This is a genomic window from Pseudomonas sp. TWI929, assembly GCF_039673335.1.
GTDB lineage: Bacteria > Pseudomonadota > Gammaproteobacteria > Pseudomonadales > Pseudomonadaceae > Aquipseudomonas.
Genome location: NZ_JBDJLK010000004.1, coordinates 114,833 through 167,564, shown reverse-complemented (window position 1 = coordinate 167,564; position 52,732 = coordinate 114,833). Strand labels below are relative to the sequence as shown.

Sequence of the window (52,732 nt, the reverse complement as noted above, 5' to 3'; positions counted from 1 at the left end):
GGCAGCTTGGACCTTGTATTCTCTTGAGTAAGATTTACGCACTAATTTTGCCTCCAATTGGGCGCCATCATAGCGCCCGATGAAGGTGTCCAAAATCATTAGGCCAGTTCAAGGCCGCTCCTACAGGGACCGAGTCAGCTTTGCCGTCAGGCATCGCGCAACAGGTCATGGGTATCGAGTAACCGGAAGGCCACCTGCGGATTACGCTCCAGCCCCCGCCGGATCGCCGCCGGGATCGACTGCCGGGTCTTGCGGCACAGCCCGGGCTGGTCGTCCAGCTCGATGACGATGCCGCGCATGGTCCGGACTTCGCTGAAACCGGGGACGATGTGCACGCGGATGCTCTTGATCGGCCAGGTGTACGCGACCGCAACCCCTGGCACTTGAGCTAGCGCCTCAATACCGTGTGGGAACAGGTTTGCCGCGAAGAAGGCAACTCGTTGCCACTTAAATGAAAAAACCATGCCGAGTACGTCCGCTACAAATCCGCGTACGGCGACGCGAATGTAATGCCATTCTCGAGCAACCTGACACCCCCAGTTCCGCCCTTATAACTTGAGCTTTGGCTTGATGAGATTAGATTTCATCCGAGATATAAAAACTGGAACAAAACAAATCAAGCAGAGCGATAGAACTGCAACAACTGAAAGCGCTAAAGAGACAACGGGCAGCCCATAAACATCTGCAGCAAACGCTATTGACAAACCTACAACTGTCAAGCCACCAAAAGACACCCCATAAAACAACCCCATCACTGAAGCCACTCTGTTTTCGGGGCAGACAGACAGCAAGCCGTTCATTGAGACCATCAGGCCAACCTCAAACAAAACCATATACATAAAATAAAAAGAAAGAGACATTAATGAATTTTTCGTTACGAATGGAGCACCTACAAACATCGCCGCGAGCAATATAGCTATAATAACCTGAAGTTTAGCCACCCTGGTTGAAGACAAGAAGTAATTAACAATCAGAACCCCTACAACGATTCCAAGACAACCAATCATCTCTCCAACGATTCCCTTCCCTAGCCCCATATTCAGCCATGCTAGGGGAATCCATGTGCGAGCGACCTGATTGTAAGACTGAAAAATAATGACGACTAAAGAAAAACACATAAAATACAGCCGAAGAATTTCATTTTCTCTGATTTCTGCGAGACCCGCCCTGGTAGAACTGAGAACAGGAGAGCTTAGTTTTTTATTGCCACCGACCGAGCGCATCCTCATGCAACACATGGCAGACGCAACATAAGTTAACCCATCAATTACCGCTATAGACAAGAGCGAAATTTTTGAAACCAGAATGAAACCCGCAAGCGCTCCAAAGGCTTGCCCGAAAAAGCCACCACCCATAACAAAATTGTTAGCCTTATCGAGACTCATTGGATCCGCAAGACTTTTAACGCCTACACTTCTATATGTCTTAGTCGTCAGTTCAAGAAAGCCCCGAACCGCTAGAATTAAGTACACCGCCAATAGCCAGTCAGACTGAACGCATAAACCCATAATAACAGTGACGATAGCGGAAACAATCTCAATTTTAACCAGACCTTCGCGCACAGCATAGCTGTCACATATCCTTACCGCCAATGGCAATAGGAATATTGCTGGCAGGAACTGTGCAATATAAACGCCTGAGGCTTTCACTGCCAATGAGTCCACACTAAATATACTTAATGCCAAAGCGGACACGAACAGAGTTGTCCCAGCAGAACTAATCAAGGCGGATAAAGAAAGAAAAATTATAGACGCATTCATGACATATACCGCCGTCCTCCCTTTAAAACACGAGAGGACGGCAAAGGTTAATTGATATAGGACAGAAGACCACCTTTTCTACGCACATCACACGTAACACAATGAAATGCCCCACCAAACCTCATCACATTTCGAAACGGAACTGCGACAACTTCGAAACCCCATGCCACCAACATATCTATAAGCGGACCCTCCTGCTTCTCGACCACAACAGTATGGGGATCGAGCATCAAAACATTCATGTTTATCCAAGTACTTGACATATACATAGTATGATTGTCAGGTATGGTAGATCTAGGTGCAAACCTGACGTCCCAGTCTTTAAGAATCTCAGGCACTTCAGACATACGCTCTGGATTCAACAAGATCTTTCCCGGAGCCAGAGGCATAAAAGTTGCGTCAATATGCATTGGCGCCGAGTCCGTTGGACTTATCACGTGAATCGTGTATTTGCTATCAATATGGCGCCTTACCCATTCAATACCTATGGAATTGGTCACGTGACTTAGTTGAGCAAAAATATCATGGCCGCACTTAATGAAATCTGCCGCATCAAACACAGGCTCAAATTCATTAACGACAAACTTATTGGCACCCAAAGGATCTGTCTTATCATAGTCCGCTTGATACAGTTCATCTAGAAGCTGAGGCTTTGGTGCGCTAATCCACTTGGCGCCGTCTTTGAAATACTCCTTAAGCAAGGGGCGATAAGCATCTATTTCAAAGTACCGTGACCGCCAAGACATAGGCGATTCAATTATAGTGTCGCCTATAACTAGAAGAATGTCTCTAGGCATAGCCGCGTAAAGCCCGCTTGGAGCATTCCAGTTGGGTGTGCTAAATGGCTTTGCTTGATCAAGCCTTTCAGGACGCGTGACCTTAATCCCTCGACCTGATATGACCTCTGCTAACCCATCCAACTCTGCACATGCGGCAAGATAGTGGGATTTTGGTAATCTGTTCCCAACCTCGCGGATGAAGTACTCTTTGCTTTCTTCTGGCATGGTGGCTTCTAGCATTATATCCCATTCTGGGACTGCTGCGCCTTGCATAACGCCAACGATCACTTCTTCTAAAGCATCCCACTCATTGTGAGAGTTAACTCGAGCCTTAACAATTCCGTTCATTGACAACCCCCTGATTACACCACCATTAAGAATTTACTGGATTATTCTCATTTGAAAAATCACCAGTTACAAAATAGTTAAACAAACGCTCACCCGTAGACTGCGGCGTAAAGAAAAATTCCTTTCTATATTTTTTTCCAAAAATAGAATAAACGAACATATCTCTAAATGTTCTTACTATATATCTCGGACCCAGGCGCACAAGCATCTTGCAGTACTCGCGCCCATCGACTGGCTCTCCAAACCAATGATTCACTGATATAGAGGGTGTAGTAGACTTCACATAGTGCCACCACCCCCTGGGGATAAATAACATATCCCCAGCAGCCATCGTAACCTTGTAAACCGTCGCCCTCATAAATTTTGGAAAGTCTGCCATGTCGAAACTTTCGCAATCAATACGACTGTTCACAATATTATCTACGTAAGGATATACGTAAGGTGTGTCCTCAAAAGGAACCAAATAGACAACCTTACTACCATTAACCTGCAAGAAGATATTGTCTTTCAGATCCGAATGCAGACCTGAGCACGTACCTTTTGAGCCAATCCAAAGCCTCGTATCTGAGCCCCCAGGATACTGTTCGGTTATTTTGGAAAATAAAAAGTGCCGCTCAATATCATCAATGAATTCACGAGAGCGAACATACCCTAAGTAGCACGGTTTTGCGTGATCATCATGTGCTAGATCGACAAATTTCTCGAAGGACATTAATTGCTCATAACGCTCATGCCCGCCATCCAATTCTCCGCCGGTCGCTGGCAAATCAACCAGAGCTTTTACTTCTTTATTGCCAATACGCTCCCTCAACGTATCAAAATTCCACTTACTACCCATCCAGCTTTCAGCCAAACCCCTAACAACAATTGGAGCAGCCGACTCTATTGACTTAGTCAAAATGGATTCATCTGACGCATGCATAATTTCTAGATCTGTTACATTCATACGCTCGCTAAACCTCCAACTGTCTCCCCTCCATCGATCACGAAATTATGACCGGTGGCAAATTTAGCATTAGAAGACGACAGGAATAGCGCGAGATCGGCAACCTCTTGTGGGTCACCCAACCGCCTAAGTGGAATTTTTTCCGCGCACTCTTTAATTTTCGCGTCAGAATACTCCGCTCTTTGCATCGGCGTTAATATGTATCCAGGACTAATGGCATTAACCCTGATTTTCGGCGCCAGCTCCAAAGCAAGGCATTTCGTCATCTCAATAATACCGGCCTTGCTTATGTTGTAACTTATGTAGTTCGGCATCGCGACCATCCCACTGACCGAAGCTGTATTTATTATTACCGAGTCAGTGCTTTGTCGCTGCATAACTACCGCTACCTCCTGCGCCATGAAAAACGCAGCCTTTAGGTTGATATCCATCACCTTATCCCAACTACCAGGGGTAACCGCTAAGGTAGGTTCGCGAATGCTGACACCTGCATTATTTAATAAAATGTCTACTCCTCTAAATTCTTCAACGATCGAAGATAGCGCCAATTTTCTATCCGCGTCACGAGTAATATCTGTCGACACAAAAATCTCAACATCGCGAAACTCACCATTTCTCATACCTTCAGTTATCGCAGCTTGGTCAATGATTGCCACCCGACATCCTGCTTTTGCAAATGTTTTTGACATTGCAAGGCCGATGCCTGAGGCGCCCCCCGTCACAATCACTCTCTTGTCTGAAGCTGGCCTTTCCATAATTGTGCCTTTTTTCTAATTAGTACATCCCTTCATGAAGGACCACCAAGTTTCTTGAAAATGCTTAACTCCTGACTCATGCTCACCCGCGAGAGCATTTATGGAGAAGTGGGTCGATCGAGTATTGGCCTGCAGGTTTCTACAAACCACGAAATCCTCTTCCATGTCATTAAAGATGTCAGCCCTGAGAATCTCTTTATCTATAGGGAAATTTTGTTGCTGTACGTCAGTCTGAAATACAGAAATCTCGATTACAGTACGACTAGAGGAGATTGGCTTAAAAACAAATAGCGACAGATGATTTCTTGCTGGCTGAACCGTCAGGAGCGGAAAGACGAAGCCTTGCCTCGAAACGCCGCCAGGTTCCCACAAGTACTTTGAGTGCTCGTTGGGTGGAATGTCTTTATACGGCATGGGAATTTGGATATGAGGCCCACAGGGGATTGTCCTGACGCCGTTAAAATTAAATGCGCCTAAGGTCTTAGGATGGACATACGCAAAATGATAATCTTCAACATAGTTCTCCACGAGCAACTTCCAATTCACATTCTCATCAAATCTGAATCTGGCGATCTCTGTCATTTCCTCGTACGGAAATTCATAGTCATCAAGATATTCTGTATAGCCTTCGAGCCAACCCTCAAGAGATTCGGCACCTTCAACGGGACTGGCGAACACAAACCCCCTCCATACATCTACGGAAGCAGCTTTCAGGTGAAGGCTTTCAACTTGCAAGTCATCAAACCAATGTTCTTTAGGTATATGCTTTACACAGCCACTTTCAGTAAAGCTCCACGAGTGGTAAGGACAAACTATTCCCTTGCAACTTCCATTGCCGCTTAGCATTCTAGCGCCACGATGAGGGCAAACGTTATGAAAAGAACGAAGTGTTCCGTCTGAGGCCCTCAACACTATAATTGGCTCAGTACCTAACGTCGCTGTAATATAGCTGCCCACTGCGGACAAATCACTTTCTCGGCAAACATACTGCCAAGTTTTATTAAATATATTGACAGTCTCTTTTTCAAAGATATTTTGATCATTATAGTGCGACCCAACGAGCTGGCATTTAAAAAAGTCCATTTTCACCACCTATCAATACAGAACAATCAATTCCCCCAACGCTTCCCACTCTCTAATCTGCTTGTAGTCCACGTCCAACTGATTTAAGTCCTGATGCAAAAGATATATGTGACCAACCTTTGATGGTAAGTCCACAGTCCTACCCACTTCATCTCCAACGCCAGGGGTTCGAGCAATCATATAAAACGAGGGCAGTGTCGCAAGAAGCTTTACGCAATGATTTTCTTTTACTGTCCCTGCTCGTCCGATGATCAAATTGACAACGCGCGAGGTCTTGACCAGCACATAGGGATCGTGAATATGTTTTAAAAACCAAGAGGGCTCCAGATATCTTTTCAACGTCATGGTCATATGGCTGTCGCCTATAGCTTTGATGATAGGATCAGAAATAATCCCACCCTGCATGCGCGCCCCCGTTTCAACCAATACGGGGCCGCGTGCGGTGAATATGATTTCTGTATGGCTAGCGCCTTCATCAACACCTAAAGCCGTCAGGACTTTTTGGGTATAATTTATCAGCTGGACCTGAGTCTCCCCCTCATAGGGAATCATTGTCTCGTAATCGTAAATATTACCGACACCTTTGATATTTAACCTTTTCTCTTGCCACATTTCCGTAATGCGATGTTTCCCGTCAATGCTAACCGCATTGACTACATATTGATCGCCCTTCAAGAATTCTTGAACGAGCACTTCATCATTTAGATCCCCTATTACGTTTCTTTTCCCATGTATATTATGAAACGCCTCCAATGCCTCCTGCTCATCAAAGCAAACCCTGACATCCTCACTCCCCATGGCATCGACCGGTTTTACAACCACCGGGAGCGAGTTTATACTTTTAACCCCTTCTACTAACTCCTGCCCTGACCTGACCACGCATTGCTTTGCACAGTCCAGCCCATACTCAAGAATTGCTTCCGCCATTAGATACTTGTTGCGACGTTTCGAGCTTGTCTTGGGATCATTCCCTTTAAGGCCCAAACTGAATGACAACTTATCTGAAAGTTCCACCCCTGGCTCGCTTCCTGCCACTACAAAATTGGGGTGATACTTTCCTACCTCCTTGACCAGGTCTGTATAGCTTGAGTCAGTCGCACGTAACAAGATGTCAAATAAGGAAGGTGTAAAGCTCTTAACGTAGCTTTTTGAAATCTCCTCTCTAGACTGCACATGAATCAAGAACCAACCTAGCGCTTTCAGCGCTTTTGCCAACTCGGCACCCGTACTATGACCATCAACAATGCAGGCTACGCGCAGGATAGATTTACACCCCATAATGCCTCCAGAACATTCTCGGCTATCAGAATCCTCGATAAAGCCACCTAGTGATTCTTCAAATGTTTCTCATCACTGGCGAGCGATGCCCGCTCAATCATTGATGGTGTCTTTCGAAGTGACTGGATAACTTCTAGGGCGAATTAATCTTCTCGTCAACCTTCGCCTGCTCGAGTTCACGAGCATAAACAGTATGTTTAAAACATCATCCCAACTTATCAGGAAGCTTACCCTGGCACACTGCATACCCCTAAGCCATTGATGTACGAGATAAAATTGAAAAAATCCCGGGCAAGAAAAAACCACAAGCTGTGAAGTTTTTCAGCAAAAAACTGCTACTTCTAACATGCAAGGCACCCCATAATTTCAGCAAACTCCTACATCAACCATGAGTGAGGTGTCTATATATGACGGCCCGTCACGGCCTGCAGAAATTGCCTGGGCGCAGCGCCCTTTGTGGGAGCGGCCGGTGCGGGGATCCAGGATCAGGCATCCCGCAACAGGTCGTGGGTATCGAGCAACCGGAACGCCACCTGCGGATTACGCTCCAGCCCCCGCCGGATCGCCGCCGGGATCGACTGCCGGGTCTTGCGGCACAGCCCGGGCTGGTCGTCCAGCTCGATGACGATGCCGCGCATGGTCCGCACCTCATTGAAGCCCGGGGCGATGTGCACGCGGATGCCGAGGTTGTCGTAAAGGCGTTGCTGCAGGCGTTGCAGGTCTTCCAGGTCCTTGAGGTTTTCCAGGCGTTCGAGCAGGCGTTTTTCTTCCTGGCGGGTCAGCAGGAGGATGCGCTGGGCTGTCTGCGGGTGGTCGGCCAGGTGTTCGCGACCACAAATGCAGGCGCCAGGGGGGCAAGGCTGGCGCAAAGGTGGAGAGCTGGTCATGAAGCAAGCATAGCCAGTTTTTTGCTACAGCCTGTACCGGCCCTATCGTCGGCATACCAGTGCCCACAATGACAGCGACAGGCCAGAAAACTTTCCTGGCAGGATAAAAAATTTCATAAACCGCTAGACCGCCACCCCTCACTTCGCCTATAAATCGCCTAAAGGAAATTTATATTCCTACAAAGAAACAATCTTCGCCTCCCCGCGAAAACTCTTTTGCCCTTGTGCCGACCTGCCCCACTCCATCACGAGGCCTATCCGACATGCACCCCGCTCCCGATCACTTCATCCTGCGCGTCAGCTGCCCGGCCGTGTCCGGCATTGTCGCCGCGGTGACCACCTACCTGGCCGAGCACGGTTGCTACATCAGCGAGATGGCGCAGTTCGACGACGAGGACAACGGGCGCTTCTTCATGCGCGCGGTGTTCCGCTACAACACCGGCACCACGGGTGACACGCCGCAGCTGGAAGCTGGCTTCGGTGATGTTGCCCAGCGCTTCGACATGCAGTGGAGCCTGCACAGCAGCGCCCGGCCAATGCGCGTGCTGCTGATGGTGAGCAAGTTCGACCACTGCCTGTCCGACCTGCTGTACCGGCATGCCAAGGGCGAACTGGACATGCAGATCACCGCCGTGGTCTCCAACCACCTCGACCTGCGCCCGATGGCCGAGCGCCAGGGCATCCGCTTCGTCTACCTGCCAGTTACCAAGGACACCAAGGGCGAGCAGGAAGCTGCGCTGCTACGCATCGTCGAAGACACCGGCACCGAACTGGTGGTGCTGGCGCGCTACATGCAGATCCTGTCCGACGACCTGTGCCGCCAACTGTCGGGCCGGGCGATCAATATCCACCACTCCTTCCTGCCTGGCTTCAAGGGCGCCAAACCCTACCACCAGGCCTACCAGCGCGGGGTGAAGCTGATTGGCGCCACCGCTCACTACGTGACCAGCGACCTCGACGAAGGGCCGATCATCGAGCAGGAAGTGCAGCGTGTGGACCACGCCTACGCGCCGGATGACCTGGTGGCCATCGGCCGCGACACCGAGACCATCGCCCTGTCGCGCGCTGTGAAGTACCACCTTGAGCACCGGGTGTTCCTTAACCACGACCGCACGGTGATCTTCAAATGAACGCCATTCCCAGCGTCAAGCTGATCGACGGTAAGGCCACGGCAGCGCGGATGCTGGCCGAGGTGCGCGAGCAGGTGCAACAGCTGCGCGAAGGCGGCGTGCAACCGGGCCTGGCGGTGGTGCTGGTCGGTGCCGATGCCGCCAGCCAGGTGTACGTGCGCAACAAAGTGCTGCGCGCCGAAGAAGTGGGCATCCGCTCGCTGGAACATCGCCTGCCCGCTGACACCAGCCAAGCCGAATTGCTCACCCTGATCGACCGCCTCAACCGCGACGCCAAGGTCAACGGCATCCTCGTGCAACTGCCGCTGCCGCAACACATCGACCAACACCGTGTGCTGCAGGCCATCAGCCCACTCAAGGACGTAGACGGTTTCCACAGCGAGAACGTCGGCGGCCTGGCCCAGGGCCGCGATGTGCTCACCCCGTGCACGCCCAGCGGCTGCATGCGCCTGCTGCGCGATGCCTGTGGCGAGCTGCGCGGCAAGCACGCCGTGGTGGTCGGCCGCTCGAACATCGTCGGCAAGCCCATGGCGGCGCTGCTGCTGCAGGCCGACTGCACGGTGACCGTGGTGCACTCGCGCAGCAGCGACCTGCCAGCGTTGTGCCGCCAGGCCGACATCCTGGTGGCCGCCGTGGGCAAGCCTCGGCTGATCGGCGCCGACTGGCTCAAGCCGGGCGCAGTGGTGATCGACGTCGGCATCAACCGTATCGATGAGGGCGGCCACAGCCGCCTGGTCGGCGACGTCGACTTCGCCGCCGCCCTGCCCCAGGTCGCCAGCATCACCCCGGTACCTGGCGGCGTCGGCCCGATGACCATCGCCTACCTGATGAAAAACACCCTGCTCGCCCTCGACCTGCAGCAACAGGCCGCCCACCAGGAGCGCACCGCATGCCTTTCGCCCTGCTGAAATACGGCCTGAGCGCCGACTACCCGGTGGAGGTCGACCTGCCGCCACCGTGCGAACTCAAGCCACGCTATGACGTGGTGATCATCGGCGGCGGCGGCCACGGCCTGGCCATCGCCTACTACCTGGCCAAGTACCACGGCGTGACCAACGTCGCCGTGCTGGAAAAGGCCTACCTGGGTGGCGGCAACACCGCGCGCAACACTGCAGTGATCCGCTCCAACTACCTCACCTCCGAGGGCGTGCGCTTCTACGCCGAATCGGTGCGCATGTTCCAGAACCTGTCGAACGAGTTCGACTTCAACATCATGTATTCCGAGCGCGGCCAACTGACCCTGGCGCATACCGATGCCACCGTGCGCGCCTTCCGCCAGCGCGCCGAGGTCAACAAGCACTTCGGTGGCCGCACCGAAATGATCGACCGTCAGCAGATTCGCGAACTGGTGCCCAGCCTGAACCTGGACCCCGGCCACCTGCCAGTGCTGGCCGGCCTGTGGCATATCGACGGCGCCACCGCGCGCCACGACGCGGTAGCCTGGGGCTACGCCAAGCAGGCGGCCAAGCGCGGCGTGGAAATCCACCCGCTGACCGAAGTGCAGGACCTGCTGATTCGCAATGGCCGCATCGAAGCGGTGAAGACCAACCGTGGCACCGTGCAGTGCGGCTGCGTGGTGCAGGCGGTGGCCGGGGCCAGCTCGCTGCTGATGGCCAAGGCCGGTATCCGGGCGCCGATCCACACCTACCCGCTGCAGGCCATGGTCACCCAGCCGTTCAAGCCGTTCCTCGACCCGCTGGTGAGCTCGTCGGCACTGCACTGCTACGTGCAGCAGACCAGCCGTGGCGAGATCGTCTTCGGCGGCGGCTCCGACCCTTACCCGCTTTACAACACCCGCTCCACCCTCGATCTCAAGGAAAGCCTGCTGGCCCATGCCATCGAGATGTTCCCGTTCATGGCCAACGCCAAGCTGATGCGCCAGTGGGCCGGGATGACCGACATGACCCCGGACTACAGCCCGATCATGGGCCTGTCGCCAGTAGACAACTACTACCTGGACGCCGGCTGGGGCACCTGGGGCTTCAAGGCCACGCCGATCTGCGGCAAGACCATGGCCGAGCTGGTTGCCAGCGGCGGCAAGGTACCCGAGCTTATCGCACCATTCGCCCTGGAGCGCTTCAGCCGCTTCCAGCAAGTCAACGAAATGGGCGCCACCGCGGCCAGCCACTAGGAGCAATGACGATGAAGATCCTGACCTGCCCCTTGAACGGCCCGCGCAATATCAGCGAATTCACCTACGGCGGCGAGTTCAAGCACATGCCCGACCCGGCCAGCTGCAGCGACGTCGAATGGGCCGACTACGTGTTCAACAGCGACAACCTGGCAGGGGTGGTGCTGGAGTGGTGGCTGCACAACGCCTCCAGCTACTGGTTCCTGGCCGAACGCCACACCGTCAGTGACCAGGTGCTGCGCACCTTCGACCCGAAAGAGCTGTTCGACCGCCGCATTGACTTTGCCCCCACCGCCACACCGGAGATTGCCGGATGAACAGCCACACTCGCCTCCCCGCACCCATGGGCCTGCTGATCGACCGCGAGCGGCCCCTGCGTTTCCAGTTCGACGGCCAGGCCTGCGCGGGCTTTGCCGGTGACACCATCGCCAGCGCCCTGCTCGGCAACGGCCGCTGGCTGCTGTCACGCTCGTTCAAGTACCACCGCCCACGCGGCCCGCTGAGCATGGCCGGGCAGGATGCCAACACCCTGGTGCAGCTGCCAAACGAGCCCAATGTGCTGGCCGACCGGGAAGGCGCCCGCGATGGCCAGGTGGTCGAAGGGCAGAACTTCAACGGCAGCCTGGAACACGACCGCGACGCCTACCTGGGCAAGTTCTCGCGCTTCATGCCGGTGGGCTTCTACTACCGCTCGTTCTACAAGCCCAAGGGCATGTGGAAGGTGTGGGAGCCACTGATCCGCAAAAAGGCCGGCCTGGGTGTGCTCGACCTCGGTTTCCAGCCGCAGTATTACGACAAGGCTTATTTGTTTATTGATGTGGCCGTGATCGGCGCCGGCCCGGCCGGCCTGCGCGCGGCGCTGGACGCAGCCAATGCCGGGGCCAAGGTGCTGCTAGTCGAGCAACAAGCAGTGCTCGGTGGCTCGCTTACCTACGCCCGCTTCGACATTGCCGGCACCCGCGCCGCCAGCCTGCGCCAGGAACTGCTGGCCGCCGTCGAGGGCCACCCGAATATCCAGGTGCTGCTGGAAGCCACCTGCAACGGCTGGTTCACCGACAACTACTTGCCGGTAATCCAGCACAAGCGCCTGTACAAGGTGCGCGCCAACCGCTGCCTGGTGGCTGCCGGTTCGTTCGACCAGCCGGTGGTGTTCCGCAACAACGACCTGCCGGGCGTGATGCTGACCAGCGCCGCCCAGCGGCTGATGAAGCTGTACGCGGTCAAGCCGGGCCAGCGCGCGGTGATCCTCACTGGCCACGATGACGGCTACCTGGCTGCGCTCGACCTGCAGGAGCAAGGCGTAGCGGTTGCCGCAGTGGTCGACATGCGCGCCGCGCCGGCCGATGCTGCGCTGGCCGCCGAACTGAAGCGCCGCGATATCCCCGTGCACCTGGGCAGCACCGTGTACGAAGCGCTGCATGAAACAGGCATGCGCCATGTCAGTGGCGTGGACATTCGCCCGATTACCGGCCAGGGCAAGGTCGGCCCGCATGGCCTGCGCCTGGCCTGCGACCTGCTGTGCATGTCGGCGGGCTACATGCCGGTGTACCAGTTGCTGTGCCAGGCTGGCGGCAAGCTGGCCTATGACGTCAACCGCGACGAGTTCGCCATCAGCAACCTGCCCGCTGGCCTGGATATCGCCGGCTCGGTGAACGGCCGCCACGCGCTGGGCAACGTACTGGCCGACGCCACCCGCGGGGCTGCCGAAGCGGTGGCAGCGCTGGGCCTGCAAGCGCCGGCAATGTCGGTATTCAGCAGCGAAGCCAAGGTCAACTTCCCTTGGCCGATCTTCCCTCACCCCAAGGGCAAGGATTTCGTCGACTTCGACGAAGACTTGCAAGTGCGCGACATTGTCAATGCCACCCGCAGCGGCTACCGCGACGTGCAGTTGGTCAAGCGCTTCTCCACCGTCGGCATGGGCCCGTCCCAGGGCCGCCACTCGGCGCTGCCTACCGCGCGCCTGGTGGCGCAGGCCACCGGCCGCAGCATCAGTGAAACCGGGGTGACCACTGCCCGCCCGCCGTTCCAGGCAGAAAAACTGGCACACGTCGCCGGCCGTGCCTTCGACCCGTACCGGCAAACGCCGATGCACCGCCGCCACCTGCAAGCCGGGGCGAAAATGATGCCCGCCGGTATCTGGCAGCGCCCGGCCTATTACGGCAAGCCTGAAGAGCGCGAACGCTGCATGCAGGAAGAAGCCCGCCATGTGCGCGAAAAGGTCGGCCTGATTGATGTTTCCACCCTCGGCGGCCTGGACGTGCGCGGCCCGGATGCCGCCGAACTGCTGGAGCGCCTGTACACCTTCGGCTTCGCCAAGCTGGCCATCGGCCGCACCCGTTATGCACTGATGACCAACGAGCACGGTGTGGTGATCGACGATGGCGTCTGTGCCCGCTTGGGCGAGCAGCACTTCTACGTTACCGCCACCACCAGCGGCGTCGACCGCATCTACCAGCAGATGCTCAAGTGGAACGCGCAATGGCGCCTGGACGTGGACATCACCAACGTCACCGCCGCGCTGGCAGCGGTGAACCTGGCCGGGCCGCTGTCACGCCAGGTGCTGGCCAAAGTGTGCGATGACGTGGACCTGTCGGCCGAGGCCTTCCCTTACCTGGGCGTGCGCCAGGGCAAGGTGGCTGGCATTGCGGCGCGCATCCTGCGGGTCGGCTTTGTCGGTGAGCTGGGTTATGAAATACACGTACCGGCGCGGCACGCCGAGCGCCTGTGGGACACGCTGATGCGGGCCGGCGCAGGGTTGGGCATTCGCCCGTTTGGCGTCGAGACCCAGCGCCTGCTGCGCCTGGAAAAAGGCCACGTGATCATCAGCCAGGACACCGACGGCATGACTCACCCGGCAGAAATCGACATGCAGTGGGCCATTGGCCGCAAGAAACCTTTCTTCGTCGGCAAGCGCTCGATCGAAATCCTCGAAGCGCAGCCGCTCAAACGCAAGCTGGTCGGCTTTACCCTGCCCAAGGGCAGCCCGCAGCCACTGGAGGGGCACCTGGTGCTGGACGGGCCGGACATCAGCGGCAACGTCACCTCCTGCGAATTCTCGCAAACCCTCGGGCAGATCATCGGCCTGGCCTATGCCGGCGCCCACCAGGCCACGCCTGGCATGCACATCCCGATCCGCGTGGAAGGCGGCGTGATGGTCAATGCCAAGGTGGTGCCACTGCCGTTCCACGACCCCGAAAACCTGCGCCAGGAGCTCTGAACCATGACCCGTTTGCAAGCCGAAGCGTTTGTTCCACGCAGCCCGCGGGCCGAGCTGTTGCACACCTGTGCGCTGACTGACCTGACCGAGTTGGCGCGGGTTGGGTTCCGTGGCGGTGACAGCGCTGCCTACCTGCAAAAACGTGGCTACCGTTTGCCGTCGTTACCCAACCAGGCCGTGCGCCAGGAAGAGGGTGGCTGGGTGGCGCGGTTGTCGCAGAACGAGTACCTGCTGCTGGGCAGCCTGGCCGATGACGGTGCACGGGTGGCTGGCGAAGAAGCCGATTGGGCACAGGATACCCAGCGCAATTACCTGCTGCCGCGCCAGGACAGCCATGCCTGGCTGCAGTTGTCGGGTGGGCATGCCAGTGCGGTGATGGCCAAGTTGTGCGGGGTGGATTTGCGTGCCGAGGCGTTTCCGGTTGGGGCGGTGGCGCAGACCTCGGCGGCGCGGATCAATGTGATTGTGGTGAATGTGGGCAACTATGAGCAGCCGGCGCTGCAGTTGCTGTTTGATCGGGCTTCGCTGGCGTACTTCCGCGAAGCAGTGCTGGATGCCATGGATGAGTTCGATGGCGGGTGGGTTGGGGTGGATGAGTTGATGGGCTGACATCCCCGGGGCCGCTTTGCGGCCCAGCATTACAACTGCACCAACCGCTCACGCAGAAAATTCACAAATCCCTGCACCGGCCGCGCCACCTGCCGGTGCTGCGGGTACACCGCCGACAGCTGCAACGCCGGTGTCACCCACTCATCCAGCACCGTCACCAAACGCCCATCCGCCAACGCCTGCCCAACGATAAAGGTCGGCAAATAGGTCACCCCCATCCCGGCAATCGCCGCATCCCGCAGCATCTCACCGTTGTTCGCCCGCATCCGCCCGGAGACCTGGATCGACTGGGCCTTGCCACCCTGCCTGAACTGCCATTGCACCTGCCGCGAATGCCCATAAGGCAGGCAGTCATGCCCGGCCAGTTGTTCCGGCCTGGTCGGTACGCCCCGTGCCGCAAGGTACGCGGGGCTAGCGCAATACACCCGCTCGACGTCGGCAATGCGCCGCGCGATCAGGCTGGAGTCCTCCAGCGCACCAATCCGCAGCGCCAGGTCATAACCCTCGCCGATCAGGTCCACCGCGCGGTCACTCAGGTCCACCTCCACATCCACCTGCGGATGCAGCTGCAGAAACTCGGTCAGCAGGCACCCCAAGTGCGCCATGGCAAACGACAACGGCGCGCTCAGGCGCAAGGTGCCACGCAAGGCCTGGGCCTGGCCGCTGATGTCGTGCTCCACCTGCTGCACTTCGCCCAGCAGGCGCAGCGCCGACTGGTAATAGTGCTGGCCCAGCGGCGTGGCATCCAGGCGCCGGGTGGAGCGGTTGAGCAGGCGCACACCCAGGCGCTCTTCAAGCTGCATCAGGCGCCGGCTGACCGATTGCTTGGACATGCCCAGGCGGTCGGCGGCGGCGGTGAAACTGCCGGCCTCCATGACCTGGGCAAAGATCCGCATGTCTTCGTAAGGGTTCATTGTCTCGCTCTTGGTGACAGTCAAACGTTTTATAGCGGCTTTTTCCCATCACTGCATCTCCCTAATCTACACACAAGTCGCAGCGATGGCCCAGCAGGCCAGGCAAGACGCCCATTACCAACACTTGCACAGAAAAGGATTCGCTCATGAACATTGTCCACAAAACCCTCACCGCCTCCCTTCTGGCCCTGTCCGTTTCCAGCGCCTTCGCTGCGGGCAGCGCCGGTGTCGAGCAACACACCCAGGCCTTCCTCGAAGCGCTGGAACAAGGCGGCGGCAAGCCACTGGAGCAGCTCAACCCGAAAGACGCCCGTGCAGTGCTGACCGGCGCCCAGGCTTCGGTAAAGGTCGACCTCTCCGGTATCGAGGTGAAGGAACGCACCATCCAGGCCAATGGCCAGTCGATCAAGCTGCAAGTGGTACGCCCGGCCAATGCGCAGGGTGAATTGCCAGTGTTCATGTTCTTCCATGGTGGCGGCTGGGTGCTCGGCGACTTCCCGACCCACCAGCGGCTGATCCGCGACCTGGTGGTCGGCTCCGGTGCGGTGGCGGTCTATGTCGACTACACCCCGTCGCCGGAAGCGCACTACCCGACAGCGATCAACCAGGCCTACGCCGCGACCCAGTGGGTGGCCGAGCACGGCAAGGAAATCGGCGTGGACGGCAAGCGCCTGGCCGTGGCCGGCAACAGCGTCGGCGGCAACATGGCGGCGGTCGTGGCGCTGAAGGCCAAAGAGGCCGGCACCCCCGCCCTGCGCTTCCAACTGCTGCTGTGGCCGGTGACCGATGCCAGCTTCGAGACTGCGTCGTACAAGCATTTTGCCGAAGGGCACTTCCTGACTACAGGGATGATGAAGTGGTTCTGGGACAACTACACCACTGATGCCAAGGCGCGGGAGCAGATCTACGCCTCGCCGCTGCGGGCCAGCACTGAACAGTTGAAAGGCTTGCCGCCGGCGCTGGTGCAAACCGCTGAGTTCGACGTACTGCGCGATGAGGGTGAGGCGTATGCCCGCAAGTTGAATGCTGCCGGTGTGACGGTGACCTCGGTGCGCTACAACGGGATGATTCATGACTATGGCTTGCTCAACCCGCTGAGCCAGGTGCCGGCGGTCAAAGCGGCAATGCGACAGGCGGGCACCGAACTTAAAGTGCATCTGCAGTGAGTCGATGAGCAGAAGACCCGCCAAGGCGGGTCTTTTGCTTCTATTGCGGAAATGGCCCGCACGCTTCAATGAATCTGCCATCGGTGCGGCTATCTATGGCACCGTCCGCCCCTGGCCTTTGTTCCTCACGGCCCCGGCATTCAAGGAGCATCACTATGCTCACCATCCGCAACGCGCAAGACCGCGGCCTGGCCTTCCATGGCTGGCTGAAGTCTTTCCACACCTTCTCGTTTGGCCATTACCGCAACCCGGACGAGCAAGGATTCTCCGACCTGCTGGTGATCAACGACGACCGCGTCATCCCTGGCAAGGGCTTCGGCGAACACCCGCACCGCGACATGGAGATTTTCTCCTACGTGCTGGAAGGTGCGCTGGAGCACAAGGACACGCTGGGCACTGGTTCGGTGATCCGCCCGGGCGATGTGCAACTGATGAGCGCCGGCCATGGCGTGGCGCACAGCGAGTTCAACCACAGCCAGGCACAACCGGTGCACTTCCTGCAGATCTGGATCGTGCCGAACGTGCAAGGCGCCACGCCGCGTTACCAGCAACAGCATTTCAGTGCCGAAGAGAAGCGCGGCAAGCTGCGCTTGATCATCTCGCCAGATGGCGCCGAGGGCTCGTTGCAGGTGCGCCAGAATGCGCGGGTGTATGCCGGCTTGTTCGACGGTGACGAGCGTGCCACCCTGACCCTGCCGGAAAACCGCCATGCCTATGTGCATGTGGCCCGGGGCAGTGTCGAGCTCAATGGGCAGGTACTGAATGAGGGGGATGGGGTGCGGGTGAGGCAGGAACAGGTGCTGGAGCTGAGCAATGGGGCGGATGCCGAGGTGCTGGTGTTTGACCTGCGGCCGCATGAGTTGCCTGGTATGCCGTAAGGCAGGTCAGGCCCTTTCGCGGGTAAACCCGCGAAGAGGCCGGCAAATCCAGCTCAGGCCTCAAACCCTTCGACAATGATCACCTCGGCCTTCGCCACCCCCTGGCGATGGCTGCACGCCTCCTGGTACAGCTCGGACCGGTAACACGCCAGCGCCTGCTCGTACGAATCAAACTCGATCACCACGCTACGCTGAGGGGTAGGCCGCCCTTCCATCGCCTCGCTGCGCCCGCCACGGGCCAGGAAGCGGCCGCCGAACGCCTTGAAGGCAGCCGGGGCGCGCTGGGTGTACTGCTGGTATTGCTCGGGGTCGGTCACGTCCACATGGGCGATCCAATAGGCCTTCATGCGCTGCTCTCCTGTTACGGCGATATTTGTGTATGATGGTATACCATAAAAATCACCCCACCACAGTGAGCGTGCAACATGGCTTTCAACACCGTCGAGGAACTTCTCGAGGACTACCGGCAAGGCAAGATGGTCCTGCTGGTGGATGACGAGGACCGCGAAAACGAAGGCGACCTGCTGATCGCCGCCGAGCGTTGCGACGCCCAGGCCATCAACTTCATGGCCCGCGAAGCGCGTGGGCTGATCTGCCTGACCCTGACCGACGATCACTGCCAGCGCCTGGGCCTGGAGCAGATGGTACCGGCCAACGGCAGCGTGTTCAGCACCGCGTTCACCGTTTCGATCGAAGCGGCAACCGGCGTGACCACGGGTATTTCCGCCGCCGACCGGGCGCGCACCGTGGCTGCGGCCATGGCCCCGGACGCGCGCCCCGAAGACCTGGTGCAACCCGGCCACATCTTCCCCCTGCGCGCCCGCGAAGGCGGTGTGCTGACCCGTGCCGGCCACACCGAAGCCGGTTGCGACCTGGCGCGCCTGGCCGGCTTTACCCCGGCCTCGGTGATCGTCGAGGTGCTGAACGATGACGGCACCATGGCCCGTCGCCCCGACCTGGAAGTGTTCGCCGCCCAGCATGGCATCAAGATCGGCACCATCGCCGACCTGATCCATTACCGCCTGAGCACCGAGCAGACCATCAAGCGCATCGGCGAGCGTGAACTGCCGACCGTGCATGGCACCTTCCGCCTGGTCACCTATGAAGACCGCATCGAAGGGGGTGTGCACATGGCCATGGTCATGGGCGACATCCGCCGCGAGCAGCCGACCCTGGTACGGGTGCACGTGATCGACCCGCTGCGTGACCTGGTCGGCGCCGAGTACGCCGGGCCGGCCAACTGGACGCTGTGGGCGGCGCTACAGAAAGTGGCCGAGGAAGGCGCTGGCGTGGTGGTGATCCTGGCCAACCATGAGTCCTCGCAAGCCCTGCTCGAGCGCGTGCCGCAGCTGACCCAGCCGGTGCGGCCTTACCAGCGCGGGCAGTCGAAGGTGTACTCGGAAGTGGGCACCGGCGCGCAGATTCTGCAGGATCTGGGCGTGGGCAAACTGCGTCACCTGGGGCCTCCGCTGAAATATGCAGGGCTGGCCGGTTATGAGCTGGAGGTGGTGCAGAGCATTCCCTTCGAACCTGGGGTGATGGGCTGACAACACCCCTCCATTGATGACGCTGGCCCTTGCAGGAGCGGCCTTGTGTCGCGATTGGGCCGCAAAGTGGCCCCATCAATACTTGTTGCGAGGCTGAGAACCTGGGGCCGCTGCGCGCCCCAATCGCGACACAAGGCCGCTCCCACAAGAGACCGTGCAAGCCGTCATATCTGGGTAATGACTTGCTTCAAGCGCTCGCTCGCCGGCGCCGGCCGCCCGTACAGATAGCCCTGGAAGTGCGAACAGCCCTCCGCCGCCAACCGGCGCATCTGCTCTTCCGACTCCACCCCTTCGGCCGTGGTCTTGATCATCAGGCTGTTGGACAAGTCGGTAATGGCGCGGATGATCGACATCGCCTCGCGGCTGTCACACATGTCGTGCACGAACGACTTGTCGATCTTGATCCGATCGAACGGGAACGAACGCAGGTAGCCCAGCGATGAGTAACCGGTGCCGAAGTCGTCCAGCGAAATGGAGACGCCCAGGTCCTTCAGCGCACGCAAGGTACGCACGTTTTCCTCGCTGTTGCCCAGCAGCACCGATTCGGTAATCTCCAGCTCCAGCCGCCGCGCCGGCAGGCCCGAGTCGGCCAACGCCAGAGCGACGATGTGCACCAGGTTGCCATTCTTGAACTGCACCGCCGACAGGTTGACCGATACCGTCTGCTCGCTGTCCCAGCTGGCCGCCTCCTGGCAAGCCAGGTTCAGCGCCCGGGTACCGAGTTCGTGGATCAGCCCGGTTTCCTCGGCAATGGGGATGAAGTCCATGGGCATGACCATGCCACGGGTCGGGTGCTCCCAACGCAGCAGCGCCTCATAACCGGTGACGCTGCTGGTCTGCTGGTCGACCACCGGCTGGTAGTGCAGCTGCAACTGGCCCAGGTGCAGCGCAGTGCGCAGGTCGGTCTCCACCAGGCGGCGCTGTCGGGCGGCAACGTCCAGCTCGACGTCAAAGCACTCGTAGCGGTTACGGCCGTTACGCTTGGCCTCGTACAGCGCCATGTCGGCATAGCCCAGCAGTTGCTCGGCCTGGTCGTTGTCATCCGGGGCAATGGCAATGCCGATGCTCACCCCTACGGTGAACTGATGCCCTTCGATCTGGAACGGCGGGCAAATGGCGTTGATCAGCCGCTGCGCGGTGTTGCACGCGGCCTCGCGGCCCTCCAACCCGGTCAATACCACGGCAAACTCGTCGCCACCCAGGCGGGCCAGGGTGTCGTGCTCGCGCAGCTCGCGGCGCAGGCGCTTGCCCAGGGCGCGCAGCAGCTTGTCGCCAAAGGCATGGCCCAGGGAGTCGTTGATGTTCTTGAAGTTGTCCAGGTCCAGGCACAGCGCGGCGGTCAGCTTGTCGTTTTCACTGCCGCGCACCAGCGCCTGGCGCAGGCGCTCATGGAACAGCGTGCGGTTGGGCAAGCCAGTGAGCGCATCGTGGTGCGCCATATGGTGGATCTGCGCATGCGCGGCCAGCTCTTCGGTGGCGTCTTCGGCAACGAACAGCACGTAGTCGGCCTGGCCCTCGCGGTTCTGGCTGAGCAAAGTGCGGCTGCGCAGGGTGCGTGGGCCACAGGCGGTGTCGACACGGGTTTCGGCGGCATGACCCTTGGCGCTGCGGGCGCCACGCGCCAGCTGCTGCTCCAGGTAGTCGGCAGCGGCGGGTGCCAGGCAGTCCCCGGGCAACTGGCCGATCATGCTGCGCTGCGGCCCGCCGAACAGGCGCTCGGCCTGCTGGTTGGCCAGCAGGATGCGCTGGCTTTCCAGGTCCTGGACGATAACGCTGGCGGGGATGTTGGCAATTACCGAATCGAGAAACTGCGACAGCTTGGCCATTTCCTGGCTGTACTGCTCGGCCAGTTCCTTGGCTTGCAACAGTTCCTGCTCCTGGTGGTGGCGCTCGGAAATGTCACGGGTAACCTTGGCGAAACCCACCAGTTGCCCGGCATCGTCGTACACGGCGTCAATCACCACATGGGCATGGAAGGCCGAGCCGTCCTTGCGCAGGCGTGAACCAATTTCCTCAAAGCGCCCGGTGTTACGCGCCTGTTCCAGGTTAAGCCCAGGCAATCCGGCCGCGCGCTCGGCATCGGTGTAGAACAACGAATAATGCTGGCCGACGATTTCCTCGGCATGGTAGCCCTTGGCGCGCTGGGCACCGGGGTTCCAGTTGGCGACGATACCTTCGGGGGTAAGCAGGTAGATGGCATAGTCCACCACGCTCTGGATCAACAGCCGGTACATGATGTCGGGGCTTGCGACTAGCGACATGAACTTTACCTGAACCTTCGAAGGGCATTGAAAAGGACCCCGGCCAGTGACGGCCGGGTCTGGGACAGCGTTGATGGCATTATGCCGCTCACGGCGATTTTGTGAAGTGGCTCACAAAAATGCCGCTAAACCTTTTCAACGACGAAAGAAGCCGGGCAACCCCTCAATGGCAGGCGCCGGTCACCAGGAAATTGAGCAAGTCCGGTTCATCATCCAGGGCAATGGCCTGTGCCGGGCGCGACAGGTTTGCCAGTACCGCGTTGCAGAACGCCACGGCGGGCGGGTCCTGTGCATAGCAGCGCAGCAGCCAGTCGCCCTCACCGCCCAGCAGTTGCAACGCCACTGCCTGGCCAATGCCCTGGCGGCGGTACTTTTTCAGGATGAACAGGTCGGCCAGCTCCAGCGCGTTGATACCCGGCAGCTCGCTGCGTTCTACCAATACGAAGCCAGCGATGAAACCGTCCGCCAGCACCAGGTAGGCGCCCCAGCCGTCGTCCTGCCAGTAGCGCTGCAGGTGCTCGTCGTGGACGTAGAAGCGGCCGTCCACTTCGACGTCTTCCTGCTCCCAGTCGGAGGAGTCGTACGAGTAGAACTGGTACAGGTTGCGGATCAACGGGGCCTGGTCGGCAGTGGTCGGCAGCAGCGCGATGGGCAGCATGATGGGACGGGGCTCGGGTAAAAGCTGAATTCTACCTTGCGCAATACCTGAAAGCTGCCGCGATCCCTGTAGGAGCTGGCTTGCCGGCGATGGGCTGCACAGCAGCCCCAATGGCTCTGACCATGGCCATTTGGCTCGATGCGTTGACGTTATTTTCACATTGCGCAGATTAGCGTCACGCCCTTTCCGGCCACGGGCACATCCACTGGCCGCCAAGGTACGACGAGGCATACGTGTCACACACTACATCCCCTGCCGCGCACAAGCGCGTGGACTGGGCCGGCCTGGGCTGGCTGTTGCTGTTCTTCTGGTACTTTTCTGGCGTGACCCAGGCGTTGCTGCTGTTCAGCGGTACCACCGGCTTCGCCGGCTTTCGCGATGCATTCTTCCTCAGCAGCCTGTGGCTGGCCCCAGTGCTGTTGCTGCCCCGCTTCACCCGCGCCACTGCGGCAGTCATCGGCCTGGTGCTGTGGGCCGCATCGCTGGTGGGCCTGAGCTACTTCGGCATCTACCGCCAGGAGTTCTCGCAAAGCGTCATCTTCGTGATGTTCGAATCCAATACCGCCGAGGCCGGTGAGTACTTCAGCCAATACTTCAGCCTCTGGCTGGGCCTGGCGCTGCTGCTGTACACGCTGGTGGCGGTGCTGCTGTGGAAACGTGTGCGCCCGGTCAGCCTACCGCTGCGCAGCCGCCTGCCAGTGGTGGCATTGCTGCTGGTGGCCAACCTGGTATACCCGTTCTACAAGCAGATGGTCACCCAGGAGCGCAGCTTCGCCGACGCGGCCGAGAAAGTGCAGCAACGCATGGAGCCCGCCGTGCCCTGGCAGTTACTGGTCGGCTACCGGCAGTACCGCCAGCAACTGGACAACATGCAGGAGCTGCTGGCCCAGAATGCCGCACTGCCGCCCCTGCAAAACCTGCGTGACAGCAGCGGTGCTGCGCCTCGCACCCTGGTTCTGGTGCTGGGCGAGTCCACCACCCGCGAGCACATGCACCTGTATGGCTACAACCGCGACACCACGCCCAACCTCGACGCGCTGGCCGCCAGCGACAAGGGCCTGACGGTGTTCCGCGACGTGGTGTCGCCACGCCCGTACACCATTGAAGTGATGCAGCAGATCCTCACCTTCGGCGACGAGCAGAACCCGGACCGCTTCCTCACCGACCCGTCGCTGATCAACCTGATGAAACAGGCCGGCTACAAGACCTTCTGGATCACCAACCAGCAGACCATGACCAAGCGCAACACCATGCTCACCACCTTCTCGCAGCAGACGGACGCGCCGGTGTACCTGAACAACCAGCGCAACCAGAATGCCAGCCAGTATGATGACGTGGTGCTGGCGCCGTTCGAGAAGGCCTTGCAAGACCCTGCGCCGAACAAGTTCATCATCGTGCACCTGCTGGGCACGCACATGGACTACCGCTTCCGCTACCCGAATGATTACGCGCACTTCACCGACAACCAGGGCGTACCAGGCAAGCTGACCCCGGACCAGGTAGAAACCTACAACTTCTACGATAACGCGGTGCGCTACAACGACTACGTGGTGTCGAGCCTGATCAAGCGCTACTCGGCCGGCAGCCCCAACGGCTTCCTGCTGTACCTGTCCGACCACGGTGAAGATGTGTACAGCTCCGGCAACCACGACCGCCTGGGGCGCAACGAAGGCGCGCCGACTCGGCCGATGTACACCATCCCGTTCCTGCTGTGGACCTCGCCAAGATGGCAAGCCGAACACCCTCGCGACTTGCAGGCGATGGCCAGCCGCCCGTACAGCAGCTCGCACCTGATCCACACCCTGTCCGACCTGGCCGGGCTGAGCTATGACCGCTTCGAACCGGCCAAAAGCCTGGTGAACCCGCAATTTGTGGCAACACCGCGCTGGATTGGCGACCCGTACCGCAAGGATGGCTTGCGTGAGTTCGACCAGCTGCCGCTGGACAAGGCCGAAAAGGTGCAGCAAACGGCCAGTAGTGGCAAAGAGCATGACGGCAAAAGCCTGAACTGAAGGTTTTTGCGGTTGAGATGGCTGGGGGCGCGTTGCGCCCCTTTCGCGACACAAGGCCGCTCCCACAGGAATGCGCTCCCCCTGACATGCGCGCTTTCCTGTGGGAGCGGCCTTGCGTCGCGATGGGCTGCAAAGCAGCCCCCAAGGCCCCATGCTTCACCACATAAATTAAATTTAAATTGATTTTAAATTAAGCCTGCGCCACGCTCTGTCCATCTCCTTGATCCGTAGAGCACCCCGCCATGTCCACAGCCCCCCGCGAACCGCGCAAGGACGGCGCCGCCACCCGCACCCGCATTCTAGAAGCCGCCGGCGAGCTGTTCGCCGCGCTCGGCTACGCCGAAACCAGCAACAAGGCCGTGGCTGCCAAGGCCGAGGTCGACCTGGCCTCGATCAACTACCACTTCGGCAGCCGCAACGGCCTGTACCTGGCCGTACTCGACGAGGCCCGCCAGCGCTTTCTCGACCTCAGCGACCTGCAACGCATCACGCAAGGCAACCAAGCGCCAGCCGAAAAGCTGCGCGTGCTGGTGGAACTGGTGGTGCACAAGGCCACTTCAGCGAGGGACAACTGGCACCTGCGGGTACTGGCCGCGGAAATCCTCGCCCCCAGCCCCCACGGCCAGGCACACCTGCAGGCCGCTGCACCGCTGCGGCTATCGCTGCTCAAAGGGCTGTTCAGCGAAATCAGCACCATCCCTGTCGACGACCCCGCCCTGACCCGCTGCATTCTCTGCGTTACGGCGCCCTGGGCGATGCTGCTGATCGGCCCGCGCGGCGGCGCCGGGGCGCTGCACGAAATTCTGCAAATGCCCGGCGAGGCGGTTGCAGCCCAGTTGTACCGCTTTGCCCTGGCAGGCCTGCAGGATGCAGGCCGCCAGCATGCCCAGGCCCACGCCACACACCGTTGAGGTCAGCCCCATGCAACCAACATCCACTGATACCTCCCCCGCCGCAGCGGGCGCACAAACCTCCATCCCGCTGCTGATGGCCGCCCTGATGCTGGTGATGTTCCTGGCCGCACTTGACCAGACTATTGTCTCGACCGCGCTGCCGACCATCGTCAGCGACCTGGGCGGGCTGCGCTGGCTGTCGTGGGTGGTCACCGCCTACCTGCTGGCTTCCACGGTGGTGGTGCCGTTGTACGGCAAATTCGGCGACCAGTTCGGCCGCAAGCGTGTGCTGCAGGTCGCCATCGTGTTGTTCCTGCTGGGCTCGGTGCTGTGTGGCGCCGCGCAGGACATGGCCCAGCTGATCGCCTTCCGCGCCCTGCAAGGGCTGGGCGGCGGCGGCCTGATGGTGGTGGCGATGGCCGCCATCGGTGATGTCATCCCACCTGCCGAACGTGGCCGCTACCAGGGCCTGTTCGGCGGCGTGTTCGGCCTGGCCACGGTGGTGGGACCACTGATTGGTGGCTTCCTGGTCGAGCACCTGTCGTGGCACTGGATCTTCTACATCAACCTGCCCCTGGGCCTGCTGGCGCTGCTGGTGATCGGTAGCGTGTTCCGCCCGCACGTGGCCTTGGTGCGGCATGCGGTGGATTACATCGGCGCGTTCTTCCTTACCGTGGCACTGGGCGCCCTGGTACTTATCACCAGCCTGGGCGGCAGCCTGCTGGCATGGCAATCGCTAGACATGCTGTGCCTGTCGCTGTTCGCCCTGATCGGCCTGGTCGGCTTTGTCCTGGAGCAGCGTCGCGCCGCCGAGCCGATCATGCCGCTGCACCTGTTCCGCCACCGTACCTTCGTACTTGCCGGGCTGATCGGCTTCATCGTCGGGGTTTCGCTGTTCGGCGCGGTCACCTTCCTGCCGCTGTACATGCAGGTGGTGAAGAACGCCACGCCCACCAGCGCCGGGCTGCAGATGCTGCCGCTGATGGGCGGCCTGCTGGTGGTATCGGCGATTACCGGGCGGCTGATCAGCCGCTGGGGCCGCTACCGGGTGTTCCCGATCCTCGGCACCCTGTTGCAGGTAATTGCCCTGGCCCTGCTCAGCCGGCTTGAACTGGACACCCCCATGGCGCTGATGAACCTGTACATGGGCCTGCTGGGTGCAGGCCTGGGCATGGTCATGCAGGTGCTGATTCTGGCGGTGCAAAACAGCGTCGACCTGCGCCACATGGGCGTAGCCACCTCCGGGGCCACGTTGTTCCGCTCGATTGGCGGTGCCATCGGCGTGTCGCTGTTCGGCGCGCTGTTCTCGCATGCCTTGCTGGGCGGCCTTGCCAGTGACTTCAGCGCCAGTGCCGGGTCGCCGGCCAGCCTCTCGCCAGCCGCCGTGCATGCCCTGCCTGCAGCGCTGCAGCACAGCTACCTGCAGGCGTTTTCCATGGCCATGCATGGCGTATTCCTGTTGGCCGGGGTGATTACCAGCGTGGCCTTCGCGCTGTCCTGGCTGCTGCGCGAAGTGCCGCTGCGCAAGGCCGCACAGGCGTGATCAATGGTTTACCCGGCACGTGTAAAACGCCATGCTTGGCAGGTCTTTGGAATGAGAGATGCCCATGCTCACGGTGCAGGACCTGATCGATATCGAACTGCTCAAGTTGCAGGCCGTGGCTGGCGCGGCCGGCACCGGCAGGCTGATCACCTGGGCCCACACCGTCGACCTGCCAGACCCATGGCGATGGGTGTCGCCGGGCGACCTGGTGATGACCACCGGCGTCGGCTTGCCCAGCGCCCCGGCAGACCAGGTGAGCTGGCTGGAGCAGTTGGTGCAGAGCAACCCCAGCGCCCTGGTGGTCGCCCCCCGCGCCGACGCCCCGGCGCTTTCCAGCGCGCTGCTGGCCGCCGCTGACCGGCTGCTGTTCCCTGTGCTGCATGGCAGTTTCGAGCTGGAGTTCGTGAAGCTGTCGCACTACGTGATCGAAAGCGTGCTGCAGGCCCAGCGCGAGCGCTTCAACGCCAGCGAGCGGCTGTTCCAGACCTACGCCGATGCCTTGCGCAAAGCCCCGGACATGGCCGGGCGCCTGACCATCCTGGCCGACACGCTCGGCCTGGACCTGGCCATCGAAGACGCGCCCAGCGGCGTTACCGTGGTCGAAACCCGCCAGGCCGCACAAGTGCCCCCTGAGCGGGTCGAACGCATCCCCATTGCTGGCCGCGCCCGCGCCAATTTACTGATGGCACGCAAAGGCACGCGCACGCAGGATGATTCCATCCTCGTTCGTTCGCTGGTCGGCTTGCTGGGGGTCGAACTGGAACGCCTGATGATCCACCGCGACCAGCAGCGCGAAGAAGGCGCGGCACTGCTGCGCAGCCTGCTCGACAGCGAGACGGAGTTCAGCCTGGCGCGGCCAATGCTGGAGCGCCGTGGCCTTGCCGGCACCCTGGTAAGCCTGGCAATCAGGCCAGGCAGCCACGGCCCGTGGAGCAGCGCCGACATCCATCAGGCCCCTGCCCTGCACCATTGCACGCCTTTGCTGCTCGATGACAAAGGCCTGCTGCTGGCGCTCAGCCGGGACGACGCGCCAAGCCTGACGGCGCTGAGCCACAACCTCGGCGAGGGCACGCTCATTGGTATCAGCGGGCCGATCGCGGCGGCCAGCGGTTTTCGCGAGAGTGTGCGCCAAGCCCGCCTGGCGCTGACCCAGGCCGAGGAAAATGGCGCGCAACAACTGCGCTATGGCGAAGCGGAAACCGGCCTGATCATGGCACCCAAGTCGCTGGCCGAGGCGCGGGCGCTGGTTGGCCGTTACCTGGGGCCGTTGATCGAGCACGACCGCAGCCAGGGCGCGGCGTTACTGCAGACGTTGGTCACCTTCCTGCACAACGACGGCAACTGGAAGGCCACGGCCTATGATTTGGGGATTCACCGGCAAACACTGGTGTACCGGCTGAAGCTGGTGGAGCAGCTTTCCGGCATCAAGCCGACCACCACCAGTGGCATTGCGCGGTTCTGGATTGCGATCCAGGCGGGGAAGAATACCGACCTGTTCGAGCATCTGGCTTAAGTTTTTAGGGGCGCGACCTTGCCGGGGCGCCGGACCGCTCGGATGGGTTACAAAGCAGCCCCAAAATCAAGAAGCAAAGCACTACCCGACCGTTCATCGGGATGGTAGATTCGCCGCCATGAAAACCACCCGGCACACTCGCACGCTGACAGCCTGGACGCTCTATGCCAGCGTCCTGTTCAGCCTGTTGCTATGCGGCCTGCACCATGGCCAGATGGGCGGCCTGCGCCTGGCCGGGCTGGAGGGCGGTTTCTGCTCGGTCAACAGCGAACACGGCGTGGCCATCGACCTCGATGGCGCTGGCGGTGACCAGCACATGGCCCAGCTCGACTGCCCGGTGTGCTCCTCGTTCGGCCTGGCCGTACCGCTCAGCAGCAGCGGTTGGTCATTCACCCCAGCGCAAGCCGTGGCCACCTCGCCCATCGTCGTGCGCAGCTGGGCGCAACCGCCGCCGCGCTATCAACGCCCTGCCCTCAACCCTCGCGCCTCCCCCGCCGTCTTCCTCGCCGCCGTACTTCATTTCGCCTGACCTCAGCCGGGTGCGCTTGCCTGCGCGCTCGCCGTCAGCCATCAGCTTTGCGTGGAAGACACACCAACATGCTTCGCAATACCTCCCTGGTGCTCCTCATGGGCACCTGCAGCTATGCCTGGGCGGACAGCGCCCCGTGGAACTCAGCGCCACTACCATCGACGGTGAACGCGACGCCGCCAGCGGCGTGCAACTGGACGAGCCGATCCGCACCGGTTCACGCCTGGGCCTCACCGCGCGGGAAACACCCGCCTCGGTCAGCGTTTCAGACCGCCGCCTGATCGAAGAACGCGGCGCCAAGGACAGCCAGGACGTGATCAACGCCATGACCGGCGTAAATGCCTCGGCCAACCCCGGTTTTGGCGGCTTCGTCTCCTACCGCGGCTTCACCCAGAACCAGGTAACCCAGTTGTACAACGGCATCAACCTGGGCTACAGCAGCGCCACCCGGCCGGTGGATGCCTGGGTACTCGACCGCGTCGAGCTTATCGGCGGGCCGTCGTCGTTCCTGCATGGCGCAGGGGCGGTAGGCGGGTCGATCAACTACATCACCAAGCTTGCCAGCCGCGACCAGCAGATCATTGATGGGCGTATCCGCTATGGCAGTTTCGACGACAGCGAGGTGGCGTTCGGCATCAACCAGGCGCTGGCCAGCAACCCCGCCGATGCCCGCCACTTCATGCGCCTGGACTTCAGCCGTGGCCACGGCAACGGTTACATCGACCGCAATGAACGGCACACCGACAGCCTGGCCTTCTCGCTGCTCAGCGACCTGGCGCCCAACCTCACCCACACCCTGGCGCTGGAGTACCAGGAAGACCGTGAAGACAGCCCCTACTGGGGTTCGCCGATCCTGCCCGGCCGCAGCACGATGAAAATCGACAACAGCCGCCGCTTCGAAAACTACAACGTCGGCGACGGCCGCTATGAACAGCGGGTGCGTTGGCTGCGCTCGATCCTCGATTACCAGCTCAGCGACAGCACCAGTGTGCAGAACACGCTGTACCACTACAACGCCCAGCGCGACTATCGCAACCTGGAGCGCTACAGCTACACCAGCGACGGCAAGGTACGACGCAGCAGCCCCTACCTGCAGCGTCACGACCAGAACCTGCTGGGCGACCGCATCGAACTGCGTCACGACAACCAATTGTTCGGCCTGGCCAGCCAGTGGTCGCTGGGGTTGGAATACTCGCGCATGCGCCAGACCCTCTATCCCACCTCAAGCAGCTGGAGCGATGTGGTCGATGCCGACCACTTCGACCCAGGCAGTTTCGATGACATCCCTGGGGTAAATGCCGGCCTGACCAAGCAGCGCCGCCACGAGGTAAGCAACCGCGCGGTGTTTGCCGAAAACCGCCTGCAACTCACCGAACGCCTGGCCCTGCTGACCGCCCTGCGCTACGACTACCTGGACATGGAGGTGACCAACTACGGCGCGGTTACCCCGACCTCTCCGGCGTTCTTCGAGCGCCGCTGGGAACCGCTCTCCGGGCGTATCGGCCTGACCTATGCACTGACGCCCTCGGCTAGCGTCTACGCGCAGTACAGCAGTTCCGCCGACTTGCCGGCCGGCTCACTGGCGGCAGCCACCTATTCCAACGTGGGGTTGTTCGACCTGTCCAAGGGCGAGCAGTGGGAAGTGGGCAGCAAGTTCGACTTTCTCGACGGGCGCGGTGCGGCCACGCTGGCGCTGTACCAGATCGTGCGCAAGGACTTTGCCGTGCGCGACGCGAACGACGCCAACCTCACGGTCCAGGCCGGGCAGCAGACCTCACGCGGTGTCGAACTGTCCGGGCGCCTGCAAGTGACGCCGAAGCTGCTGGCCGAAGCCAACTACGCCTACGTCGATGCGCAGTACGATGAATTCAACGAAGCGGTCAACGGCGTGTCGGTGTCGCGCAAGGGCAATGCGCCAGTGAACGTACCGGCCAATGTCGCCAACCTGTGGCTCACCTACAGCCTGTCGCCGGCATGGTCGGTGGGCGCCGACGGGCGCTACGTGGGCTCGGTGTATGCCGACAACGCCAACAGCCTCAAGGCCCCGGCCTACACCCTGTTCGGCGCGTTCGCCCGCTACCGGCTGGATGAACACACCACGCTGACCGGGCGGGTGCGCAACCTGACCGACGAGGTGTATGCCAAGCAGGCCTACAACAGCCAGTACTACATGGGGCCACCACGCACCTTCGAGCTGGCGTTGGACTTGCGCTTCTGAGCGCATGGCCTGCCGGCTTTCGCGGTCACCTGTAGGAGCGGCCTTGCCGGGCCGCTCCTACAAGAGATCGCGTTAACCGATCAGGTCGGTGATAAGCTGCCACACTCAGCCGGTTCACGAAGACCCGGTCACCGCTGCATCAAGGAAGTCCCCGTGTCAAAGCCGCTCTCCCCCCTATACCTGGCCACAGCCCTGCTCACCCTCGCCGGCTGCCAATCCACCCCCTCGGACAACCCCAAGGACCAGGTCGATCCGCAAGCGTTCAAGGCCTTCACCGTCGACATGCAACATGCCCTGCAACTGAGCATCGCCACCGCCGTGACCGGCGAGCAAGTGGGGGCAGTGACGCTGCAGGTCACCCTCGACCGCAACAGCGCCCCCACCGCCTGCAAAGCCCGTGTAGAGCCGTTTAAATACGGTTCAAAGCTGCCCGCCAATGTGCAGCCATCCGACCACAAAGCCTTGGCCGCACTGGTCGAGGGGCTGTGCTGGAAAACCATCTACCCAGTGGTCCCGGCCGCGTTGTTCAAAGGCGAAGCCACCGTCGACATGCGCGCACCCATCGTCGTCGAGCTGCCCGGCTCGGTCCAGGCCCCGAGCAGCGCCCGGCTCAAGGCCAACGCCCAACGCGAATTCTTCTGGCAGCAGTTGTTCCGCAATCAGCCGGTAAACAGCATCGGCCGGGCTGCGGTGTTCTACCAGGCTGACGCCAAAGGCCAGGTCGATGGCTGCCTGGTGCAGTTGTCGCCCACCCCGCTGCGCAGCGCCGACTTCCGCCTCGATGGCAACCTGCAGGCGCAGCTCAACAGCCGCTGCATGCAGCTGAACCTGCGCCAGATGCCCGGCTTCAGTACCAACGAGCAGGGCAAGGCCGAGGGTTACAGCGAAATGGATTACGCGCCGTGGAAGGTCGGCCGGCCATAAACCCCGGCAACGGTTGAATCAGGTATCCCGAGGTCGCCCTCGAAAAAGCAACTCCCAGCCCCCGGCTATCTACTGGCAAGCACAACAATGATGGCGCGGCCCGACCGCGCCACTTCAATCATGCCTGCCAATGGAACCGGAGAGCACTCGCATGTCCGCACCTCATGAGGTATCCCCCGCCACCCTGCGCCGGGTGATCGCCGCCTCGGCCATCGGCAATTTCGTCGAATGGTTCGACTTCGCCGTCTATGGCTTTCTCGCCACCCTGATCGCCAGCCAGTTCTTCGCCAGCGAAGACGCCAGCGTGGCCTTGCTCAAGACCTTTGCGGTGTTCGCCGTGGCCTTCGCCCTGCGCCCATTGGGCGGTATCGTGTTTGGCGCCCTGGGCGACCGCCTGGGGCGCAAGCGCATCCTGTCGCTGACCATCTTGCTGATGGCCGGCTCCACCACCCTGATCGGCCTGCTGCCGACCTACGCCAGCATCGGCCTGGCCGCCCCGGCGCTGCTGACCCTGGCGCGCTGCCTGCAGGGCTTTTCTGCCGGTGGCGAGTATGCCGGGGCCTGCGCTTACCTGATGGAGCACGCGCCCAACGACAAGCGTGCCTTCTATGGCAGCTTCGTACCGGTCTCGACCTTTTCCGCCTTTGCCTGCGCGGCGGTGATCGCCTATGGCCTGGAAGCCAGCCTGTCGGCCGAGGCGATGAATGCCTGGGGCTGGCGCATCCCGTTCCTGATCGCCGCACCGCTGGGGCTGGTCGGGCTGTACCTGCGCTGGCGCATGGAAGAAACCCCAGCGTTCCGCGAGGCCATCGCCCAGGGCAAGGAGCACGAGCATTCACCGCTCAAGGAAACCCTGCGCCACCATGGCCGGGCGATTCGTAACCTGGGGGCGTTCATTTCGTTGACTGCGCTGTCGTTCTACATGTTCACCACCTACTTCGCCACCTACCTGCAGCTGGTTGGCAATCTGACCCGCGCGCAGTCGCTGCTGGTGACCACCGTGGCCCTGCTGTTCGCCGCCGTCGGCTGCCCGCTGGCCGGGGCGTTCTCGGACCGGGTCGGGCGGCGCAAGACCATCGGTTTCACCTGCCTGTGGGTAATGCTGTGCGTGTTCCCGGCGTACTGGCTGGCCAGCTCTGGTTCGATGCCGGGCGCGCTGCTGGGGGTGATCCTGCTGGCGGTGGGGGCGCTGTGCAGTGGCGTGGTCACGGCGGCGCTGCTGTCGGAGAGCTTCCCTACCCGCACCCGCTACACCGCTTCGGCGATTACCTACAACGTGGCCTACACGCTGTTTGGCGGCACCGCGCCGCTGGTGGCAACCTGGCTGATCGGGCAGACCGGCAGCAGCCTGGCACCGGCGTTCTACCTGGTGGTGATTGCCTTGGTGGCATTGGTGGGGGGGTTGGCATTGCCGGAGACTTCGCGGATTTCGTTGCATGATGAAGCTGGGGTTGAGGGTGCTGGGGCTGTAGCTCGACGCGCCACTTGAAGTTAAGAGGCTGCTTTGCAGCCCTTTCGCGATCCTTGGAGCAGCCTTGTGCTGCTCCTACAGATCCTGTGCATGCCTTGAAGGCGGCGCCGGCCAGGTGAGCAACTGCTGCAAGCGGTGGCAGCTGAAAGACGGTACAAGTACCGGTAAATGAGTAACGCGCCTGGATAGAGTGCCACTACATCGCCACCCGATATTTTTGCCAGTAGCCCCTTGGCCTGACGCGGTTCACCATCGCGTCAGGTATTCAAGAGGTTCCCTTCAATGGACTGGCTCATCTTGTTTCATCTGGCAAGCTACAGCGCCGCTCTGCTCATCATCGCCGTCTTCGCACTCATCTACGCGACCCGTTCGCAATTCATGCCCTATCACGCTGCGGCGATCGAACGCCCCTGGCACACCCTGGACGCCCCTTTGCAACTGCTGCTGTTAGCACTGGTACGCCTGGTCGGCTGGGGGTGGCTGGCCATTGCCTGCGCGGGGTTGATGATGCTTTACCAACTGTTTGCCATGCGTGTCCCGCTGCAATTGCTGGTTCTGTTACAAGCGTATTGCCTGCTGGCGATCACACCGATCATCGCTGTAGCTAGCCAAGTGAAACGCCATAGCAATGGATCACCACCGGTCATGTTCAGCTGGGTGGCCATGATGTTGTGTTGGCTGGGCTTTCTATTCGGGCTACTGGCCCGGGCAGGTGCGTAACAAAGGAGCGAAGCACATGAAAGACAACCTCTTCTGGCAAATCGTCGCTGGGTTGGTGCCACAGCCAAATGCCGCGCGACTGCTTGGCTGGAACTTCATCAGCCATGAACAAGCAACGCGCGAAGTGCGAGTGCAGTTCGACGCATCGGAATCGTTGACCAACCCATTGGGCAAAATTCAGGGTGGGATGCTGACAGCGATGCTCGATGACTGCCTCGGCCCGGCGATCTACGCAACGCTGGACACGCACGAAGTGGCACTGACCGTGAAGATGGCAACCACCTTTGTACGCGCAGCCTCACCAGGGCAGATCATGGGCATTGCCAGAATGTACAGACGTTGTGGCGCTTACTGCTACGCCAAGGGAGAGCTCAGGGACGGCAAAGACCAAACGTTAGTGACGGCGTCGGCCTGTTATAAAGTGGTCAGCCTCAACCATCGCGGCTGACAGGGGCTTCGGTGCGAAAACTTGGATCCCATTCAGTGAAAAGGTATGCTCGCGAAATAGCTAAACGCCACCACCGAACACATGTTGCACCTGTTCTCAAGGATGAGCCCTTTGCCCAGTCACCCTACCCGCCACACCATCGCCCGCCAGTGGCAGCTGCTCAAGCTGCTGCCCGGCCGCCACCCGGGGATGAGCTCTACCCAGTTGCAGGCCGCCCTGACAACCGTGGGCCATACCACCAGCAAACGCACCGTCGAGCGCGACCTGGTCGAGCTTGCGGCGCTGTTCCCACTGCAGTGCAACAGCAAAGGCATGCCCTACGGTTGGTACTGGCAACCGGGCCTGAGCCCGCGTGAAGTGCAACTGTTGCAGCCCGACGTGCTCACGCCCCAAGAGCAGATTGAACTGCACGCCTGGGTTGATGACGCACTGGCCCGACGCCTGGAAGAATCGCCACTTTCGGCGGACATGCAGCTGACTGCACAACAAGATGGCGGCGCCACACTGGTGGCCACCGTAGATGACAACCGCGCGCTGATGGGCTGGCTGCTGTCCCAGGCCGGCTCGATCCGCGTGCAAGCCCCGCAAGCACTGCGCTTGGCCATGATCGAGCAATTGCGCCAGAGCCTGGCGCTGCAAGATGGCGGTTGTTGACCGGCAGGCAAAAGTCATTGTCCCCTGGGCCGCTTTTTCCCATAGGCGGCCCTGCGCAGAATTCGCTCCTGACAACGCCTTACTATCAGGAGTACATGATGAAACGCTTCAAGCCCCTGCTGCTCGCCGTCGCCTTGGCGACCACTGCCCAGGCCACCCTGGCCGCCGACTGGCAGACCTCGCCCTACGGCAAGCAGGATGAAATCGGCGCCGCCAACCTGCTCACCCCGGAAGTGGTCAAGCAGGCAGTCGGCCTGGTCAAGACCGGCAAGACCTACCCGCTGGCGGTGCCGGTGAGCAAAGACCTGCCGGCCTTCCGCCACCGCAGCTTCCACCTGTACAACATCCAGCCCGGTGAGCAGGCCGGCCAGACCCTGGGCCGCAACAAGTTCAGCTTCAACGATGAACTGGTCAACGGCTGGACCGGCGTCGGCACCCAGCTCAACGGCATTGGCCACATCGGCATCGACAACGTCTACTACAACGGCAACAAGGCTGCCGATTTCGTCACCGTCGAAGGCGTGACCAAACTGGGCGTAGAGAAAGTGCCGCCGATGGTCACCCGTGGCGTAGTGCTGGACATGACCGCCCATTACAGCAAGGCCATCGTCCCGGGCGGCACTGCCTTCACCGTCGATGACATCAAGGCTGTGCTGAAGAAAGAAGGCATTACCTTGCGCAAGGGTGATGTGGTGCTGTTCAACACCGGTTGGCTGGAGCTGATCGGCAAGGACAACCAGCAGTTCCTTGCCACCGAACCAGGCATCGACCTGCCGGCGGCCGAGTGGTTGGCGGACCAGGGTATCGTCGCCTTTGGTGGGGACACCTGGGCGTCCGAGGTGTACCCGAACCCGACCGGTGAAGAGTTCCCGGTCAACCAGTTCATGCTGGCCAAGCGCGGCATCTACAACCTGGAGCTGATCGACACCCGCGCGCTGGTCAAGGACAAGGCGTTCGAGTTCCTGTTCGTGCTGGGGCAGCCGCTGTACAAGGGCTCGACCCAAGTGAACATCAACCCGGTGGCGATTTACTGATCACGGGTTCACGCTTTGGAACCTGGGGCTGCGTTGCAGCCCATCCGACCGGTCCGGCGCCCCGGCAAGGCCGCTCCCACAGGAAGAATGCGTACCCCTTGTGGGAGCGGCCTTGCGTCGCGAAAGGGGCGTAAAGCGCCCCCAAATTTCAGAAGGTGCCGGGATACGCCCCGCCATCGATCAGCAGGTTCTGCCCGGTGATGTAGCCGGCATGCGCACTGCACAGGAACGCGCAATACGCACCAAACTCGCCGGCATCACCAAAGCGCGCCGCCGGGATGGCCTTGCGCCGCGCCTGGGCAGTGGCTTCTACATCACCACCCGCCGCCTTCAAGGTCTTCTGCAAGCGCGCCGTATCGAACGCCCCCGGCAGCAGGTTGTTCAGCGTCACATTGCAGCCCGCCAGGCGCTGCTGCCGTGCCAGGCCGGCAATAAAGCCGGTCAGGCCACTGCGTGCGCCATTGGACAAGCCCAGAATGTCGATCGGGGCCTTCACCGCGCCGGAGGTGATATTTACCACCCGCCCGAAACCACGCTCAGCCATGCCATCGACCACCGCCTTGATCAGCTCGATCGGGGTGAGCATGTTGGCGTCCAGCGCTTTCAGCCAGTCTTCACGTCCCCAGTCACGGAAGTCTCCCGGTGGCGGGCCACCCGCATTGTTGACCAGGATATCCACCTGCGGGCAAGCCGCCAGCAATGCCTGGCGCACCTCGGCGTCGGCGACATCACCGGCCACGGTGCGCACCTCAATACCCGGGCAGGCCGCGCGCAACTCGGCGGCGGTCTGCTCCAGGGTGGCCTGGGTACGGGCATTGATGACCAGGTTGACGCCCTCTTTGCCCAGCGCCTCGGCGCAGCCTTTGCCCAGGCCCTGGCTGGCCGCGCAGACGATGGCCCAGCGGCCGGTAATGCCTAGATCCATTGGGTTGCTCCTTGATGCAATGCAGTTACAGGGTTACTGGATCGGCGAAAATGCAGCGGGCATCAACAGCTTCGATTCCATCCGCACCAGCATCGGGAATGCCACGGGGATGAAGCGCTCCAGCCAGTCCGCATCGCGGTAAAGGGCGGCGCGGCGCTCGATGCGCTCGTCAAGGCTCTCGTAGGCCCAGATGTGCACCACCTGGTTCAGCTCGCCAATCTCGGTGTACCACCAGCCCACGAGCTTGGCGTAGCGCGAGATCACCGGCAAGCCTTCCTTTTCGAAGTGCTCCAGGTATTGCTTCATCTTGCCGATGTGCAGGGTGTAGGTACGCATTTCATAAAACATGGTCTTGGTTCCGCCAAAGGTTCAGAGGTTGCCGTGGTAGGCGTCGGTGATCAGGCGCTCGACATCGCGCGCCGTGGTCAGGCGCGGGTTGACCAGCACGTTGCCGCTGCGCATCGAGTCGCTGACCATTTGCGGCAGGTGCTCCAGGTCCACGCCCAGTTCACGAATGGTCGCGGGAATGCCGATGGCCTGGTTCAGCGCCACCACGGCATCCACCGTGCGGGCTGCGGCTTGCTCCACGCTGAGCCCGGTCACATCAGCGCCCAAGGCAATGGAGATGTCGCGGAAACGCTCCGGGCAGGCTGGCAGGTTGAACTTGATCACGTACGGCAACAGGGCAGCGTTGGCGATGCCATGGGGGATGTTGAATACCCCGCCAAAGGTGTGCGAAATGGCATGCACATTACCCAGCTTGGATTGCGAGAACGCCACCCCGGCCAGGAACGAGCCCAGCAGCATCTGCTCGCGGGCGGCCATGTCGGTGCCAACGAAGTAGGTCTTTTCCAGGCTGCCAGCGATCATGCGGATTGCCTGCAGGGCCATGGCCTGGCTGATCGGGTTGGCCTGGCGCGACACATACGACTCGATGGCGTGGGTCAGCGCATCCATGCCGGTGGCGGCGGTGATGGCCGCTGGCAGTTTCAGGGTCAGTGCCGGATCGAGGATGGCCAGGCGCGGGAACAGCCGCGGGCTGACGATGACCGTCTTGAACAGCGTGCGCTTGTTGGTGAACACGGTCGACGCCGTGCACTCGCTGCCGGTACCGGATGTGGTGGGAATGGCGAAGATCGGCAGCGGCGGCTGGGTCAGTTTGTCGTAGCCCTCGTAGTCGAGGATGTTGCCGGGGTTGGTGGCCATCGCCGCCACGCCCTTGGCGGTGTCGATGCTGCTGCCACCGCCCACACCGATCACGGCGGTGCAGTTGCGCGCTTTCAGCAGCGCTACGGCAGCGTCCAGCACGTCGGTGCTGGGGTTGGCTTCAACGGCGCAGAACAGCTGGTAGTCGATGCCCGCCTGCTCCAGCGAGGCGAAGAAGCCGGCCAAGATGCCTGCGTCGATCAGGCCTTGGTCGGTGACCACCAGCAGGGGGCCGTCCACGTGCGGCTTGAGCAGCGCACCGGCCTGGTCGGCCAGGCCCGCGCCGCATTTGGCAATGGTGGGGAAATGGAACTGGAATTGGCTCATGAGGGGTCCTCAGGCAACTGCGTTGTTCTTGTTGTGCCCACCGTGACGTTGGCGGGCCGTGCCGGGGCAATCTTGAGCGCGGGCCAGGGCCGCCGATAATGAAAAGAGCTGATCCGCCAATAACCAACGCTTATCCCCGAGCAGGGCAATAAGCAGGCGTTATTGGCGGATCAGCTCTTTTCATTACCCGCCCCACCGCCAGCGCTCCAACAATCGGCCTGCGTAGCCGCTACGCCTCCCGATAATCACAACAACGAGCTCCCGCGATGAAGACCACACCCTCCCCGGCCGCCCTGGCGCTGCCCGCTGCGGCCCCGATGACCACGGTGCGCTGGCGCATCTTCCTGATCCTGTTGCTGCTGACCGCAATCAACTACATCGACCGCGCCTCGCTGTCGGTGGCGCTGCCGCTGATCGCCCCCGAATTCAACCTGACGCCGGCCATGGAAGGGCTGATGCTCAGTGCCTTCTTCTGGTCTTATGCCTTGATGCAGATCCCCGGTGGCATGCTACTGGACCGCTTTCACACCCGCGGCATCATTGGCGCAGCGACGGTGGCCTGGGGGCTGTTCCAGGCGCTGGGTGCAGCCTCGCACAACTGGCTGGTGCTGCTGCTGACACGTATCGGGCTGGGCGTGGCCGAATCACCGATCATGCCTGCCGGGGCCAAGCTCAATGGTGCCTGGCTGACGCCCAACGAGCGCGGCCGTGGCGCGGTGCTAGTGGATGGTGGCGCGCCGCTGGGCAGTGCCCTGGGGGCGATTCTGATTTCCGGTTTGATCGCCTGGCTGGGCTCGTGGCGTCTGGCCTTCGTGGTGGCCGGGGTCGGCACTGTGCTGGCCGGCATCCTGGCGTACAAGTACATCCGCAATCATCCTGGCGAACACCCGGGGGTGAACGAGGCCGAACTGCGCCACATCACCGAGGGCAACGCCAGCGCCCATGCAGCGGCGGCCAAGGCCAGCCTGCCGCTGCGCGAGCTGCTGAAAGACCGCTCGATCTTTGCCATGTTCGCCGGCTACAGCTGCATCCTGGCAGTGTTCTATGGCCTGCTTACCTGGATGCCGAGCTACCTGCACAAGGCCCATGGCCTGAACATCTCGGCCATGGGCGGGGCAACCTTCCTGATCTTCATGTGCGGTTTTGTCGGCGAACTTATCGGCGGCTGGATCGGCGACCGCTGGCGGGCCAGCGGGGCCTCGCCAAACCTGGTGATGCGCAGCATGTTCAGTGGCTCGGCGCTGGTGGCAGCCGTGTGCATCCTGGCGGCGGCCTATGTGGGTGAAACCGTCGCGGTGATCAGCCTGCTGTGCGTGGCGATGTTCTTCATCCGCTGGTGCGGGATGTACTGGTGCCTGCCGGCAATCATCGGCGGGCCGTCGCGCACCGGGGTGCTGGGTGGCACGATGAACTTCTGCGGCAACATGGCCGGGGTGCTGGTACCGATCGTGATCGGGCTGATCGTGCAGTTCACCGGGGACTACTTCTATGCGCTGATCTTCTTTGTGGTGGCAGCGGTGTTGATCGCGGTGTTTTCCAGCCTCATCGACTACCGCGAGCGGCAGTTCTAAGGCTGAGTCGGTCGGGGCTGCGGTGCAGCCCATCGCCGCAACAGGTTTCAACCCGCTGTCAGCTCTTCCACCAACAACTGCGCCGCCGGCGACAGCGGCGCTGCCACCCGGTGCACGATACCGAACGGCTCGCTCAGTGCCCGCAGCCGCACCGCCAGCGATACCAGCAGCCCACGTTGCTCGGCAAAGGCCGCCACCGCGCTGGGGATGACCGCCACCAGCGTCGGGTCATCTTCCAGCAGCATGAAGGTGGCGAAAGTGGAGAATGTTTCCAGCGGATAGCGCGGTACTTCCACCCCCGCCTCGCTCAACTCACGCTCCAGCGCCTGGCGCATGGGCATGTTCGCCGGGTAGACCACCCAGCGGTACTGGTTCAGGTCGCCCACTTCCAGCGCCGCCGCCCCCGCCAGCGGGTGCTGTGGGTGCGCAACCACCGCCAGCGGCTCCTGGGCCAGCTCGACAAAGGCATAGTCCGCAGCATTGCGGCCCAACCCGGGTCGGCAAATGGCCAGGTCCAGGCGCCCCTCATCGAGCTGGGCCAGCAGGTTGGCGCTGGTGTTCTCGGCAATCTCCACCGCCAGCTGCGGCTGTTTGCGGCGCAAGCGCCCGAGGGCGCCAACCAATGCCGGCATGGCCCCCATGATGCTGCCCACCGCCAGCCGCCCGCCCTGGCCCTGGACAATGCCCAGTACCTCTTCGCGCAAATGCCCCAGGTCGCTGTGGATCAGGCGCGCATAGCGCACCACGCAACGGCCCACGTCATTGGCCACCAGGCCGCTGGGCTGGCGCTGGAACAACGGCACGCCCAGCACCTCCTCCACCTCGCGCAAAGCCTTGGTGGCCCCAGGCTGGGAAATGGCCATGGCTTCAGCTGCCTTGTGCAGGGAGCCGCAGCGGTCCAGCTCGATCAGCAGGCGCAACTGGCGCAGGCGCAGGCGGGAGAAAATGGAGTCCAGGGAAGGGATCATCAGGCAGGCTCGGCATAGGTCTTGTAATGCCGAGCACTATAGAGGGTCATCAACAGGCGATTGTTGACTTTGCGGCAAATGACCTTTGCCCTGAAAACACGCCCTCCAAGTGGGTTACGCCACGCGGCGGCGCGCCAGGCAGGCATACCCCAGGCCCAGCACGCTGGCCGCCAGTACACCCAGCAGCAGCATCAGTTCATGGCTGTAACGGGCCACCAAAGCCGGGAACCCCGTGAACTCGCGATACACCTGCACATCGGCAACGCCATCGGCGTGGCTGATGCTTACACCACCCTGGCGGATCTGCGAGTAGTCCGCATCGAAATACACCCACACCTTGCAGGTGCCACCCGGTTCGATGGTGGGGATGTCCACCTGCGCGGTGGGGGTTTCCAGGAGGGTGTCGTTGCCAGCGGCATCGCGTACCTGTACCAGGCCCTTGGCTGGCAAGCGGATGTTTACCTGGCGCACCTGCACATCGGCAGCGTTGCGCAGCTCGATGAGCAAGCCGGTACGGTGGTCGACCAGCCCAGCCTCGAATGGCTTGGCGAACAGCTGGGCATACGGCGCCTGGGCCATTTCGATCAGCCGCTCTACCTGGTCTTCGCTCAGCCCGCCTTGGCCGATACTGCTGATACGCCCTTGCAACCGTTCGTACTTGAGCTGCTCCCTAGCCTTGCTGATGCGCTCGCTGAACTGGCTGGGGTAGGTGAGGTAGGCATAGGTCAGTGACGCCTCCAGGCGCGGGCTGCCCTTGAACATCGCGTAAGTGGCTAACAGGACCATCAGGCCAATCAGCACGGCTACGAGAAGTTTCCCCACCTTGTCCCTACTCAATGCGCACTTCCTTCTAACGTGATACGGGCCATATAAACGGCCCAAGGGTGCCAAGTTCGCGACCCCCAGGCAAGCATGACTAAGGCTTGCCCTCGCCTTCCCGTGCCTGGCGCAGCTGGTGCAACTGGCCGTCGATCAGAGCCTTGGCCATGCCTGCCAGGTAGAACGTGGCCTTCATCATCACCTTGCGATCGCTGGGCCTGTCGATGGCCTTGCGGGTGATTTCGGTGATGCAGCCCATGATGCTCGAGGCTTCCATCAGTGCGGTGCGCATGGGCAGCTGCGGTTTCATTTGTACCAGTTCGGCATCGGCGTTGCCAAAGCGGCTCGCTGCGGGCACGACATTGAGCTTGCTGCTGTTTTTCGGGGTGTCGTTTTCCATGTCCATTCCTCGGGGTTACGAGCGTGCCGAGACTAGGGCGCTGCCTGCCTCACCACAATGGCCTAGGGGGTGGAAAGGGTTACTTTCGGAAATGGACTACAAGAAGCCTACAAAGGGACGCGCTGCCGCCGATCTGGCTCTTGACCGCTACCCGGCAGTGGCGGACGATCAACCTCCCCCACACAAGGACGAACACCATGCTACGGATACTGGGCAGAGCCTCCTCCATCAACGTGCGAAAAGTCCTGTGGGCCTGCGCCGAGTTCGAGGTGGCATTCGAGCGCGAGGACTGGGGTTCGGGTTTCCAGCCCACCGACAGCGCCGAATTCCTCGCGCTGAACCCCAACGCCATGGTCCCGGTGATCCAGGATGGCGACTTCACATTGTGGGAGTCCAACAGCATCATCCGCTACCTGGCCAACCGCTACGGAGCCGCCGCGTTCTACCCTGGCGAGGCTCAGGCGCGGGCCAGGATCGACCAGTGGATCGACTGGCAGGCTTCTGACCTAAACCGCTCCTGGAGCTACGCGTTCATGTCGCTGGTCAGGCATTCGCCCGCCCACCAGGACCCACAGGCGCTGGCCGCCGGTTGCGCAGACTGGTCGCGCTATATGCATATCCTCGACCGCCAGCTGGCCAGCACGGGTGCCTATGTGGCCGGCAGCCAGTTCACCCTGGCCGATATCCCCATCGGCCTGTCGGTCAACCGCTGGTTCGAAACACCATTCGAGCACCCGCACCTGCCGGCGGTGCGGGATTATTACGAGCGGCTGAGCGAACGGCCGGCATATCACCTGCATGGCCGTAACGGTACGCCGTAAAGCAGGTGCATCCTGCAAGATCCCCGGGGCTGCTTTGCAGCCCCGGGGATCTCAACCTGTTACGCCGCTACTTGATCCCCCGCCGGTCCTACCCGCCCTCGCCAGGCAAACAGCAGCACCATCACCAAGCCCACCGCCGCCATCGCCGCGCCCGCCAGGGAAATCGCCGGGTAGCCCAGCCCTGCATTGATCACCGCCCCACCCAGCGCCGCGCCAATTGCATTACCCAGGTTGAACGCACCAATGTTCACCGCCGACGCCAGGTTAGGCGCATCCTTGGCCGCCTCCATCACCCGCATCTGCAGCGGCGGCACCAAGGCAAAGCTGGCCGCGCCCCAAACCAGGATCGCCAACGCCGTCGGCAGCGGCCAGCCCAGCACCAGCGGGAACACCAGCAGCACGGTAATCAGCACAGCCAGTGACAGGATCAAGGTGCGATCGATCGAGCGGTCTGCCGCCTTGCCACCCCACACGTTGCCCAAGGTCAGGCCGACACCGAACAACACCAGCATGGCCGTCACGAAGGTAGTGGACGCAGCCGCTTCGCTCTGCAGGATCGGCGCGATGTAAGTGAACACCGTGAACATCGCACTGGAGCCGACCACGGTCAGCAACAGCGCCGCCAGTACCGGCCCGCGGCCCAGCACGCGAATTTCGGCCATGGCCCCCTCACCTTTGGGCGACGGCACATTGGGCAGCGCATACCAGAGCGTGGTGATTGCCACCAGGCCAAGCCCGGCGATGCCCCAGAATGCGGTGCGCCAGCCCAGCATTTCACCAAACCAGGTCGCCAGCGGCACCCCGCCGATGGTGGCCAGTGTCAGCCCCATGAACATTGCAGCCACGGCCCCGGCACGCTTCTCGGGCGGTACTACACTGGCCGCGACGATCGAGCCGATGCCGAAAAACGCACCATGGTTAAGCGAGGTAACCACGCGCGCGACCAGCAGGCTGGCGTAATCGCTGGCCAGGGCCGACATCAGGTTGCCCAAGGTAAAGATGGCCATCAGCCCAATCAGTAGATACCGCCGTGGGATCTTCACTGTGGCCAGGGTCATCAGCGGTGCGCCGATCAGCACGCCAAGCGCGTAGGCACTGACCAGCAACCCGGCAGCGGGAATGGAGACGCCAAGGTCGGTGGCAATACTGGGCAACATGCCCATAGGGGCGAACTCGGTGACACCGATGCCAAAGGCACCGATGGCGAGTGCGACAAGAGGTGGGTTGATACGCATGGCAAACTCCTTATCTGTGCTGCAAATGCTACGATCCAATTTCAATACGCACTAGACCGCTTTTTTGCGAACCACCTTTGCTTATGAGGCACAAATGGACTTCAGTGGAAGATCCGGAGATATGGAAATTTTTGCCAGGGTGGCGCAAGAAGGTAGCCTGTCTGCCGCCGCCCGGGCGCTGGGCCTGACGCCTTCGGCGGTCAGCCGCATCATCGCGCGCACCGAACAGCGCCTGGGTACCCGACTGCTGCTGCGCACCACCCGGGCAATCACCCTCACCCCCGAAGGTGAGGCGTACCTGCGCGGTGCGCGGCGAGTGCTGGCCGATATGCTTGAGGTGGAAGAAGCCATCACCGACCAGGGCGTGCCACGCGGGCGCTTGCGGGTCAGCGCTGCGCTGGGCCATGGCCGGCTGACCGTAGTACCACTGCTGGCAGCGTTCAGCGCGCGTTACCCGCAAGTGCTGGTCGACCTTAACCTCAGTGACGAAGTGGTCGACATACTTGGCGGCCAGGCCGACGTGGCACTGCGCTTCGGCCGCCTGCCGGACAGCTCGTTGAGCGCCCGCGCCATTGGCGAAACCGGCCAGGTGGTGGTCGCCTCGCCTGAGTACCTGGAGCGCTGTGGCACACCTGTGGTGCCAGACGACCTGGCCCGACACAACTGCCTGCGCTTCAACTTCCGCCGCGCCGCCCCCGACTGGCCGTTTCGCCGTGACGGGCACGCGTTTTCATTGAAGGTGACAGGCAATATCGAATGCAGTAGCGGCGAAGCCCTGGCGCAACTGGCCAGGCTTGGTGCCGGCGTGGCGCGTATAGGCACCTTCACCGTGGCCGATGACCTGGCCAGCGGCCAGCTGGTGCCGTTGCTGGAGGCTTACAACCCTGGTGACCGCGAGCCGATCCATGCGGTGTTCGTCGGTGGCCCGGCAATGCCGGCGCGGGTGCGGGTGTTTGTGGATTTTCTGGTGGAGCACTTGTCTGGCAGCCAGCGCACTCCTTTGTAGGAGCGGGCTCGCCCGCCCCCTGCATTTAGCCGAGCAGGTTCAACCCCAACGTAAAAACAGCCACCGCCAACGCCGCCAACGACACAGCATTACGCTCCAGATACGTTGCCCATCCGGGCTGCGGTTGCACCTCGCCTTCACGCTGACGCTCAACCAGGCTGGCCAGACGCTCCTCTACACTGTCGACACGCTGTGCCTGGGTGCTGGTCGCCAGCGCGAGCTTCTTCAGCGCCGTGGTCACAGTGGTGGACAGGCTCTCCCGGGCCAGGTTGCTGGCGGCCAACTGCTGCTTCAGCACTTCGGCTTGCCCCTCTTGGGCAACCAGCTTTTGCTGGTGCTGCTCAAGGCCTTTGCGAATCGCCCCTTCCTTCTGCACCCGGGCCAGGGTGCTGGCCACCAGCTTCTGGTGCTGTGCCTCGATACTGGCCTGCAGCGCAGTCAGCGCGGTTTCCTGTTGCCCTTCTACACTGGCCAGGCGCTCTACTTCCTGGCGGCAGTGGGCGTAACCATCGGACAGCGCCAGCAACTCGTCGAGCTGCTGCTTGAGTTCGCACAGCACCATCAACGCGTCCTCCTGGCTACCCTCCAAAGGCGAGGCACCAGCCTGCAGGGATTCGATTTCGCTCACCAGCGCATCGCTGAAGCCGCGCAGAACCCTGTTATCGGGAGTGGCCGCCACAGTTTCCTGGCCGGCTTGCAGAAGGCCCGCTGAAGTGGCGTTGGCTTGGGTATCTACCTTGTTGCGAAAGCCGGCGACCAGCTTGCGATTGGTGTTCTCGATCACCCTCTCCACGAGCAGCTTCGCAAGCGGAGTCAAGGTCCTGTGTTCGTATGGCTGATTCATCAATCCCTATCCGGATACAGCGGTCAAGGGCGGAAAGCTATCAAAATGGCATCATCGGATCCACTGATGACTGAGGGAATTGAGTGGTTGATCAGGTATTGAGGCGAGCATCCGGCACCGGGGCGTGGCGCAGCGGCAAGCTCGCCAGGCCCCTCAGCCAGTTGATACTTCTTCAGGTGGTCACTTAGCGCGTAGCCGGCCCTTGCGGCTGCTCTACATCAGGCTCCTCGCCAGCCGCCTTCCCGGGGGTACGGGCAAGTTCCGCGAGCATGGCCAGCAGTTCATCCACATCGACTTCTTCGAACTCACCCGCTGCAGCTTCATGGATCATCGCTGCAAACTCAGGGCTGTATTCGAGGTCGTCGCCCTCTGCGTCAACCGCCCCCGCCTCGAGGTGTTTCAACGCTTGCGTCAGCTGCGCATCCAGGTCCATCAACGCTTCGCCGAAAAATGCCGTGAACAGCGGCGAAGGCTGGTCATCGTTGAACAGGCCAAAATGCCGCCCCAACGCCCGCCCGGTTCGCAGAATCAACCCGGCCGTATTGGCGTTGCCTGCAAAGCCTGCGCGGGTGAGCAGCTCGGTGGCAGATACCGCGTGCACGCGCGCCATCTCGGTTACCCGACCGCTCAGGTAGACGTTGGTCAGGTAAACCTGCTCGTACTCGTCCCCCGCAACAAACTGGGCTACACCCCCGCTCAACACTTCCAGCCCCTTGGCCCCGCCTTCGGCGATGCACTCGAGCGCTTCGATGCTGAAACTGACCAAGTCAAGCTCACGCGGCCGCAGCGGTGCGCAGTAAGCCTGGGCGGTATTCGCCGTACGCCCTTTGACCACCACTTGCCACTGACGGAAATCGGCCAGGCTGACACTCTGCCCGGCCGACTGGCTGCAGTGCAGATAGTCGATCAGTACTTGTGGGAAGTTGATGCTGGTCGGCACCCAGGTCGAACGAGCCTTGCCAGCGGCAGCCTGTTCAGTGAGCACAGGCGCTTCAGCCGATGCCGATGCCACCTGAGGGGCGCCCGGCAGGAGGCAGCGCAAGTCATAGCCGATCATGAACAGTGCCGCTTCGAAGCTGTGGCAACGCTCCTGCAGCGAACCGGAGAACAGCGTGGGTGCCCCTGCCAGCGTCGCCTGGATAATCCAGCCAAGCTCAACCTGGCTACGTGCCCAGGCGTACCCAGGCACGGCCTTGGTGAAGAACTGTGGAGCCTTCTGCAACCCTAGCGCGCCAGGGTCCCGGACCTGGTTGCCACGCGCCCCGCCGCTGGGGAACCGCAGCTTCGCGGGCGTCTGCCGCCCTTGCCGGTAAAGCGCATAGAGCATGGCAATGGCCGCGCCGACGCGGCTGTCGTAGATCGGCGAGCCGGTTGTATCGATCAGCGAGTGGATCTTGGTCAACCCCGCATCGAAACGCAGGATGCTGCGCGCATCCAGGTCAGCCAGTTGCTGCCCGGCATCAAGCTCGAACAATGGGCGGCAGGCATTGAGGTAGTGAACCAGCTTGCGCTGCTGACGCAGCAGGCCAAGGAACGCAAGAGCGCCACGCACTCCGCCCCACTGCAGTACGGCACAGCAGGCTTGGTAGGCAGTATCGTCGCAACCCGAGGCCAACGCTGCCGACAGCCGGCTGCGCAGCAGGCCCAGCGAACCCTTGGTGCTGGCCCAGTCACTGGAAGTGACCCATTGCCCAGTCTGGTAGTCCTGCCAGGCACTGCCCCAGCGATACAGCGCATGAACCTGCTCGATACCCACTACCCGCTGGTTCAGGCCGCCCTTGACGAACTTGCTGGGCAAGAAATGCAAGTGCACTTCAAGCTGAGGGAGCGAGACTTGCAGCCAATCGATGAAACCGCGTACATCAGCCTGAGCGAGAAACGTGTTCCGGTCCATGTGTTCACTAAACCCCAAAAAGAATTGATGCCTATTCGCCGCGCACGGTACAGACAGGTTCCGTGCAGGCCAATAATGAGTATTCGTACAGGTAAACTTTTCAACCATGTGCCGTTACCCGGCCTGGTCATCTAGTGATGTGCTGCCCAGGCAAGGTTGATAGAAACGTGCAACTTGGTATTGCGCGGCCTATGGCACCTGATCAATCAGTTGACACATGTGAGTGCGCATCGAGTAACGCCCGAACCCGTTCAATTGCCACAGGCTCCGGCACGCGGCCAGCTTTCACCAGCGCTGCAAGGCTTTGCGCCTTGCCTGCATCCAGCGCAGCACAAGCAACAGCCTGGGCCATCAGGGCGTCCAGCGCCGAGGCATCGCTCTGTTGCCCTGCCGCTTGCAGCCCTTGGAGTTGGGCCGAGAGCAGCGCGGTGTAGCGTTCACGCACCACATCCTGCTTGCTGCCAGAGCGCACCAGTTTTACCAGGCCATAACCGGCCATACCCGCCAGGGCAGCGGTGCCAACGACCCAGCCGACAGGTGTGGTGGTCACAAACACACCGCCCAGCGCACCCGCCAGCGTGGTAGACCCCAGTAGCGTAGTGGCGCCTGCGGCAGTTGCGACGGTGCCAGCCGCCGCCGCACCGGCCGCCACGCTGCCAGCGACGACTGCCCCTTCACCCACGATGCCAACCCTGTCACGCCCTTGAAGCTGCTCGACGGCATTGGCCAATTTGCTAGCGGTGTCATCGCTTACGGCTTGCTGTGGCTGTACAGACGGCTTGCTGCGGCCCAGGCGTTGCCTGGCGAGCGTGATGAGCTTTTTCATGTGCAGTCCCTGCCAGTCAGGCTGGCGTGAGGTATTGGGTGACAGCCAGGAAGATGTTGCGCAGCAATTCGTAGAATTTGTAGGCCAGGCCTTGGGCTGCAACCAGCGGGTCAGAGGTGAGGCTACCGCTGCTCTCGAACGCAGCCCCTACGCCGGCCCCATAAAGCATCGACAACTTGCCTACCAGGGGCGCCAGGATTACCCCGAACAACGGGATACCGCCGCAAAGCGAAGTTACGGCAGCCCCCAGCGCGATACCCACGGTGATCGCCGGGTGTGCGCGTAGAAACGCAAAAATCTGCGAGACGACAATCTTGCCGATGGCGACAACCTCGCCGGCAATCTTCTGCGATGCCGACCAGATACCCTCCAGGCGGGTCATGATTTCGGCAGGGATCCCTCGGTTCAAGCCCTCGACCATCAACGTTTCGAAACGATCACGATCGTACTCGGCATTCAGTAACGTCAGTTCCAGCGCGCCCTGCTCTTTACTCATCAGATCCATAACTGCCTGCGCCCCTTCTTCATGCATGCCCATGCCCAGACGACTTGTCCAATGATGGCAATTTGCCGGAAATTACCCCGTCAAGCAAACAGCAAAGCAGCAGTACGGCAACACTCAATCGAGATTCAGCCAAGGCCTCAGTTCGGCACGGTTCGCCAGCACCAGCTGCTGCGCTTCGGGCCTTGCGTCATGCACATTGGGGTTCACCCCAAAGCGCTTTACCACATACTTCACCAACGCCTGTGAGCTCCCCACCACCAACTGCCCCTCAGCCATGCCAAAGTCCACCTCGATGATCGCCCGCTGCGCCGGCGTCAGTCGCTCATCCGGCTTGAAGATCACATCGACCTGCGTGTTCCATTCCACATCCTGCTCGATGCCGTTTTCCGTCTCCTCGTCATGCAAGTCCGGCACACCGCGGAAACGGCTGAGCACGAAGTCCCGATACATGCGGTTTTTCTCGCAATATGCCCGCACATGCCAGCGCATGCCGGTATACACCAGCGTGTGCGGGGCAATCGTGCGCCCTTCCAGTTCAGGGCTATTGAAGGACACGTACTCGATGTCCAGGCGCCGCTTTTCGCGACACGCCTTGAGCAGCGGCCGCAGGACTTCGGGTTTGACCGAGCGGTCCGGGACCTTCAGCACCTCGGTATGGGCATAGGCCAGGGCCAGGCCTTCGATATGCGGGGCGCGCTCGTTGTTCTGGTTGAGCAGGTCCAGGTAGGCGCTGGCACTGTCGTCGATGAACAGCGGCTTGAACTGCCGGGTTGGCACGTAGCCCTTGATCTGCTTGTCGTAGACCAGGTTTTTCGACGCATAGTCATTGATGTAGGTGTTGATGTCCTTCGATGCCTGCTGGCGGCTGATACCGAAGCTCTGGATCAGATGGTTGGTGGTCAGCCGGCCTTCCCACCACACCACCGTCTCGATCAACCGGTAGCGCAGGGCCAGGTCCCAGCGGGTTTGCTCCATACGTTGCGTACGTTTCATCTCGGTTCCTGAAGGGAGCAGCGCTGTGTGCCCCAGCAAATGACGTGTCGCTAGATCGTACATGTCTGCAAACTGAAAACTCAAGGCAGACACGATATGTACACAAACCAGACACATACCTCATGAAGCCCACGACCTCCGCCAGGTACGCGGTGATAGCAGCAAAGCCGCGCCAACTGCGGCGTCGCGAGCAATACATGATGTTAATTAGCCTTCCCTGTACATCAGGCTGCACGCGATCGCGTCTTGCAGAACCTGCACCATTGCTTTACCTGTACAAGTCTCCAATATCGACATGTAGTGTAAATTGACATATCTTTCGACTTACCGGCAAACAGCCACCATTCAAGGAAGCACGCCATGGAAGCTCTGCTAATCGCTGTGTTGGGCGTCATCGGCATCACCCTGCTGCTGGTGTGCCTGCAATATGCTCGACAGGGCGAGATATGGGACCTGCTGCAGCGCGACCGTGAACTGGAACGCACCGCACGCATCCACAAGCAGGAGAACCACGAGCTGCGCTCTGCCCTGCGCGCCGAACGCGAGCATGTGAGCCAGTTGCAGCGCCAGGTTCAGCTGCTGCTCGGGCTGGTACCGGAGGCCTGAGGGCATTCGTCACAGCGCACGCGTACACTTGCCTGCGGCACAGGCTCAGGAGTTCGTTCATGCCCTACCCTATCGAGCAGAAGTTGGTGATCGGCGTTGCCTCGAGTGCGCTTTTCGACCTTACCGTCTCGGACGACATCTATCAGACCCAAGGCGTCGAGGCTTACCGCCAGCACCAGGAACAGAACCTCGACGAGCCGTTCCCCAAAGGCGTGGCCTTCCCGTTCATTCGCCGCTTCCTCAGCATTAACCGGGCTTTTCCCGATCAGTTGCCGGTGGAGGTGGTGCTGCTTTCGCGCAATTCGCCGGAAACCGGCTTGCGCGTGTTTCGTTCGATCAACCACTACCAGCTGGACATCACCCGCGCAGCATTCATGTCGGGCCGCTCACCCTACGAATACATCCCGGCGTTCAATGCCTCACTGTTTCTCAGTGCCAATGAGGAAGATGTGCAGAAAGCCATCGATGCCGACTACCCGGCTGGGCGGGTGCTGCCGACGCACATCCATGATGACGAGATCGATACCGAGCTGCGGGTAGCCTTCGACTTTGATGGCGTAATTGCCGATGACGAAGCCGAGCGCGTGTACAAGCGTGACGACAACCTGGATGAGTTTCAGGAACACGAGCGGGTGCACAAAGGCATCCCGCACTCGCCAGGGCCGTTGGCCGACCTGTATCGCAAACTTTCGCTGATTCGCATGCTCGAAGACCGCAAGCTGGCCGAGTGCCCGGCGTACAAACGGATTCTGCGCATTGCGATTGTGACAGCGCGCAATGCGCCTTCGCATGAACGGGTGGTGACGACATTGAAGGATTGGGGCGTGTCGCCGGATGAGTGTTTCTTTCTGGGTGGGATGGAGAAGCCCAGGGTGCTGTCGATCCTCAAGCCGCATGTGTTTTTTGATGACCAGCGCAGCCATTTGCAGTCGCCGGCGGGGGATTTGCCGATGGTGCATGTGCCATTTGGGGTGGCGAACAAGCTACGTTCAGCGCAGCCTCCTGCGCTCAAGGGCGACAGCGAGGAGCAAGATTACCCGCAAGTCGGCGCACCATCGCCCGATGTATGCAAGTGACACGACACGTCACTGATTCGTCTCGATGAGTCATATTGTTGCCTTCCTACTATCAGGCTAATAATTAACTATCTGCCTGGGGAGGCGCGAAACATGCAACCAAGATTCGTTATCGTTCCAGCGGTGCCTATTGAAGGCGAGTCTTTGCGCATTGGAAACCGGTTCTACGCCGCCACTACTTCGGGGGGCTTCGACATCTACGACAACCAGGAAAAAGAACGGTTGAAGCGTGGTTTCATCAACAGGTCGGACGCTGCGGCTGCGTGCGTGAAGATGAATGCAGAATCACGAAACCCCGAAGCGCAATTTCCCTTGCTGCGTACCGACTGAGGCGCCCCACCTCACGCAGGGCGGCTCAGCTGGTTGTCAGTGGACGTGGCCGGTGCCGTGACTTGCCTGTGCCT

At 61.1% G+C, this 52,732-nt stretch carries 50 protein-coding genes and 2 pseudogenes (1 of these 52 only partly in view); 27 read left to right on the top strand and 25 right to left on the bottom strand.

The window, feature by feature from the left end; all coding sequences use genetic code 11:
• Nucleotides 1-146: 146 nt before the first annotated feature.
• From ABE456_RS03890 to ABE456_RS03855, 8 genes and pseudogenes are all read right to left on the bottom strand, one after another.
• Nucleotides 147-341, bottom strand: a pseudogene (locus tag ABE456_RS03890) (hypothetical protein); the annotation flags it as partial.
• A gap of 207 nt (nt 342-548) precedes the next feature.
• The gene (locus tag ABE456_RS03885) at nt 549-1,760 is read right to left on the bottom strand and encodes an MFS transporter (protein WP_346642789.1); all 1,212 of its coding nucleotides are present in this window, start codon (nt 1,758-1,760) and stop codon (nt 549-551) included.
• A 47-nt stretch (nt 1,761-1,807) separates the two neighbouring features.
• Entirely contained in the window at nt 1,808-2,887 is a 1,080-nt protein-coding gene (locus tag ABE456_RS03880) for an amidinotransferase (protein ID WP_346642788.1), read from the bottom strand.
• Between the two features lie 25 nt (nt 2,888-2,912).
• Nucleotides 2,913-3,833 (bottom strand): cupin-like domain-containing protein, encoded by a 921-nt coding sequence (locus ABE456_RS03875; RefSeq protein ID WP_346642787.1) that lies wholly within the window; start codon nt 3,831-3,833, stop codon nt 2,913-2,915.
• Nucleotides 3,830-4,588, bottom strand: coding sequence for an SDR family oxidoreductase (locus tag ABE456_RS03870; RefSeq protein WP_346642786.1), 759 nt, complete (start codon nt 4,586-4,588; stop codon nt 3,830-3,832). Before ABE456_RS03870 ends, ABE456_RS03875 begins: the two co-directional genes overlap by 4 nt.
• A 15-nt stretch (nt 4,589-4,603) precedes the next feature.
• Nucleotides 4,604-5,671 (bottom strand): aromatic ring-hydroxylating dioxygenase subunit alpha, encoded by a 1,068-nt coding sequence (locus ABE456_RS03865; RefSeq protein WP_346642785.1) that lies wholly within the window; start codon nt 5,669-5,671, stop codon nt 4,604-4,606.
• 12 nt (nt 5,672-5,683) lie between these two features.
• Nucleotides 5,684-6,949: an ATP-grasp domain-containing protein gene (locus ABE456_RS03860; RefSeq protein ID WP_346642784.1), complete on the bottom strand. Its 1,266-nt coding sequence runs from the start codon at nt 6,947-6,949 to the stop codon at nt 5,684-5,686.
• Nucleotides 6,950-7,434: 485 nt separating this feature from the next.
• On the bottom strand, nt 7,435-7,836 hold the full coding sequence (locus tag ABE456_RS03855; RefSeq protein WP_346642783.1) for a hypothetical protein: 402 nt from the start codon (nt 7,834-7,836) through the stop codon (nt 7,435-7,437).
• Nucleotides 7,837-8,099: 263 nt separating this feature from the next.
• On the opposite strand from ABE456_RS03855, the gene purU reads away from it, so the two are divergent.
• From purU to ABE456_RS03825, 6 genes are read left to right on the top strand one after another with little or no spacing between them, the layout of a single operon-like run.
• Nucleotides 8,100-8,966, top strand: coding sequence for a formyltetrahydrofolate deformylase (gene purU, locus ABE456_RS03850; RefSeq protein WP_346642782.1), 867 nt, complete (start codon nt 8,100-8,102; stop codon nt 8,964-8,966).
• Complete coding sequence (gene folD, locus ABE456_RS03845; RefSeq protein ID WP_346642781.1) at nt 8,963-9,874, top strand: bifunctional methylenetetrahydrofolate dehydrogenase/methenyltetrahydrofolate cyclohydrolase FolD; 912 nt, start codon at nt 8,963-8,965, stop codon at nt 9,872-9,874. The genes purU and folD overlap by 4 nt, the downstream gene beginning before the upstream one ends.
• Complete coding sequence (locus tag ABE456_RS03840; RefSeq protein ID WP_346642780.1) at nt 9,856-11,097, top strand: FAD-dependent oxidoreductase; 1,242 nt, start codon at nt 9,856-9,858, stop codon at nt 11,095-11,097. Before folD ends, ABE456_RS03840 begins: the two co-directional genes overlap by 19 nt.
• 11 nt (nt 11,098-11,108) lie before the next feature.
• Complete coding sequence (locus tag ABE456_RS03835; RefSeq protein ID WP_346642779.1) at nt 11,109-11,414, top strand: sarcosine oxidase subunit delta; 306 nt, start codon at nt 11,109-11,111, stop codon at nt 11,412-11,414.
• Nucleotides 11,411-14,314: a 2Fe-2S iron-sulfur cluster-binding protein gene (locus tag ABE456_RS03830; protein WP_346642778.1), complete on the top strand. Its 2,904-nt coding sequence runs from the start codon at nt 11,411-11,413 to the stop codon at nt 14,312-14,314. The genes ABE456_RS03835 and ABE456_RS03830 overlap by 4 nt, the downstream gene beginning before the upstream one ends.
• 3 nt (nt 14,315-14,317) lie before the next feature.
• On the top strand, nt 14,318-14,923 hold the full coding sequence (locus ABE456_RS03825; RefSeq protein WP_346642777.1) for a sarcosine oxidase: 606 nt from the start codon (nt 14,318-14,320) through the stop codon (nt 14,921-14,923).
• 29 nt (nt 14,924-14,952) lie between these two features.
• Here ABE456_RS03825 and ABE456_RS03820 read toward each other — a convergent pair whose 3' ends face one another.
• Nucleotides 14,953-15,837 (bottom strand): LysR family transcriptional regulator, encoded by an 885-nt coding sequence (locus ABE456_RS03820; RefSeq protein WP_346642776.1) that lies wholly within the window; start codon nt 15,835-15,837, stop codon nt 14,953-14,955.
• Between the two features lie 146 nt (nt 15,838-15,983).
• Here ABE456_RS03820 and ABE456_RS03815 point away from each other — a divergent pair, with 146 nt between their 5' ends.
• Nucleotides 15,984-17,003, top strand: coding sequence for an alpha/beta hydrolase (locus ABE456_RS03815; protein WP_346642775.1), 1,020 nt, complete (start codon nt 15,984-15,986; stop codon nt 17,001-17,003).
• Nucleotides 17,004-17,158: 155 nt separating this feature from the next.
• Nucleotides 17,159-17,881, top strand: a complete 723-nt coding sequence (locus ABE456_RS03810; protein WP_346642774.1) for a pirin family protein — start codon at nt 17,159-17,161, stop codon at nt 17,879-17,881.
• 53 nt (nt 17,882-17,934) lie between these two features.
• Here ABE456_RS03810 and ABE456_RS03805 read toward each other — a convergent pair whose 3' ends face one another.
• A complete protein-coding gene (locus ABE456_RS03805; protein WP_346642773.1) occupies nt 17,935-18,228 on the bottom strand; it encodes a DUF1330 domain-containing protein in 294 nt (97 codons plus the stop codon).
• 78 nt (nt 18,229-18,306) lie between these two features.
• Here ABE456_RS03805 and ribBA point away from each other — a divergent pair, with 78 nt between their 5' ends.
• A complete protein-coding gene (gene ribBA / locus ABE456_RS03800) occupies nt 18,307-19,428 on the top strand; it encodes a bifunctional 3,4-dihydroxy-2-butanone-4-phosphate synthase/GTP cyclohydrolase II (protein ID WP_346642772.1) in 1,122 nt (373 codons plus the stop codon).
• Between the two features lie 164 nt (nt 19,429-19,592).
• Here the strand turns inward: ribBA and ABE456_RS03795 are convergent, their stop codons facing one another.
• Together ABE456_RS03795 and ABE456_RS03790 are read right to left on the bottom strand one after the other, a co-directional pair.
• Nucleotides 19,593-21,689, bottom strand: coding sequence for an EAL domain-containing protein (locus ABE456_RS03795; protein WP_346642771.1), 2,097 nt, complete (start codon nt 21,687-21,689; stop codon nt 19,593-19,595).
• Between the two features lie 163 nt (nt 21,690-21,852).
• Nucleotides 21,853-22,347, bottom strand: a complete 495-nt coding sequence (locus tag ABE456_RS03790) for a GNAT family N-acetyltransferase (protein ID WP_346642770.1) — start codon at nt 22,345-22,347, stop codon at nt 21,853-21,855.
• Between the two features lie 233 nt (nt 22,348-22,580).
• On the opposite strand from ABE456_RS03790, the gene ABE456_RS03785 reads away from it, so the two are divergent.
• From ABE456_RS03785 to ABE456_RS03730, 12 genes and pseudogenes are all read left to right on the top strand, one after another.
• Complete coding sequence (locus tag ABE456_RS03785) at nt 22,581-24,359, top strand: phosphoethanolamine transferase CptA (protein WP_346642769.1); 1,779 nt, start codon at nt 22,581-22,583, stop codon at nt 24,357-24,359.
• Between the two features lie 242 nt (nt 24,360-24,601).
• Complete coding sequence (locus ABE456_RS03780; protein WP_346642768.1) at nt 24,602-25,270, top strand: TetR/AcrR family transcriptional regulator; 669 nt, start codon at nt 24,602-24,604, stop codon at nt 25,268-25,270.
• A 10-nt stretch (nt 25,271-25,280) separates the two neighbouring features.
• Nucleotides 25,281-26,795, top strand: a complete 1,515-nt coding sequence (locus ABE456_RS03775; RefSeq protein ID WP_346642767.1) for an MDR family MFS transporter — start codon at nt 25,281-25,283, stop codon at nt 26,793-26,795.
• 58 nt (nt 26,796-26,853) lie between these two features.
• Nucleotides 26,854-28,308 (top strand): PucR family transcriptional regulator ligand-binding domain-containing protein, encoded by a 1,455-nt coding sequence (locus ABE456_RS03770; protein WP_346642766.1) that lies wholly within the window; start codon nt 26,854-26,856, stop codon nt 28,306-28,308.
• Nucleotides 28,309-28,426: 118 nt separating this feature from the next.
• Nucleotides 28,427-28,837, top strand: coding sequence for a DUF2946 family protein (locus tag ABE456_RS03765; RefSeq protein ID WP_346642765.1), 411 nt, complete (start codon nt 28,427-28,429; stop codon nt 28,835-28,837).
• Nucleotides 28,838-28,905: 68 nt separating this feature from the next.
• A pseudogene (locus ABE456_RS03760) lies at nt 28,906-31,055 on the top strand (TonB-dependent receptor).
• 153 nt (nt 31,056-31,208) lie between these two features.
• A complete protein-coding gene (locus ABE456_RS03755) occupies nt 31,209-31,979 on the top strand; it encodes a hypothetical protein (RefSeq protein ID WP_346642764.1) in 771 nt (256 codons plus the stop codon).
• A 151-nt stretch (nt 31,980-32,130) separates the two neighbouring features.
• Nucleotides 32,131-33,468, top strand: a complete 1,338-nt coding sequence (locus ABE456_RS03750) for an MFS transporter (RefSeq protein ID WP_346642763.1) — start codon at nt 32,131-32,133, stop codon at nt 33,466-33,468.
• Between the two features lie 264 nt (nt 33,469-33,732).
• Nucleotides 33,733-34,170 carry a hypothetical protein gene (locus ABE456_RS03745; protein WP_346642762.1) on the top strand — a complete coding sequence of 146 codons (438 nt, stop codon included), beginning with the start codon at nt 33,733-33,735 and terminating at the stop codon, nt 34,168-34,170.
• A gap of 16 nt (nt 34,171-34,186) precedes the next feature.
• A complete protein-coding gene (locus ABE456_RS03740; RefSeq protein WP_346642761.1) occupies nt 34,187-34,618 on the top strand; it encodes a PaaI family thioesterase in 432 nt (143 codons plus the stop codon).
• Nucleotides 34,619-34,729: 111 nt separating this feature from the next.
• Nucleotides 34,730-35,272, top strand: coding sequence for a WYL domain-containing protein (locus ABE456_RS03735; protein WP_346642760.1), 543 nt, complete (start codon nt 34,730-34,732; stop codon nt 35,270-35,272).
• A gap of 98 nt (nt 35,273-35,370) precedes the next feature.
• Nucleotides 35,371-36,306 (top strand): cyclase family protein, encoded by a 936-nt coding sequence (locus tag ABE456_RS03730; protein WP_346642759.1) that lies wholly within the window; start codon nt 35,371-35,373, stop codon nt 36,304-36,306.
• Nucleotides 36,307-36,454: 148 nt separating this feature from the next.
• Here ABE456_RS03730 and ABE456_RS03725 read toward each other — a convergent pair whose 3' ends face one another.
• Genes ABE456_RS03725 through ABE456_RS03715 form a run of 3 tightly spaced genes read right to left on the bottom strand, consistent with a single transcriptional unit; the run spans nt 36,455 to nt 38,764 of the window.
• Nucleotides 36,455-37,231 (bottom strand): SDR family oxidoreductase, encoded by a 777-nt coding sequence (locus ABE456_RS03725; RefSeq protein WP_346642758.1) that lies wholly within the window; start codon nt 37,229-37,231, stop codon nt 36,455-36,457.
• Between the two features lie 33 nt (nt 37,232-37,264).
• On the bottom strand, nt 37,265-37,579 hold the full coding sequence (locus ABE456_RS03720) for an NIPSNAP family protein (RefSeq protein WP_063913764.1): 315 nt from the start codon (nt 37,577-37,579) through the stop codon (nt 37,265-37,267).
• Between the two features lie 21 nt (nt 37,580-37,600).
• The gene (locus ABE456_RS03715; protein WP_346642757.1) at nt 37,601-38,764 is read right to left on the bottom strand and encodes an iron-containing alcohol dehydrogenase; all 1,164 of its coding nucleotides are present in this window, start codon (nt 38,762-38,764) and stop codon (nt 37,601-37,603) included.
• 266 nt (nt 38,765-39,030) lie between these two features.
• Here ABE456_RS03715 and ABE456_RS03710 point away from each other — a divergent pair, with 266 nt between their 5' ends.
• The gene (locus ABE456_RS03710) at nt 39,031-40,335 is read left to right on the top strand and encodes an MFS transporter (protein ID WP_346642756.1); all 1,305 of its coding nucleotides are present in this window, start codon (nt 39,031-39,033) and stop codon (nt 40,333-40,335) included.
• A 47-nt stretch (nt 40,336-40,382) separates the two neighbouring features.
• On the opposite strand, the gene ABE456_RS03705 is transcribed toward ABE456_RS03710, so the two are convergent.
• From ABE456_RS03705 to ABE456_RS03695, 3 genes are all read right to left on the bottom strand, one after another.
• Nucleotides 40,383-41,303, bottom strand: coding sequence for a LysR family transcriptional regulator (locus ABE456_RS03705; RefSeq protein WP_346642755.1), 921 nt, complete (start codon nt 41,301-41,303; stop codon nt 40,383-40,385).
• 114 nt (nt 41,304-41,417) lie between these two features.
• On the bottom strand, nt 41,418-42,140 hold the full coding sequence (locus ABE456_RS03700) for a hypothetical protein (RefSeq protein WP_346642754.1): 723 nt from the start codon (nt 42,138-42,140) through the stop codon (nt 41,418-41,420).
• A 79-nt stretch (nt 42,141-42,219) separates the two neighbouring features.
• Complete coding sequence (locus ABE456_RS03695) at nt 42,220-42,522, bottom strand: DUF3077 domain-containing protein (RefSeq protein WP_346642753.1); 303 nt, start codon at nt 42,520-42,522, stop codon at nt 42,220-42,222.
• A gap of 197 nt (nt 42,523-42,719) precedes the next feature.
• On the opposite strand from ABE456_RS03695, the gene ABE456_RS03690 reads away from it, so the two are divergent.
• Nucleotides 42,720-43,343 (top strand): glutathione S-transferase, encoded by a 624-nt coding sequence (locus ABE456_RS03690; RefSeq protein ID WP_346642752.1) that lies wholly within the window; start codon nt 42,720-42,722, stop codon nt 43,341-43,343.
• A 59-nt stretch (nt 43,344-43,402) separates the two neighbouring features.
• Here the strand turns inward: ABE456_RS03690 and ABE456_RS03685 are convergent, their stop codons facing one another.
• Nucleotides 43,403-44,578, bottom strand: a complete 1,176-nt coding sequence (locus ABE456_RS03685; RefSeq protein WP_346642751.1) for an MFS transporter — start codon at nt 44,576-44,578, stop codon at nt 43,403-43,405.
• Nucleotides 44,579-44,672: 94 nt separating this feature from the next.
• Here ABE456_RS03685 and ABE456_RS03680 point away from each other — a divergent pair, with 94 nt between their 5' ends.
• A complete protein-coding gene (locus ABE456_RS03680) occupies nt 44,673-45,584 on the top strand; it encodes a LysR family transcriptional regulator (RefSeq protein WP_346642750.1) in 912 nt (303 codons plus the stop codon).
• 25 nt (nt 45,585-45,609) lie between these two features.
• Here the strand turns inward: ABE456_RS03680 and ABE456_RS03675 are convergent, their stop codons facing one another.
• The 5 genes from ABE456_RS03675 to ABE456_RS03655 all read right to left on the bottom strand — a co-directional run bounded on the left by ABE456_RS03675 (nt 45,610) and on the right by ABE456_RS03655 (nt 50,646).
• Nucleotides 45,610-46,146: a hypothetical protein gene (locus tag ABE456_RS03675; protein WP_346642792.1), complete on the bottom strand. Its 537-nt coding sequence runs from the start codon at nt 46,144-46,146 to the stop codon at nt 45,610-45,612.
• Nucleotides 46,147-46,612: 466 nt separating this feature from the next.
• Nucleotides 46,613-48,322: a hypothetical protein gene (locus ABE456_RS03670; RefSeq protein ID WP_346642749.1), complete on the bottom strand. Its 1,710-nt coding sequence runs from the start codon at nt 48,320-48,322 to the stop codon at nt 46,613-46,615.
• 202 nt (nt 48,323-48,524) lie between these two features.
• Complete coding sequence (locus tag ABE456_RS03665) at nt 48,525-49,148, bottom strand: hypothetical protein (protein ID WP_346642748.1); 624 nt, start codon at nt 49,146-49,148, stop codon at nt 48,525-48,527.
• A 16-nt stretch (nt 49,149-49,164) separates the two neighbouring features.
• The gene (locus ABE456_RS03660) at nt 49,165-49,644 is read right to left on the bottom strand and encodes a hypothetical protein (RefSeq protein ID WP_346642747.1); all 480 of its coding nucleotides are present in this window, start codon (nt 49,642-49,644) and stop codon (nt 49,165-49,167) included.
• A 123-nt stretch (nt 49,645-49,767) separates the two neighbouring features.
• Nucleotides 49,768-50,646, bottom strand: a complete 879-nt coding sequence (locus ABE456_RS03655; RefSeq protein WP_346642746.1) for a WYL domain-containing protein — start codon at nt 50,644-50,646, stop codon at nt 49,768-49,770.
• A gap of 360 nt (nt 50,647-51,006) precedes the next feature.
• Between ABE456_RS03655 and ABE456_RS03650 the strand changes: the two genes are divergently transcribed.
• The 3 genes from ABE456_RS03650 (at nt 51,007) to ABE456_RS03640 (ending at nt 52,658) form a co-directional block, all read left to right on the top strand.
• Nucleotides 51,007-51,252 carry a hypothetical protein gene (locus ABE456_RS03650; RefSeq protein ID WP_346642745.1) on the top strand — a complete coding sequence of 82 codons (246 nt, stop codon included), beginning with the start codon at nt 51,007-51,009 and terminating at the stop codon, nt 51,250-51,252.
• Between the two features lie 59 nt (nt 51,253-51,311).
• Nucleotides 51,312-52,328: a 5'-nucleotidase gene (locus ABE456_RS03645; protein WP_346642744.1), complete on the top strand. Its 1,017-nt coding sequence runs from the start codon at nt 51,312-51,314 to the stop codon at nt 52,326-52,328.
• Between the two features lie 93 nt (nt 52,329-52,421).
• A complete protein-coding gene (locus ABE456_RS03640) occupies nt 52,422-52,658 on the top strand; it encodes a hypothetical protein (RefSeq protein WP_346642743.1) in 237 nt (78 codons plus the stop codon).
• Between the two features lie 36 nt (nt 52,659-52,694).
• Here the strand turns inward: ABE456_RS03640 and ABE456_RS03635 are convergent, their stop codons facing one another.
• Nucleotides 52,695-52,732 carry the end of a copper chaperone PCu(A)C gene (locus tag ABE456_RS03635; protein WP_346642742.1) on the bottom strand. It continues 436 nt past the right edge of the window, so only the last 38 of its 474 coding nucleotides appear in the window; its start codon lies beyond the right edge, outside the window; its stop codon occupies nt 52,695-52,697.

What these genes read in the sequence shown, in the direction of transcription:
- ABE456_RS03885 (WP_346642789.1), bottom strand. Translation starts at nt 1,760, where the DNA reads ATGAATGCGTCTATAATTTTTCTTTCTTTATCCGCCTTGATTAGTTCT.
- ABE456_RS03880 (WP_346642788.1), bottom strand. Translation starts at nt 2,887, where the DNA reads ATGAACGGAATTGTTAAGGCTCGAGTTAACTCTCACAATGAGTGGGAT.
- ABE456_RS03875 (WP_346642787.1), bottom strand. Translation starts at nt 3,833, where the DNA reads ATGAATGTAACAGATCTAGAAATTATGCATGCGTCAGATGAATCCATT.
- ABE456_RS03870 (WP_346642786.1), bottom strand. Translation starts at nt 4,588, where the DNA reads ATGGAAAGGCCAGCTTCAGACAAGAGAGTGATTGTGACGGGGGGCGCC.
- ABE456_RS03865 (WP_346642785.1), bottom strand. Translation starts at nt 5,671, where the DNA reads ATGGACTTTTTTAAATGCCAGCTCGTTGGGTCGCACTATAATGATCAA.
- ABE456_RS03860 (WP_346642784.1), bottom strand. Translation starts at nt 6,949, where the DNA reads ATGGGGTGTAAATCTATCCTGCGCGTAGCCTGCATTGTTGATGGTCAT.
- ABE456_RS03855 (WP_346642783.1), bottom strand. Translation starts at nt 7,836, where the DNA reads ATGACCAGCTCTCCACCTTTGCGCCAGCCTTGCCCCCCTGGCGCCTGC.
- purU (WP_346642782.1), top strand. Translation starts at nt 8,100, where the DNA reads ATGCACCCCGCTCCCGATCACTTCATCCTGCGCGTCAGCTGCCCGGCC.
- folD (WP_346642781.1), top strand. Translation starts at nt 8,963, where the DNA reads ATGAACGCCATTCCCAGCGTCAAGCTGATCGACGGTAAGGCCACGGCA.
- ABE456_RS03840 (WP_346642780.1), top strand. Translation starts at nt 9,856, where the DNA reads ATGCCTTTCGCCCTGCTGAAATACGGCCTGAGCGCCGACTACCCGGTG.
- ABE456_RS03835 (WP_346642779.1), top strand. Translation starts at nt 11,109, where the DNA reads ATGAAGATCCTGACCTGCCCCTTGAACGGCCCGCGCAATATCAGCGAA.
- ABE456_RS03830 (WP_346642778.1), top strand. Translation starts at nt 11,411, where the DNA reads ATGAACAGCCACACTCGCCTCCCCGCACCCATGGGCCTGCTGATCGAC.
- ABE456_RS03825 (WP_346642777.1), top strand. Translation starts at nt 14,318, where the DNA reads ATGACCCGTTTGCAAGCCGAAGCGTTTGTTCCACGCAGCCCGCGGGCC.
- ABE456_RS03820 (WP_346642776.1), bottom strand. Translation starts at nt 15,837, where the DNA reads ATGAACCCTTACGAAGACATGCGGATCTTTGCCCAGGTCATGGAGGCC.
- ABE456_RS03815 (WP_346642775.1), top strand. Translation starts at nt 15,984, where the DNA reads ATGAACATTGTCCACAAAACCCTCACCGCCTCCCTTCTGGCCCTGTCC.
- ABE456_RS03810 (WP_346642774.1), top strand. Translation starts at nt 17,159, where the DNA reads ATGCTCACCATCCGCAACGCGCAAGACCGCGGCCTGGCCTTCCATGGC.
- ABE456_RS03805 (WP_346642773.1), bottom strand. Translation starts at nt 18,228, where the DNA reads ATGAAGGCCTATTGGATCGCCCATGTGGACGTGACCGACCCCGAGCAA.
- ribBA (WP_346642772.1), top strand. Translation starts at nt 18,307, where the DNA reads ATGGCTTTCAACACCGTCGAGGAACTTCTCGAGGACTACCGGCAAGGC.
- ABE456_RS03795 (WP_346642771.1), bottom strand. Translation starts at nt 21,689, where the DNA reads ATGTCGCTAGTCGCAAGCCCCGACATCATGTACCGGCTGTTGATCCAG.
- ABE456_RS03790 (WP_346642770.1), bottom strand. Translation starts at nt 22,347, where the DNA reads ATGCTGCCCATCGCGCTGCTGCCGACCACTGCCGACCAGGCCCCGTTG.
- ABE456_RS03780 (WP_346642768.1), top strand. Translation starts at nt 24,602, where the DNA reads ATGTCCACAGCCCCCCGCGAACCGCGCAAGGACGGCGCCGCCACCCGC.
- ABE456_RS03775 (WP_346642767.1), top strand. Translation starts at nt 25,281, where the DNA reads ATGCAACCAACATCCACTGATACCTCCCCCGCCGCAGCGGGCGCACAA.
- ABE456_RS03770 (WP_346642766.1), top strand. Translation starts at nt 26,854, where the DNA reads ATGCCCATGCTCACGGTGCAGGACCTGATCGATATCGAACTGCTCAAG.
- ABE456_RS03765 (WP_346642765.1), top strand. Translation starts at nt 28,427, where the DNA reads ATGAAAACCACCCGGCACACTCGCACGCTGACAGCCTGGACGCTCTAT.
- ABE456_RS03750 (WP_346642763.1), top strand. Translation starts at nt 32,131, where the DNA reads ATGTCCGCACCTCATGAGGTATCCCCCGCCACCCTGCGCCGGGTGATC.
- ABE456_RS03745 (WP_346642762.1), top strand. Translation starts at nt 33,733, where the DNA reads ATGGACTGGCTCATCTTGTTTCATCTGGCAAGCTACAGCGCCGCTCTG.
- ABE456_RS03740 (WP_346642761.1), top strand. Translation starts at nt 34,187, where the DNA reads ATGAAAGACAACCTCTTCTGGCAAATCGTCGCTGGGTTGGTGCCACAG.
- ABE456_RS03730 (WP_346642759.1), top strand. Translation starts at nt 35,371, where the DNA reads ATGAAACGCTTCAAGCCCCTGCTGCTCGCCGTCGCCTTGGCGACCACT.
- ABE456_RS03725 (WP_346642758.1), bottom strand. Translation starts at nt 37,231, where the DNA reads ATGGATCTAGGCATTACCGGCCGCTGGGCCATCGTCTGCGCGGCCAGC.
- ABE456_RS03720 (WP_063913764.1), bottom strand. Translation starts at nt 37,579, where the DNA reads ATGTTTTATGAAATGCGTACCTACACCCTGCACATCGGCAAGATGAAG.
- ABE456_RS03715 (WP_346642757.1), bottom strand. Translation starts at nt 38,764, where the DNA reads ATGAGCCAATTCCAGTTCCATTTCCCCACCATTGCCAAATGCGGCGCG.
- ABE456_RS03710 (WP_346642756.1), top strand. Translation starts at nt 39,031, where the DNA reads ATGAAGACCACACCCTCCCCGGCCGCCCTGGCGCTGCCCGCTGCGGCC.
- ABE456_RS03705 (WP_346642755.1), bottom strand. Translation starts at nt 41,303, where the DNA reads ATGATCCCTTCCCTGGACTCCATTTTCTCCCGCCTGCGCCTGCGCCAG.
- ABE456_RS03695 (WP_346642753.1), bottom strand. Translation starts at nt 42,522, where the DNA reads ATGGAAAACGACACCCCGAAAAACAGCAGCAAGCTCAATGTCGTGCCC.
- ABE456_RS03690 (WP_346642752.1), top strand. Translation starts at nt 42,720, where the DNA reads ATGCTACGGATACTGGGCAGAGCCTCCTCCATCAACGTGCGAAAAGTC.
- ABE456_RS03685 (WP_346642751.1), bottom strand. Translation starts at nt 44,578, where the DNA reads ATGCGTATCAACCCACCTCTTGTCGCACTCGCCATCGGTGCCTTTGGC.
- ABE456_RS03680 (WP_346642750.1), top strand. Translation starts at nt 44,673, where the DNA reads ATGGACTTCAGTGGAAGATCCGGAGATATGGAAATTTTTGCCAGGGTG.
- ABE456_RS03675 (WP_346642792.1), bottom strand. Translation starts at nt 46,146, where the DNA reads ATGGTGCTGTGCGAACTCAAGCAGCAGCTCGACGAGTTGCTGGCGCTG.
- ABE456_RS03670 (WP_346642749.1), bottom strand. Translation starts at nt 48,322, where the DNA reads ATGGACCGGAACACGTTTCTCGCTCAGGCTGATGTACGCGGTTTCATC.
- ABE456_RS03665 (WP_346642748.1), bottom strand. Translation starts at nt 49,148, where the DNA reads ATGAAAAAGCTCATCACGCTCGCCAGGCAACGCCTGGGCCGCAGCAAG.
- ABE456_RS03660 (WP_346642747.1), bottom strand. Translation starts at nt 49,644, where the DNA reads ATGAGTAAAGAGCAGGGCGCGCTGGAACTGACGTTACTGAATGCCGAG.
- ABE456_RS03655 (WP_346642746.1), bottom strand. Translation starts at nt 50,646, where the DNA reads ATGAAACGTACGCAACGTATGGAGCAAACCCGCTGGGACCTGGCCCTG.
- ABE456_RS03650 (WP_346642745.1), top strand. Translation starts at nt 51,007, where the DNA reads ATGGAAGCTCTGCTAATCGCTGTGTTGGGCGTCATCGGCATCACCCTG.
- ABE456_RS03645 (WP_346642744.1), top strand. Translation starts at nt 51,312, where the DNA reads ATGCCCTACCCTATCGAGCAGAAGTTGGTGATCGGCGTTGCCTCGAGT.
- ABE456_RS03640 (WP_346642743.1), top strand. Translation starts at nt 52,422, where the DNA reads ATGCAACCAAGATTCGTTATCGTTCCAGCGGTGCCTATTGAAGGCGAG.